Consider the following 55,371-nt stretch of genomic DNA (forward strand, 5'->3'; position numbering starts at 1 on the left):
TTCGCCGGTGTCGTCGTCGCCAACGAGCTGCTCGACGCGTTGCCGGTGAATCTGGTGCGCTGGCGGGCCGAAGGGATCGCCGAACGCGGCGTGACACTGGCCGCCGACGGCCAGTTCGCCTGGCAGGATGTTCCGGCGGTCGGTGCCGTGCTGGCGGCGGCGCAGCGGATCGCCGGGGAGTGTCCGATGGCCGACGGCCATCTCAGCGAAATCGGACTGGCCGCCGAGGCCTGGGCGGCAGAATGGGGCCATCGGTTGAGTTGCGGGGTGTTGCTGCTGATCGACTATGGCTTTCCCCGGCACGAGTTCTATCATCCGCAGCGCGACCAGGGGACGCTGATGTGTCATTACCGCCACCACGCCCACGGCGAACCCTTTTACCTGCCCGGTCTGCAGGACATCACCGCGCACGTCGATTTCACGGCGATCATCGCTGCGGCTTTCGAGCGCGGGCTGGAACTGCTGGGTTATACCGCGCAGGGGCAGTTCCTGCTCAATTGCGGCATCCTCAAGCGACTGGCCGGGATTCCCGGTGATACGCCGGACTATGTCCGGGCGGCGGCGGCCGTCGCCAAGCTGACGATGCCGCACGAGATGGGCGAGTTGTTCAAGGTGATCGCCATCGGCCGGGGGCTGGCCCAACCGCTGAGCGGCTTCGCCAGCGGCGACCGCAGCCACCGTCTGTGATTGCCTTCGCCAGCGAAAGGTCTACACTGGCGTCATCGATCATCCTTCAACCGGGTACTCACATGGACGTTTCCGCCGTTGCCAGCGCCGTCAGTTCCGCCACTCAGGCGCGGACCGGTGATGCGGTCAACACGCTGGTGCTGAAAAAAGCCATGGACATCCAGGCTCAGACCGCCGCCCAGTTGCTGCAGGCGCTGCCGCAGGCAAGCAATCCTCCACATCTGGGCAACAGCATCGACGTGAAGGCCTAGCCGTTCAGTCCAGGCTGTCCAGCCACCCCGTCAGAATGGCCGCCGCGTGCGGCCATTCCTTTTCATGGGTGATCGTGTGGCCCATGCCGTGCAGGATGTGCGCCGACAGGCCGTAGGTCTGTGCCGTGCTCTGGACCAGGAAGGGCGGGACCAGCATGTCGTGTTCGGCGCCGACGATCAGCATCGGTGGGCGGCGCATCAGGAAGGGATTGGGCAGGTTGAACATCGACATGTCCCAGATTGCTCGGTGCGATTCCGGTTGCATCCGGGTCAACCAGCCGTTGAGCATGGTTTCGTCGACCGGGCTGAAGAACAGCGCATCGCGCAGCGTGTCGATGTCGGTGTAATGGCCGTCCATGATCCGGTTGATTTCCAGAAACAGCTGCGGTTTCTGCAGCAGCAGATGGAATTGCGAAGCGATCAGGCCTTGCGGCGGTACCGAACAGAGCAGCGCCGCTGCGTGCGCATCGTGCCTTTCCAGGTATTTCTGGACGACGAAGCCGCCCATCGAATGGCCGATCAGGATCGGCGCGGCATCCAGCGTTTCGACCACACTGCGCAAGTCGGCGACATAGTCGGCGATGGCGTACCAGTCGATCTGCTCGCGCCCGGCGCTGCCGCCGTGCCCGCTCAGCGACAATGCGTGGCTGGTATAGCCGGCGCTGGCCAGGTAGGGCATGAAGGTCTCGGTCCACATCCAGGCGCCGGCAAAGGCGCCGTGGATCAGCACCAGCGGCGGCCGGTCGTCCGGTTTGGCGGCCCGACAGGAAAAGACTTCGAGATTGCCGATCTGCCGGCGGGCGATTTTCGGTGATGACATGTCGGGGCGTGATTTAATTCGGGTTTTCGATCGGGAACGCGGCCGTGCTGAAATGGATTCTGACCCTGGTGCTGGCGATCTTCCTTCTCGGGATCGTCTCGCCGCATCTGGCGCGCTTCATCCGCTTCGGTCAACTGCCCGGCGACTTCGCTTTTCGCCTGCGCGGCAGGGTCTATCGATTTCCCTTCGTCAGCGTGGTCATCCTGTCAGCCCTGCTCTGGCTGATCGGCCGGCTCATTTAGCAGCTGCCGGACGGCCTGGATGCGGGCCCGTCGGATGCGTTCCGGGATGTTGCCGCGGTCGACGCTCTCGGCGGCGATTTTCCCCGCATTGACGCGGTTGACCGCAGCCAGCGCCGCGAGCAGCAGCACGGGCGGCGTGTAGTCGCGCTCCTCCCAGCCCTGTCGGCCGGTGTAGTCGCAGCGACAGGTGTCGAGCAAGGCCTGGAAGCGTTCCGGCCGGCGCAGGGCATCGCATTTCTCCAGCAGATCGACGATGGTGGCGGCACGCAGGTCGGCGGCGCGATGGATGTTGCCATGGTGACGCGCCATCAGCAGTGCCAGATCGCGACAATCGCCCGGTACCCGCAGTCGTTCGCCGAGCGCCTGGCTGAGCGTTGCGCTGCGCCCTTCGTGGCCGATATGGCGCGGCAGGATGTCGGCCGGCGTGGTGGCCTTGCCGAGATCGTGGCACAGCGCGGCGTAGCGGACGGTCAACGGGTAGCCGCGGCGGGCCGCCTGGTCGATGACCATCAGGGTGTGGATGCCGGCGTCGATCTCGGGATGGTAGTCGGCGCGTTGCGGCACGCCGAACAGTGCATCGACCTCGGGCAGGATGACGGCCAGTGCGCCGCATTCGCGCAGGATTTCGAACATCCGCGATGGACGGGCTTCCATCAGGCCCTTGGCCAGTTCCTGCCAGACCCGCTCGGCCACCAGGTGGGCGACCTCGCCGGCGGCCACCATCTGCCGCATCAATGCGAGGGTTTCCGGCGCCACCGTGAAATCGGTGAAGCGCGCGGCGAAGCGCGCCAGACGCAGGATGCGCACCGGATCTTCGGCAAAGGCCGGGCCGACGTGCCGCAGGATTTTGCCGTGCAGATCGCGTTGACCGTGGAAAGGGTCGATCAGCGTGCCATCGGCGTCGCGGGCGATAGCGTTGATGGTCAGGTCGCGGCGCGCCAGATCCTCTTCGAGCGTCACCGCCGGCGCTGCGTGGAAGGCGAAGCCGTGGTAGCCGTGACCGGTCTTGCGTTCGGTGCGGGCGAGCGCGTATTCCTCATGCGTCTGCGGATGCAGGAAGACGGGGAAATCGCGGCCAACCGGCTGGTAGCCGGCGGCCAGCATTGCCTCCGGGGTGGCGCCGACGACCACATAATCCCGATCCGCGACCGGCCGCCCGAGCAGCTCGTCGCGGACGGCGCCGCCAACCAGATAGACGCGCACGCTGCCGGTAGCCGCCTCAGCGGCCGGCGCGCAGGCGGAAGCCGTCAAGTTTGCCCTTCGGCGTATTGCCGGCGATGTAGGTCGGGGCGATCGCTTCGAGCGCGGTCGGTTGCCAGCCAGCCGGCCGCAGGCCGCCGTCGGCGACACTGTCGACCTGCATCGAGCGCAGGTTGTCCGGCGACAGCATGGGATTCGGTGCCAGCCACATCAGTCCGGCCTGCAGGTAGGCCCAGCCTTCGGACAGCGCGATCACGCGGGCCTTGCTGCCGGTCAGTTCCCTGGTGTAATCGACCAGGTCACGCAGCGTGTAGACGTTCGGACCGACCAGTTCGTAGGCCTGGCCGAAGGTGGACGTGTCGCTCAGGCTGTCCACGAAGGCGTCGGCCACGTCGGCGACCCACACCGGCTGGAAGCGGGCCTGGCCAAAACCGAGCGGGAAGAACGGCGCTTTCTTCAGCACGCAGGCAAAGGTGTTGAGGAAGGCATCGCCCAGCCCGAAGATGACCGACGGACGGAAAACGGTGACATCGAGTTCGCCCTGTGCGGCGAGCACGATCGCTTCGCCATCGCCCTTCGAGGCGAGGTATTCGGAGGGGCCCTTGGGATCGGCCTTCAGCGCGCTCATGTGCACCAGACGACGGACGCCGGCGGCCTTGCAGGCGGCGACGATCTTCTTCGGCAGTTCGACGTGAGCCTGCGCGAAGTCGCGGCTGTACGGCAGCTGGACGTCGCGGCTGTGCAGGATGCCGACCAAGTTGATCACCGCATCGTGAGCGGCGACCAGTTCGCCGAGCGTCTGCTCGCAGTTGATGTCGGCTTCGATCATCTCGACGCCGGCCTGCATGATCAGCGCCTTGGTCCGTTCCCGGCGACGGGTCGGCACGGTGACTTCGATGCCGCGTTGCGACAGGCGATTGGCGATATAGGTACCGACGAAACCGCTGCCACCGAGCAGCAGGACTTTCTTGATGGTCATCTCGGACTCCGCAGAGCGTTGGGCGAAAACCGCAATTTTAAGGCCAAACCGGGGCCGGCGTGCAGGTCGTCTACGCTGGGCCCATCCGCTCGACCGCGGCACGGCTGGTGCGCTCGAACAGGCCGGGACGGTCGAGGAAACGGGCGGCACCATCCTTGAGCTGTGCCTCGAGCAGGCGCGGGTGGATGGCCAGCGCGAACGGCAAGGCCGGGTCGAACAGCAGACAGCGGCCACTGGCACTGATTTCGCACACCGTGGCCTGGATCGACAGCGCCTCGTCCACGGCCACCGCGAGCCAGTCTCCGATGCGGACGTCGGCGGCGCGTTCGGTGGCCGCATTGTCGTCGAGGTCGAGCGTATGCAGGACACAATCACCTTCGCTCAGGCGGCCGCGAACCGGTTCGCCGCTGGCGGGCTGCGTTGCCCGAGCGGCTTCCGGCGCGGCGGTCTCGGCATTGCCGGCCGGACGCATCGCCCGGGTCTGCAGTTCGAAGCAGTGATCGAGCAATTCGCTCTGCACGTTCTGCGACAGCTGGAGTTGCTCCATGCCTTGCTTGAGCGTGTTGAGAATCTCGGGCAACTGCCGGGCCAGTCGTTTGCGCTCATCGGCATCGGCTTTCGGGCGGAATGACCACAACAGCGCTTCGACGACGCTGGCCGTCCTTTTCCAGTCAGCCCCCTGCTCTCCGCCGGCCAGCCAGGCCTGTTCGAGCAGGCGCTGCCACGGGCCGGTGAAGAACTGGCGGATTGGCGCGCTTTGGCCGGCCAGGCCGGCGCGGGCATACAGCGCCTCGATGGCCGGTTTTGCCTCGTTCCTGCGGTCGACCGCAAGAAACAGCGAAAGACAGGGTGCCGCGGCGCTGGCGATCCGGTTGCGACGCTCGGCGAGCAGTGCATCGAGCTGTTCGCCGACATCGTTGATCGTCGCTTCGTCGCCACTGAAGTTGCTGCGCAGGGGGGCGACGAGTTCGTTCAGGCGCTGGCCCAGGGTTTCCTGCTCGTTGCCCGGGCGGGTGCCGAAAAAGGCTTCTTCCAGCCGGTCCAGCAAGGACTGCATCGGATGTCCCGGCGACGTAAACAGGGCTGAGTCGCGGAGTGCCACCTTGACCAGGGCGATCTGCAGTCCCGAAATCAGTTGCTTGAGCGGATCGGGCAGGTCCGGATCGGCCAGCAGGGCCTCGCAGAGCAAACCGACGGCGTCGATCACCGGGCCCTCCGCGGCACCCGGCATGATGCCCAGTTCCGCGGCCTTGAGCGGCGGCATGCCTTTGGCTGCCGGCGTCTGGTCGGTGAACAGTCCCGGCAGCAGCGATGCCAGATCGGGCGAGGTCGCTTTCAGGAAATCCGTTTCCCCGCGCCGGGTCTGCTTGTACTGGATGTCATCGAGACGCGAAAACAGGGCATCCAGCGTGGCCTGATTGAGCAGTGCATGGGCGAAACCACCCGGAGACGGCGTGCTTCTGTCGTCCGTCGGTGTGCCGCCAAGGCGACCGATCAGCACGCTCCCCGGCGTCGGTGCGCTATGGGCCGTCGGTGTATTGACACCGCCGAAAGTCGCACTGTTCGGCAAACGACTTTCGGTTGCCGAAACGATCATGGGCGGTGCGGCTTCGACGCGCGAATGCTCGAGATAATCGTTGATCCGTGCGTAAAGCGGGGGCAAGCCTTCGCGCAACAGACCTTCGATGCGCTCCAGCAGGGCCAGCTTCTGGTCCAGCGTGTCGGCCGCTGCTGCCTGGAACATCTTGTCCAGGCCGCGGGCGACGGCTTTCGGGCCGACCGGGTTGTCGTTTTTCGGCAGTTCCGGGCGGCTGAGCAGCGTGATGAAGCGGAGATGGATTTTCCACAGATCGTTCGCCGTGGTCTCGAACAGCCGGGCGCTCAGTTCATCCAGGCGGATGCCGAGTTCCAGATCGTCCTCGCCGACCAGCGTGATGTGCGACGAAGTCAGTCCGCTGGCCTCTTCCTTGAAGCTGCCGGTGCCGCGGCTGTTCAGGATGCCGTCGAAATAGCCGCCGGCACCCTCGCAGATGGCGCGGGCACCGGCCTCGGAAACCGTGCCGCTACTCAGCAGAAGCTTGCGCAGATCGTCCAGAAACAGTGTGCGACAGCCGAGGGTGACGTCGAAACGGTCGAACGGGGTGGCGTCCATAAATCAAAGTGCTTTTGAAAACAATGTTTCAGTTTAGCCCTTTCCGACGCGGTTTTGTCGATTGACGTCGATTATGGCAGATCGGGATCCTTCATCGTCTGGCTGGCGGCCGGCTGAACGGTACCGAGCCGGGTCTTCAGCGAATCCGGCTTGCCGTTGAACAGGGCCGAGTAGTACACGGCGTTGCTCATCACTTTTTTGACGTAGTCGCGGGTCTCGCTGAACGGAATGGTTTCGGCATAGATAGCCCCCTCGAGCGGGCGCGCGCCGCGCCATTGCTTGGCTCGGCCCGGGCCGGCGTTGTAGGCGGCCGAGGCGAGTACCGGATGGTTGTCGAGATTTTCCATGACCAGGCGCATGTAGGACGTGCCCAGCAGGACATTGACGTCGGTTTCGTTGACCCGGCCGGGGTGGTAGTCGCGCAGGCCGATCTTCTTGGCGACCCAGCGGGCGGTTGCCGGCATCAGTTGCATCAGGCCGGAAGCGCCGACGTTCGAGCGGGCATTGGTGATGAAACGGCTTTCCTGGCGCATCAACCCATATACCCATGCGTCGTCGAGCGATTGCTCGCGTGCTGCCGGGCGTACCTGATCCCCGTAGGGGGCGAGGAAACGCAGCGAATAATCGTGCTCGGCTTTCGTGCGGTCGGCGGTATTGATCGCCCGGTCCCAGATCTGGCGGCTGCTTGCCAGTTGCGCGGCGGCCAGCAATTCGCGGTCATCCATGCCGCGCAGCGACCAGTTCCATTCGCGCACCGCTTCGGTCCGCATGTCCAGCCGGAACAGGGTCAGGGCGCGTTGCAGCCCGGGGGTTTCGCGGGCGCGCCGGTTTTCTTCGGCGGTCGGTGCTGCGGCGATGGGCGGCGGTTGCACGCTGCCGCCGAGTTCCTCCTGCGCCAGATTGCCGTAGAAATTGGCCTGGTCGGCGATTTTCCGAAACAGTTTGTCGGCGTCGGTGGTTCGGCCGCCGGCCTTGTAGGCGCGTCCCAGCCAGTACACCCATTCCGGGCGGCCAGCCAGATCGGCCGGCATCGCTTCGATGGCCTGGCGAACGGTGCCCCAGGCCTGCTCGCGCAGCGCCGAGCGTACCTTCCATTGATGGTTTTCCTCGCTCAGCGGCGTGTCGCCGGCCTTGGCATACCAGCCGAGCGCTTCCGGCTGCAGCTTGCGCGCCGACTGGAGCGCGATCTGGCTCCACGCCCATCGGCTTTCGTCGGCCTGGAGGGCGCTCCGCCGACGTTCCAGTTCGGCGGCGGCGAAGGACGGATCGTTGGCCGCCGCGTAACGGACGGCAAAGGCCACCAGTTCGCGCCCAGAACGCGACGCCGGCACCGCCGACAGGCGGGCCAGCCAGGGGGCGGCGTTCTTTGTCGCCGCTTCGAAGGATTTCGCGTCGGGCGGATCGGTCAGGTAGGCGAGCGTCTGGCGGGCGTTGGCCGGGCGGTTGGCTTCGATCTGCAGGCGGGCCCGGGCCCAGATGGCGTTGGCGTCGATCCGGCCGCTGGCGACCAGCTGGTCGAGCAGCGAGCGGCAGGCTTCGCCCGGTTCCAGCTGGGTTTGCCAGTAGGTCAGGGCGGTGTCGTAGGCGCTGCGTTCGCCGCGGGCGATGCGGGCGAGTTGCGCATAACAGCTCTGCTCGGCTTCAGGGGCGATCAGTTTCGGGTATTCGCGGTCGACGATGTTCCACAGGGCGCGTTTTCCCGCCCAGCGCAGCCAGTCGGCGCGGAGTTTTTCCGCGACGTAACTGCCTTCGTTGCGGGCCAGGAAATCGGGAATGCCGCTGTCGTCGTCGCGGGCGAGCAGGTTGCGCAGCCGGTAATTCTCGGCGTAGCTGGCCAGCGGATGGTTGCCGACGCCGGCCACCGCCTGTTCGAGGCGTTTCAGGTCGCCGGCGCGGAAAGCGTCGCGGGCGGCGAGGAAAGTGGCGTCGCCGGCCTCCTGGGCCGTGGCGACGACGGTGCCGATCGACAGTGCGGCGGCAGCGAGGAAAATGCGGAACTTCATGCTAGATTGCTTTGATGACAGGTCGAATCGAGGATAACACGGCATGGCGCCGTGATTTGCGGCGCAACATGCTGGCTCGGCGGATGGCATTGAGCGCGGCCGAGCATGCCAGACTCAGTGAACGCATCGCGGCGCATCTGGCTGACCTGCCGGTGCCAAAAATCTGCGCCTTTTGCTGGCCGATCAAGAACGAGCCGGATATCCGCGTAGCGATCGAGCGCTGGCGTGCCGCCGGCAGCCGCATCTGCCTGCCGGTCGTCGTCGAGCCGGATGCCCCCCTGCGCTTTCGCGCCTGGGCAGTGGATGAGCCGCTGCAGCCCGACCGCTACGGCATTCCGACCCCGATTGCCGGCGACTGGCTGACCCCGGACTTGATCCTGATGCCACTCAACGGTTTCGATGCCGCCGGTTATCGCCTGGGTTACGGCGGTGGCTATTTCGACCGTACGCTGGCGGCTTTGCAGCCACGTCCGCTGGCGGTCGGCGTCGGTTTCGAGTGCAATCGCGTCGCGTCGATCCGGCCGGCGGCGCACGATCAGCGCCTCGACTGGTTGTTCACCGAAAACGGCGGATTCAGGATCGCCGGGTAAGGGCGAGCACGGCCAGGCCCTGCAGCAGGCCGGCCAGGCCGCCGAGCAAGGCGGCGCGGAAATCGTAGATGCCGGTTTTCAGGGCCATTTCGATGGTGTAACCGTGGTTCAGCCCGAGCAGCAGCGCGCCGAGGGCGATGGCGAACCACAGCAGTTTTCCCTGCTGGACGCGTAGCCCGTACTCGAAGGCCATGCCGCTGGCCAGCGCCTGACCGAGCAGGCCGGCGACCAGCGCGCCAATGCTGATCAGGTAAGGGTTCATCGGCGGACGGTCCGTACCGCCTGTGCGAGGCGGGCCAGCCCTTCGTCCAGCGTGGCCGGCGGACAGCCGAAATTGAGCCGCAGCCAGCCGGGCGTGCCGAAAGCGGCGCCGTCGGACAGGCCGAGAGCGTGATTTTCGACATGCGCGGCCGGGTCGGCCAGCCCCAGTTCGCGGACGTCGAGCCAGGCCAGGTAGGTGGCTTCGACGTGCTGCATTTTTACCCCGTCGAGCTGGTCGACCGCAGCTTCGACCCGATCGCGGTTGGCGGCCAGGGTGGCGATCAGTTCGCGGTGCCAGTCGGCGCCGTCGCGATAGGCCGCTTCGGTGGCAACCAGGCCGAGCACGTTGACGTCCGGCACGATGCCGGCCATCGCCTGGCGGAAACGCTTGCGCAGCGCGCGGTCGGGAATCAGCGCAAAGGCGCAGCCGAGGCCGGGAATGTTGAAGGTCTTGGACGGCGCCATCAGCGTGATGCTGCGCTGGGCGGCATCTCCGGACAGGCTGGCGAAGGGGATGTGTCGCCGGTCGGCATCGAGGATCAGGCCGCAGTGGATTTCGTCCGAGCAGACGACCATGTTGTGGCGGCGGGCGAACTCGGCCAGGTCGAGCAGTTCGTCGCGCGTCCAGCAACGGCCGACCGGGTTGTGCGGATGGCAGAGCAGGAACAGCCCTGCGGTCGACGCCGATTCCAGCGCGGTTTTGTCCCAGCGCCAGCCGTCGACCGCAAGATCGAGCGGCGCGCGCAGCAACTGCCGGCCGGCCAGGCCCGGTGCGCTGAGGAAAGGCGGATAGATCGGCGTGCCGGTCAGCACATCGCCGTCCACGCTGCGGCAGGCGACGTTGAGGCCGCTGACCAGGCCGGGTAGCCAGACCAGCCAGTCGGCCTCGATCTGCCAGTCGTATTCGCCGGCGAGATGCCCGATCACCGCCTCGGTCAGCGACGGCCAGGGATGGCTGTAGCCGAAGACGCCGTGCGTGATGCGTTTTTCCAGCGCCGCGAGGACCGCCGGCGGGGCCGCGAAATCCATGTCGGCGACCCACATCGGCAGCACGTCACGACCGGCGTATTTTGCCCATTTGATCGAGTCGGATTGCCGCCGGTCGGGGGCGCTGGAAAACCGATTCACGCCAAGACTCAAACCGCCAGATGCTCGTAGAGCGCCGTCGACAGATAGCGTTCGCCGAACGACGGAATGATCACGACGATCAGCTTGCCGGCGTTTTCCGGACGCTTGGCGAGTTCCAGCGCGGCCCAGGTGGCGGCGCCGGACGAAATGCCGACGAGCAGGCCTTCTTCGGTCGCCATGCGGCGGGCGACGGCAAAGGCATCGTCGTTCTTCACCCGGATCACTTCGTCGTAGACGCCGGTATTGAGCACGCCCGGCACGAAGCCGGCGCCGATGCCCTGGATCGGGTGCGGGCCTTTCGCGCCGCCGGAGAGCACCGGCGAGGCATCGGGTTCGACAGCAACGATCTGCACGCCCGGCTTCTTCGCCTTGAGCACTTCGCCGACGCCGGTGACGGTGCCGCCGGTGCCGACGCCGGCAACGAAGATGTCGACCTGGCCGTCGGTATCGCGCCAGATTTCCTCGGCCGTCGTGCTGCGGTGAACCGCCGGATTGGCCGGATTTTCAAACTGCTGCGGGATGAAGTATTTGCTGTCGGCTTCGGCCAGCGCCTTGGCCTTGGCGATCGCGCCGCCCATGCCTTCCGGACCCGGCGTCAGGATCAGTTCGGCGCCGTAGGCCTTCAACAGCAGCTTGCGCTCGCGGCTCATCGTTTCCGGCATGACGAAGGCGGCCTTGATGCCGCGCGCGGCGCAGACCATGGCCAGGCCGATGCCGGTGTTGCCCGAGGTCGGTTCGAGGACGACGGTGTCGGGGCCGATCTTGCCGGCGGCGATGGCGGCGTCGAGCATGGCGACCGCGATGCGGTCCTTGACGCTGTGGCCGGGGTTGAAGAATTCCAGCTTGGCGACGACGCGGGCGCCGACGCCGGCAGTGACGCGGTTGAGTTGCACCAGCGGCGTGTTGCCGACCAGTTCGGTGACGTTATTGGCGATGTTCATGGTTTTCTCCGGAAGCGTGATGCGGACAGTCTAGGGGCCACGTTCATCATTCAAAAGAATGAAATCGCAATTTCTTATTGCTTTTCGTCATTAACCAAGAAAACGCTTGTAGACTGGATTGTCGCTTTCGTCCCAGTGCGCGTAGCCCAGCGTTTTCAGGAAGGTCCGGAAAGCCGTCATCTCGCCGGCCGGCACCTGCATGCCGACCAGCACCCGGCCGTAGTCGGCACCGTGGTTGCGGTAATGGAACAGGCTGATGTTCCAGCCGGCGCTCATCTGCGTCAGGAAATTCATCAAGGCGCCCGGTCGTTCCGGAAATTCGAAGCGATAGACCAGTTCTTTCATGCCCTCGCTGCAGACCTGTGGCGCGTGGCCGCCGACCATGTGGCGGACATGGTTCTTGGCCAGATCGTCGTCGGTCAGGTCGAGTGTCGGATAGCCGTGCTTCTGCAGGCTGTCGACCAGTTTTGCCGCTTCCTTGCGGTCGACCACCTGAACGCCGACATAAACGTGGGCTTCGCTGGCCGAGTGGTAGCGATAATTGAATTCGGTGACGTTGCGCTTGCCGATCAGCGACAGGAACTTCTTGTAGGCGCCGGGCTTCTCCGGCAGCGTGACGGCGAACACTGCCTCGCGCTGCTCGCCGAACTCGGCGCGTTCGGCGACGAAGCGCAGCCGGTCGAAGTTCATGTTGGCGCCGGAAGTCACGGCAACCAGGTTTTTGTCCTTGAGCTTGTGTTGCCGGGCGTATTCCTTGGCGCCGGCGACGGCGAGCGCGCCCGAGGGCTCGAGGATCGAACGGGTGTCCTCGAAGACATCCTTGATCGCCGCGCAGATCGCGTCGGTATCGACCAGGATGACCTCGTCCAGATATTCCCGGCACAGCCGGAAGGTTTCCTCGCCGACCAGCTTGACTGCCGTGCCGTCGGCAAACAGTCCGACCTGCGGCAGGCGCACGCGCTTGCCGGCGGCGATCGACTGTTTCATTGCGTCGGCGTCGAAGGTCTCGACGCCGATCACCTTGATTTCCGGCCGCAGGCGCTTGATGTAAGCGGCCACACCGGCCGCCAGCCCGCCACCGCCGATGGCGCAGAACACCGCGTGGATCGGGCCGCTGTGGCGCGAGTGCTGGCGCAGGATTTCCATGCCGATCGTGCCCTGGCCGGCGATCACGTCGGGATCGTCGAAGGGATGTACGAAAGTCAGCTTTTCCTTCTTCTCCAGTTCCAGCGCGTGGGCGTAGGCTTCGTCGAACGAATCGCCGTGCAGCACGACTTCGCCGCCGCGCCGGCGGACCGCATCGACCTTGATGCCGGGCGTCGATTCCGGCATCACGATGACCGCACGAATAGCCAACTGCTTCGCCGACAAGGCCACCCCTTGCGCATGATTGCCGGCGGAGGCGCAGATCACGCCGCGCTTCAGCTTCTCGGCCGACAGGTTGGCGATCTTGTTGTAGGCGCCGCGCAGCTTGAACGAGAACACCGGCTGCATGTCCTCGCGCTTGAGCCAGATCCGGTTGTTAACCCGGGCCGACAGGTTGCCGGCCAGGTCGAGCGGCGTTTCCACCGCCACATCGTAGACCTGGGCGTTGAGGACTTTTTCGAGATAATCCGGGTGCATCGCGCGCAACTCATTCAGGCAAAAAGGGGATTCTACGGGTGGAGTGGCTAAACGTCACGGCGGAACAGGGGCTGGGCGGCCTGTTTCTGGCCAGTTTCCTGGCGTCGACCGTACTGCCGGGCGGGTCGGAAGCGGCACTATGGGCCTTCCTGAAATTTCATCCCGAACAGGCGTCGACCGCACTATGGCTGGCGACGCTGGGCAACACGCTGGGCGGCATGACATCGTGGGCCTGCGGCCGCTTCCTGCCCCGCTGGCGGCGCCTCGACGATCTGCCGCAACGCGCCCGGGTCGAGCGCTGGGGGGCGCCGATCCTGCTGTTCTCCTGGCTGCCGCTGGTCGGCGATGCGCTGTGCGTGGCGGCCGGCTGGTTGCGCCTGCAACCGCTGCCTTGCGCGCTGTTCATGGCGCTCGGCAAGTTCGCCCGCTATGCGTTGATTGCCTGGGCGGTTTGATGCGACGGCGGAGTTACCGTCTGCCGGCTTGATCGCCGACGAGCGGATGGCGGACGGGGCGCAGGGCGTCGGGTATGCGACGGGCCGGCCCATCGGCTGAACCTTTGTCGATCGATGCCGGTCTACCCGCCCCGCGAGTTGTTGCTCAATACGCTAAAATCCACCTTTTGACGGACCTGGCTGCTTACATGACTGCCCGCCTGCGCGAAATTCCCTACAACTACACCTCGTTCTCCGACCGCGAGATCGTCATCCGTCTGCTCGGCGCCGACAACTGGGCAGTACTCGACGAACTGCGCGGCGAACGCGTCACCGGCCGTTCGGCGCGGATGCTCTACGAGGTGCTCGGGGATATCTGGGTCGTTCAGCGCAATCCTTACCTCGAAGACGATCTGCTGCATAACCGCGGCCGGCGCGATGCGCTGGTCGAGGCGCTGCGTCACCGTTTGCGCGAGGTCGAGAAGCGGCGTGCGGAAAGCGAGGGGGAAGATCGGGAACGCTCGGCCAAGGTCAAACGCCTGGTCGAGGCGGCGCACGAGGCGGTCAACCGCTTCGAGGCGCGTTTCGGCGAAACCCTGGACCTGCGCCGCAAGGTGCTGAAATATCTCGGCAAGCACACGCGCAAGGACAACATCGCCTTCGACGGCCTGGCCCGCGTCTCGCACGTCACCGATGCCACCGACTGGCGTGTCGAATACCCCTTCGTCGTCCTCTATCCCGACACCGAGGAAGAGATCGGCCACCTCGTGCGTGGCTGCATCGAGGCCGGCCTGACCATCATCCCGCGTGGCGGTGGTACCGGCTATACCGGCGGCGCCGTGCCGCTGACGCCGCATTCGGCGGTGATCAACACCGAGAAGCTGATCGACATCGGCCCGGTCGAGGAACTGGTGCTGGCCGGCCACGAAACGCCGTACGCGACGATTCGTACCGGCGCCGGGGTTGTCACCGAGCGCGTTGCCGAAGCCGCCAGCGCGGCCGGTCGCGTCTTTGCCGTCGACCCGACCTCGGCTTCCGCCTCCTGCATCGGCGGCAACATCGCCATGAACGCCGGCGGCAAGAAGGCCGTGCTGTGGGGTACCGCGCTCGACAACCTGGCCTGGTGGAAGATGGTCGACCCGGACGGCAACTGGCTGGAAGTCGAACGCGTCAATCACAACTACGGCAAGATCCACGAGCAGGAGAACGTCGAATTCCGCGTCAAGCGTTTCGATCCTTCCGGCAAGAAATTCCTCGGCGAGGAAATCCTGGTCATGCCCGGCGCTGCCTGCCGCAAGATCGGGCTGGGCAAGGACGTCACCGACAAGTTCCTCGGCGGCATTCCCGGCGTGCAGAAGGAAGGCACCGATGGCATCATCGTCGCCGCCCGCTGGGTGCTGCACAAGATGCCGCCGGTGACGCGGACCGTCTGCCTGGAATTTTTCGGCCAGGTGCGCGAAGCGGTGCCGGCGATCGTCGAGATCACCGACTACTTCAAGCCGGGCGGTGCCGGTAACGCTGCCGGCGTCCAGCTGGCCGGCCTCGAACACCTCGACGAGCGCTATGTGAAGGCGGTCGGCTACGCGACCAAGGCCAAGCGCCACGGCCGCCCGAAGATGGTGTTGATCGGCGACATCGTCGGTCACGACGAGAAGGCGGTGATGGCCGCCGCCTCGGAGGTCGTGCGCATGTGCAACCTGCGCGCCGCCGAAGGCTTCATTGCGGTCGACGCCGAAACGCGCAAGAAATTCTGGCTCGACCGTTCGCGCACCGCAGCGATCTCGCGCCACACCAACGCCTTCAAGGTCAATGAAGACGTGGTCATTCCACTGCCGCGCATGGGCGAATACTGCGACGGCATCGAGCGCATCAACATCGAGCTGTCGACGCAGAACAAGCTGGCGCTGTGCGATGCGCTGGCCGACTTCCTCAAGGGCGACCTGCCGCTGCACTCGGGCGACGCCAATCTCGACAAGGACGTGCTGATCGGCGACCGCCGGCAGGCTGCCCTGGACTATGTCGAGGCCGTCCGCCTGCGCTGGGAATGGCTGCTGGAGAACCTCGACCTGCCGCTGGCCGAAGCCGAGTCGCGCTTCGCGTCTTACGGCGTGGTCGCCGGCGAACTGAGCAACAAGGCCGCCAATCCCACCCTCTTCCACCGGCTGCAGGATTATTCCGTGCGCACCTCGTGGAAGCAGGAGCTGAAGGCGCGCCTGGCCAAGATCTTCGACGGCACGATCTATCGGCCGATCCTCGAGCGGATCGAGGCAATCCACAAGGAAGTCCTGCGCGGCCGCGTCTTCGTCGCGCTGCACATGCATGCCGGCGACGGCAACGTGCACACCAACATCCCGGTCAACTCCGACAACTACGCGATGTTGCAGACGGCCAACAAGGCGGTCGAACGCATCATGCACCTGGCGCGTGGCCTGGACGGCGTGATTTCCGGCGAGCACGGCATCGGCATCACCAAGCTGGAATTCCTGACCGACGAGGAAATTGGCCCCTTCCGCGCCTACAAGCAGAAGGTCGACCCGCACGGTCGCTTCAACAAGGGCAAGCTGATGCACGGTGGCGACCTGAGCAACGCCTACACGCCGTCGTTCAGCCTGCTCGGCACCGAATCGCTGATCATGGAGCAATCCGAGATCGGCAAGATTTCCGAGATGGTCAAGGACTGCCTGCGCTGCGGCAAGTGCAAGCCGGTCTGCTCGACCCACGTGCCGCGCGCCAACCTGCTCTACAGCCCGCGCAACAAGATTCTCGCCACCTCGCTGCTGGTCGAGGCCTTCCTTTATGAAGAGCAGACCCGGCGCGGCATTTCGCTCAAGCACTTCGACGAGTTCAACGACGTCGCCGACCATTGCACGATCTGCCATCGCTGTTTCAAGCCTTGCCCGGTCGACATCGATTTCGGCGATGTTTCGGTGGCGATGCGCAACTTCCTGCGCAAACAGGACAAGAAGCGCTTCAGTCCGGGCACTGCGGCGGCGATGACCTACCTGAACCTGAAGGACCCGGCGACCATCAAGCTGATGCGCGGCGTCATGATGGACTTCGGCTTCAAGGCCCAGCGTCTGGCGCACAAGGCGGCCAAGGCGCTGCACCTGGTCCAGGACACGCGCAAGCATCCGCCGGCCTCGCTCGGCGCGCCGACGGTCAAGACCCAGGTCATCCACTTCCTCAACCGGCCGATGCCGGGCAACCTGCCCAAGCGCACCTCGCGTGCGCTGCTCGACATCGAGGACGACAAGGTCATCCCGGTGATCCGCAACCCGAAGAAGACGACCGAGGAGTCGGATGCCGTCTTCTACTTCCCGGGCTGCGGCTCCGAGCGCCTGTTCTCGCAGGTCGGCCTGGCGACGCAGGCGATGCTTTACGAAGTCGGTGCCACCACCGTGCTGCCGCCGGGTTACCTGTGCTGTGGCTATCCGCAGACCTCCTCCGGCGACGACGACAAGGGCCAGAAGATCACCACCGATAACCGCGTGCTCTTCCATCGTCTGGCGACGACGCTGAACTATCTCGACATCAAGACGGTGATCGTCTCCTGCGGTACCTGCATGGATCAGCTGCAGAAGTACCAGTTCGAGAAGATATTCCCCGGCTGCCGCCTGCTCGACATCCACGAATACCTGATGGAAAAGGGGCTGAAGCTGGAAGGTGTCGAAGGGACGCGCTACATGTACCACGACCCCTGCCACACGCCGATGAAGGCCTACAACCCGCTGGCCGTGACCAAGACGCTGATGGGCCAGGACGTGCCGCTGACCGACCGCTGTTGCGGCGACTCCGGTTCCTTCGCCTATTCGCGGCCGGATATCGCCACCCAGGTGAAGTTCCGCAAGCAGCAGGAAATCGAGAAAGGCGCCGAAAAGTTGCGTGCCGACGGCTTCCAGGGCGACGTCAAGATCCTGACCTCCTGCCCGGCCTGCCTGCAGGGGCTTTCCCGTTACGACGACGATGCCGGGACGAAGGCGGACTACATCGTCGTCGAGATGGCGAAGTACCTGCTTGGCGACAACTGGATGGCCGACTACGTCGGCAAGGCCAATTCCGGCGGCATCGAACGCGTCCTGCTCTGAATTTTTGCGGATTTCCGCGGTCGACCGTGGAAATCTGCGAAAATCCCTTTCCCGTTTGTGGAATCGGGGCGCTTGCCGCCCCGGCCGATCAGGAGCGTGGCTGAATGAGCAGCAGCTGTGAACTTTGCGCGAATCCGGGTGGTGTCGTGCTGTGGCAGGGGGCCGATTACCGTATCGTCAGGGTTGTGGACGCCCACTACGCCGGCTTTTACCGGGTCATCTGGAATGCCCACGTGCGCGAGATGAGCGACCTCGCCGCCGACCGTCAATGGCCGCTGCTGCGCGCCGTGCTGGCGGTCGAACAGGCGGTCCGCCGGCACTATGCGCCGGACAAGATCAACCTGGCCAGCTTCGGAAATGTTGTTCCACATCTCCATTGGCATATCATTGCACGCTGGCAGGATGACCGGCATTTTCCCGAACCGGTCTGGGGTAGTGTTCAGCGCCCCGCGGCACCGAGGCGCGCCGACGTCAGCGACGCTGCCATGCTGGCCACATTGAGGGAATTATTGCCGGAGATGGAGGAGGAAGGGGCATGAACGATACGCGCCAGCGCAATGCAGTGGTGATCAGGACCCTCGACGAAGGCCTGGCTTACCTCAGTTCGCTCAAGCTGGCCAATCCGCTTGCCGCAGAGCGACAACTGCAGGATTTTCTCGATGCCCTGCTGCTGGCGCCGCCCGATCCCGGCGTGCTTTATCAACTGCTCGAACAGGCACGGGCACCGTTGTCCTTCGTCGAAGAGGAAATCGCCCGGCGCTATCACAACAAGCCGGTACCGCTCACCGACGAGGAAGAGTCCTGTTTCCAGCAGGTCGTCTCGGTCTGGCGCAAGCTGGGCAAGGCGTACGCATTGTGCGCGCGGCTGGAAAATCCCGCTGCCGAGAACCCTGACTACCTGACCCTGGTGGCGACCATTCTGCATCGCTGCCTGTACTACACGGGCATGGTCATCGTCGAACATTACCGGGCCCGCCGGGAACTGCCGGAGGGCATCTGGCTCGATCTGCACGGCTATTACGCGACGGCCGAGGAATGGGGCGTTGCCTGCACGCCGGTGGTCGATCCGCTGGAAAGCAGCAACCTGCAGGCGACCCATTGCACTGCCGCTTACGTCGCCCTGCTGCTGGTCGACGTTGCCGGTCCCTATAGCAACAGCGTGCGCAATCAAAGTCTGATCCGTCGCTGGGCGACGATGTGGGCGCCGCTGGTGTCGGTGCACCCGCTCGACGACGATCTGGCCGTGCCGCCCTACATCGTCGAATTCATGAAGGATGCGCCGCTGCACCCGGGTTCGCCGATCGAAGGACCGACCAGCGACGTGCGGCGGATCGATACCACTCGTCTGAGCCTGCAGATCAATCACGTGCTGACCCAGCTGCGCATGCGCATCACACCGTCGCAACTGGGATTGGGGGAAGAAACCTCGGGCCATGTCGTGCAACTGCTGGAACAGCTTGCGCGCCCATGGAGTCAGGCCGCCTCGCCGCGTCGTTTCCGGCGTTTTGCCAGCGAAGGGACGGCGCGCCTGGCCACCGGTTTCGAAGCAATGTTCTTCTTCGTCAGCGGCGAGGCTTTTCTGCAGCCGGACAGCGCGTCGGCCTACTCGCGCAGCGATTTCGACGCCCTGTTCACCTTCCGCGACCGCGCCGAACCGGGCCAGGCGCTGGTCATCAAGCCGACCGTCAGTTTCCCGCACGAGGAATGGTCGGTGATCAATCATTCGGCCAGCGGCTTCCGGATGGCGCGCTCGGTGGTCGGCGGCAAGATTCAGCATGCCCAGTTGCTGGCGATCTGCCCGCACGACGGCGAGCAGTTCCTGATCGGTTACGTCGCCTGGTTGATGGAGGAAGCCGGCGGCGGGCTGATCGCCGGCATCGCCACCCTGCCCGGACTGCCGCGCGGTATCGGCGTCCGGCCGTTGGACGGGGATGGTACGCCGACCGTCGATCGTTACGTTCCCGGCTTCCTGCTGCCGCCGCTGCCGGCGATCCAGGAGGAAAGCTCACTGGTCGTTCCCTCCGGTTTCTACCAGGCAGGACGCAACCTGCAGTTCTTTTCCGGCGATTTCGTCCAGCGTGCGCGGATGAATCACATCCTTTACCGGGGCAGCGATTTCGACCGGATCAGCTACATCCCGTTGTGAGTCGGGTAAACTAGCTGCCTTCGCAAGGAGGACAGGCATGGCCGGCATGGAAAAGGATACTCCGCTACCCGAGGAGATCAGGTTGCATCAGAAATCGCGGGTGCTGGAACTGGTCTACGACGGTAAAGCTTATCGGCTCGACGCGGAGTACCTGCGCGTCTTCACCCCTTCGGCCGAAGCGCGCGGTCATGCGCCGGGCCAGGAAATCCTGCAGACCGGCAAGCGCCAGGTCGAACTGCTCGGCGTCGAACCGGTCGGGACCTACGCCCTCAAGCTGGTTTTTTCGGATGGTCATGACAGCGGTCTCTATACCTGGGACCTGCTGCACAATCTGGCGATCCATCGCGATGCGCTGTGGCAGGAATATCTTGATCAACTGGCACGCCAGGGCGCTTCGCGCGACATCGACAGCACTTCGCGGCCGCCTGCCGCCCACGCTTGCGGTCAACATCACTGAATGATGAAAAACGAAACCACCCATTTTGGCTACGAAACGGTGGCCGAGCAGGAAAAGGCCCGCCGCGTGCGGGGCGTCTTCGATTCCGTCGCCAATCGTTACGATGTGATGAACGATCTGATGTCGGGCGGCATGCACCGGTTGTGGAAAGCCTTCGCGATCGATCGCGCCGGTGTCCGCGAAGGATCGCGTGTGCTCGATGTGGCCGGCGGTACGGGCGATCTGTCGCTGGCATTTGCCAAGCGCGTCGGCAAATCCGGCCAGGTCTGGCTGACCGACATCAACAACGCGATGCTGGCCCGCGGACGCGATCGCCTGATGGACAAGGGCTATCTGCTGCCGGTCGCGCAATGCGATGCCGAAAAGCTGCCTTTCCCGGACAACTGGTTCGACTGTGTCACGGTCGCCTTCGGATTGCGCAACATGACGCACAAGGACGGCGCGCTGGCCGAAATGCTGCGTGTGCTGCGTCCGGGCGGTCGCTTGCTGGTCCTCGAATTTTCCAAGGTCTGGGCGCCGCTGGCGCCGATCTATGATTTCTATTCCTTCCAGATCATTCCCCGGGTTGGCCAGCTGGTCACCAACGATTCGGACAGTTATCGTTATCTGTCCGAATCGATCCGCATGCACCCGGGGCAGGAAGAACTGAAGGCCATGATGGAGCAGGTCGGTTTCGAGCGCGTCGAATACTTCAATCTGGCGCTCGGCGTCGTTGCGCTGCACCGCGGCTTCAAGTTCTGACCATGGCGCTGTCCGAACGGCTGCTGTTGCCGCTGCTCAACCACCTGCTCGACGATGCGCCATGGGCGACTGAACGCTTGCGTCCGCATGCCGGCGCGCATCTGGCGTTGTTTGCCGGGGCTTTCCGGGTGCATCTGGGTATTGCCGGCGACGGACGGTTCTCGGTGGCGGAGACCTCTGCCACGCCGGACGTCACGATCGTGCTGCCCGACGATTTTGCGGCCCGGGCGATGGTCGACCGCGACAGCCTGCTGGGCGAGGCCCGTTTGAGCGGCTCGGCCGATCTGACGGAAGTGCTGGCCTTCGTATTCCGCAATCTGCGCTGGGATGCCGAGGCTGACCTGGCGCGTCTGGTTGGCGACATGGCTGCCCGGCGACTGCACCAGGGGGCGCTGGTTGCCGGCGCCGCCTTGCGGGAAGCCGGACATCGTCTGGGGGCCAATCTTGGCGAGTATCTGTCGGAGGAAAACAACGGCGTGACGGCGAATCGTCATGCCGTACAGGCTTTCGTCATCGACGTCGATCGTCTGCGGGACGATCTGGCGCGCCTGGAAAAGCGCATCGACCGGCTGTAAACGAAGGTCGCGACAAATGAAAAAAGGCAGCCGGTTGGCTGCCTTTTTTGCTGGGCGTTTCCGCTCAGTGGGTGTGCTTGCGCAGACGCTGAATTGCTTGCAGCTGGGCGATGGCTTCGGCCAGCTCGGCTTCCGCCGCGGCGTAATCCATCTCCGCCTGGCGATTGGCGAGCACTTCCTCGGCATGCTTTTTGGCTTCGAGAGCCTTGGCTTCGTCGAGGTCATGGGCACGAATCGCGGTATCAGCCAGCACGGTGATCGTGTCGGGCTGGACTTCCAGCATGCCACCGGAGACATACACCAGCTCGAACTCGCTCTGGTCCGGCACCTTCAGACGAATGGTGCCGGGCTTGATGCGGGTCAACAGCGGGGTATGTTGCGGCAGGATGCCGAGTTCCCCGGCTTCGCCGGGGAACACCGCGATTTCGACCAAGCCGGAGAAGATCGATTCTTCGGCACTGACGACATCGCAATGAACGGTCATAACCATTACTGGCTCCTATGCTGAGGCCGCATTACTGCAGCGTCTTCGCCTTTTCGACGGCTTCTTCGATGCCACCGACCATGTAGAAGGCCTGTTCCGGCAGGTGATCGTATTCGCCGTTCACGATGCCCTTGAAGCCCTTGATGGTTTCCTTGAGCGGCACGAACTTGCCCGGGGAACCCGTGAAGACTTCAGCAACGTGGAACGGCTGCGACAGGAAACGCTGGATCTTGCGGGCGCGGGACACGGCCAGCTTGTCTTCCGGCGACAGTTCGTCCATGCCCAGAATCGCGATGATGTCGCGCAGTTCCTTGTAGCGCTGCAGCGTGATCTGCACGGCACGGGCGACACCGTAGTGCTCTTCACCGACGATCTGCGGATCGAGCTGGCGGGAGGTGGAGTCGAGCGGATCGACGGCCGGGTAGATACCCAGCGAGGCGATGTCACGCGACAGCACGACCGTGGAGTCCAAGTGCAGGAAGGTCGTTGCCGGGGACGGATCGGTCAAGTCATCCGCAGGCACGTAAACGGCCTGGATGGAGGTGATCGAGCCAACCTTGGTGGAGGTGATACGCTCTTGCAGACGGCCCATTTCTTCAGCCAGCGTCGGCTGATAGCCCACGGCGGAAGGCATACGGCCGAGCAGTGCGGAAACTTCCGTACCGGCCAGCGTGTAGCGATAGATGTTGTCGACGAAGAACAGGATGTCACGGCCGTCGTCACGGAAACGTTCGGCCATGGTCAGACCGGTCAGCGCAACGCGCAGACGGTTGCCCGGGGGTTCGTTCATCTGACCGAACACCATCGCCACCTTGTCGAGAACGTTGGAGTCCTTCATTTCATGGTAGAAGTCGTTACCTTCGCGGGTACGCTCACCAACACCGGCAAACACGGACAGACCCGAGTGTTGCTTGGCGATGTTGTTGATCAACTCCATCATGTTGACGGTCTTGCCGACGCCGGCGCCGCCGAACAGGCCGACCTTGCCGCCCTTGGCGAACGGGCAGATCAGGTCGATAACCTTGATGCCGGTTTCGAGCAGGTCGACGGAGGACGACAGTTCGTCGAACTTCGGTGCGGCAGCGTGGATTTCGCGCAGTTCGTCGCTGTCGATCGGACCCGCTTCGTCGATCGGACGGCCGAGGACGTCCATGATGCGACCCAGCGTGCCCATGCCGACCGGCACGGAAATGCCGGCGCCGGTGTTGTTGACCTTCATGCCGCGGCGCAAGCCGTCGGAAGAACCCATGGCGATGGTACGGACAACGCCGTCACCCAGCTGCTGCTGCACTTCGAAGGTCAGGCCGGTTTCAACCATGCCGTTCTCTTCGGAGGCGTCGAGCTTGAGTGCGTCGTAGACCTTCGGCATCGCGTCGCGCGGGAAGTGGATGTCCACAACTGCGCCGATACACTGAACGATGGAACCTTGACTCATATTCAAATCCCCAATAATTAAAAGCTTCGCGCTTCGTCAGACTGCGGCGGCGCCGCTGACGATTTCCGAGAGTTCCTTGGTAATCGCGGCCTGACGGGCCTTGTTATAGACCAGCTTCAATTCACCGATGACGTTCTTGGCGTTGTCGGAAGCAGACTTCATGGCAACCATCCGGGCCGATTGCTCGGAGGCCATGTTTTCCGCAACGGCCTGGTAAATCAAGGCTTCGACGTAACGGAGCAGCAGGTCGTCGATAACAGGCTGGGCTTCCGGCTCGTAGACATAGTCCCAGCCCGGCTGATGATCGGTCTTGACGACGTCGTCGGCCAGCGGGAGCAGCTTTTCGAAAACCGGTTCCTGCTTCATCGTGTTGATGAAGCGGGTGTAGCCGATATACAGCGCGTCGATTTCGCCCTTCATGTAGGCGTCGAGCTGAACCTTCAGCGGCCCGATCAGCTTTTCCAGGTGCGGGGTGTCACCCAACGCGACGACGTGCGAAACGATCTTCGCACCGGCGCGCTGCATGAAGCCCAGCCCCTTGTTGCCGACACAGGTCGCCTGGAACTTGATCTGCTGGCTGTCGAATTCCTTCATCTTGCCCAGTACCAGGCGCAAGACGTTGGAATTCAGACCGCCGCACAGACCTTTGTCCGACGTGACCAGGACGATACCCACGGCCTTCGGCTCGCGCTTTTCCAGGAACGGATGCTTGTACTCGGTCAAAGCATGCGAGAGGTTGCTTGCCACGCGCCGGATCTTTTCGCCATAGGGACGAGCAGCCCGCATCCGATCCTGCGCCTTGCGCATTTTGGATGCGGCCACCATCTCCATGGCCTTGGTGATCTTGCGCGTGTTCTCGACGCTTTTGATCTTGTTGCGAATTTCCTTGCCGCTAGGCATGGCGTTCTCCTAGATCAGGCCCAGGTGCTCTTGAAAGCCTGGATGCCGGCAGCCAGTGCCTTTTCCGAGTCGCCGGACAGATCGGCGGACGACTCCATGGTGCTCAGAACGTCGGCATGGTTGGATTTCAGGTAGCTGATCATCGCCTTTTCGCATTCGAGCGCGCGCTTGACTTCGACATCGTCGAAGTAGCCCTTGTCGGCAGCGTACAGCGTGACGGCCATCTCGGAGATGCTCATCGGGGAGTATTGCGCCTGCTTCATCAGTTCGGTGACCAGACGGCCGCGTTCCAGCTGCTTGCGGGTCGCTTCGTCGAGATCGGAAGCAAACTGGGCAAAGGCTGCGAGTTCACGGTACTGAGCCAGGGCCAGACGAACACCGCCACCAAGCTTCTTGATCAGCTTGGTCTGGGCTGCACCGCCGACGCGGGACACCGAGATACCGGCGTTGATCGCGGGACGGATGCCGGCGTTGAACAGGTCGGTTTCCAGGAAGATCTGACCGTCGGTAATCGAGATGACGTTGGTCGGAACGAAGGCGGAAACGTCACCGGCCTGCGTTTCGATCACCGGCAATGCGGTCAGCGAACCGGTCTTGCCCTTGATCTCGCCGTTGGTGAACTTCTCGACCCACTCTTCGGAAACGCGAGCAGCACGCTCGAGCAGACGGGAGTGCAGGTAGAAAACGTCGCCCGGGTAGGCTTCACGGCCCGGCGGACGGCGCAGCAGCAGGGAAACCTGACGGTAGCCCCAGGCCTGCTTGGTCAGATCGTCGTAAATGATCAGGGCGTCCTGGCCGCGGTCGCGGAAATACTCACCCATCGTGCAGCCGGCATACGGTGCCAGGTATTGCAGTGCGGCGGATTCCGAGGCGGAGGCAGCGACGACGATGGTGTATTCCAGCGCACCGTGCTCTTCGAGCTTGCGCACGACGTTGGCGATGGTGGAAGCCTTCTGGCCGACGGCGACATAAACGCAGAGGAGGTTCTTGCCCTTCTGGTTGATGATCGTGTCGACAGCGACGGCGGTCTTGCCGGTCTGGCGGTCGCCGATGATCAGTTCGCGCTGGCCCCGGCCAACCGGAACCATCGAGTCGACGCACTTCAGGCCGGTTTGCACCGGTTGCGAAACCGATTTGCGCCAGATCACGCCGGGGGCGACCTTTTCGATCTTGTCGGTCAGCTTGGCGTTGATCGGGCCCTTGCCGTCGATCGGCTGACCGAGGGTGTTGACCACGCGGCCGAGCAGTTCCGGGCCAACCGGCACTTCCAGGATGCGGCCGGTCGTCTTGACCGTGTCGCCTTCCGAGATGTGCTCGTATTCGCCCAGGATGACGGCGCCGACGGAGTCGCGCTCGAGGTTGAGCGCCATGCCGATGGTGTTGCCGGGGAATTCCAGCATTTCACCTTGCATGACGTCCTGCAAGCCATGCACGCGGCAGATACCGTCGGTGACGGAAACCACGGTGCCCTGCGTACGCACTTCCGATGCGCCTTGCAGGTTCTGGATCTTGCTCTTGATCAGTTCAGAAATTTCGGAAGGATTCAACTGCATGAAAATCTCCTAGTTGTTCAGTGCCACGGCCATGGCATCGAGTTTGCCGCGGACTGAAGCATCCAGCATCTGGTCACCGACGGTGACCCGCACACCACCGATCAGGCTCGGGTCGATCTCGACGCGAGCGGTCAGGCGGGTTCCGAAACGGGGTTCCAGTTGCTGCAGCAGGGCAGAGACCTGGGCTTCGTCAATCGGGAATGCGGAGTACACCACCGCCTCCTGGACCCCTTCTTCCTGGCTGCGGGCCAGTTCGAAAAGCCGGGAAACCTCCGGCAGGAGTGCGAGACGCCGGTTTTCTGCGAGGGTACGAACGAAATTGCCGAACACGGTATCGCTGTCATCGGACAGCGAGATGAAGAGTTCGGCAACCTGTTCAGCGGAGAGCCGGGGGTTGCCCATGAGCTGAGCCATTTCCCCATCCTGGGCGATCAGCGCCAGCTTCTGCAGGCGCTGCGACCAGGTGCCCTGAGCCCCGGTTTCCTTGGCCAGCTTGTAGGCGGCTTCGGCGTAGGGGCGAGCGATGGTGACGGATTCGGCCATGGGTTACAGATCCTGTTTGATCTGGGCCAGAATGTCGGAATGAGCCTGGGCGTTGATCTCGCGACGCAGAATCTGCTCGGCGCCGGTAACCACCAGAGCGGCAACCTGTTCGCGCAGTTGCTCCTTGGCACGGACGGCCTCCTGCTCGATTTCGGCCTTGGCACCGGCGACGATGCGGTCGGCTTCGGCCTTGGCGTTTGCCTTGGCTTCCTCGATCAGTTGGGTGCCGCGCTTTTCAGCGTTGGCGATCAGTTCTGCTGCCTTTTCCTTGCCTTCGCGGAGCGCTTCCGTCGAACGCTTGGTGGCCAGTTCGAGATCCTGCTTGCCGCGTTCGGCGGCAGCCAGACCATCCGCGATCTTCTTCGCACGCTCGTCGAGCGCCTTCACAATGGGCGGCCACACGAATTGCATCGTGAACCACGCCAGAATGAAGAACACAACCAGCTGTGCGAACAGCGTTGCGTTCAGATTCACGGTTCTATCCTCTTCTAAAGGTTGGTCGGAAGAGGATCGATCAGATCAGCTTGAACGGGTTGGCGAAGGCGAACATCATGGCGATACCGACGCCGATCAGGAAGGCGGCGTCGATCAGGCCGGCCAGCAGGAACATCTTGGTCTGCAGGGCGTTCATCAGTTCCGGCTGACGAGCCGAAGCTTCAATGTACTTGCCGCCCATCAGGCCGATACCGATACAGGCACCGATAGCGCCCAGACCAATGATCAGGCCGGCAGCCAGAGCAACAAAACCGAGAACGTGTTCCATGACAACTCCTTGCTAAGTTAAGAAATAAAAAGGTTGGGGTACGACATTAAAAATCAGTGAGCTTCGTGAGCCTGGCCGACATACACCAGCGTCAACATCATGAAGATGAAGGCTTGCAGTGCGACGATCAGGATGTGGAAGATGGCCCAGATCGACCCGGCGATGACGTGGCCGGCGAACAGGAAGACGCCCGTTGCGGTACCGGCCCAGGCGGCGCCCATCAGCGCGATCAGCATGAACACCAGCTCGCCGGCGTACATGTTGCCGAACAGCCGCATGCCGTGGGAGACGGTCTTGGCCAGGAACTCGATCATCTGCATGGCGAAGTTGATCGGGTAGAGAACCGGATGGCTGCCGAACGGCGCGGTGAAGAGTTCATGCACCCAGCCACCGAAGCCCTTGATCTTCACGTTGTAGTACAGACAGATCAGCAGGACACCGATCGACATGCCCAGGGTCCCGTTAAGGTCGGCACTCGGCACGACGCGCAGGTAGGCATGGTGGTCGCCGGAAACGGTTTGCCAGAGCATCGGCAACAGATCGACCGGCAGGAAGTCCATCGAGTTCATCAGGAAGATCCAGATGAACACGGTGAGGGCCAGCGGGCCGACGAACTTGCGCGATTCGGCGCTATGCACGATGCCCTTGGCCTGGTCATTGACCATTTCGAGGACGATTTCGACCGCCGCCTGCATGCGACCCGGCACGCCGGAGGTGGCGCTCTTGGCGACGCGCCACATCACGAACAGACCAAGCACGCCCATCAGGACGGAAAAGATCAGCGTATCGATGTTGAGTACGGAGAAGTCGACAATCGACGTCTGGGCGTGACCGGTGGTATTCCAGTGGGTCAGGTGGTGAACGATGTATTCGCCTGCAGTAGGCGCGTTCTCTGCTGCTTCGTGGCCTGCGGTAGACATGGTCAGGATTTCTTCCAAAACGCTAAAAAACCGGCATGTAACACAATCGCCAGACCGATCAGCAAACTCGGCCAGTGCATCTCGGGATATCCCTTGATGGCGATTGCCAAAATTCCCACGGTGGCTGCGATCTTCAGGAATTCACCAATGAAGAAGTTCGCTGCGTACGACGCATCCGGGCGCGCTTTGAGCATCGTCAGCCGGATGGCGAAGAACAGGTTGGGAAGAATGGCGGCCAGTGCCGCGACTCCTACCGAAACGAACCCCCGAATTCCAATCATCGCGCCGGCCACGATGGCTGTTATCGCTGCTGCACCACACTGCAGATAAATTGCCTTGAACATGGTGCCTTGCAATCGTTGACCGGCTTTGCCACACAGACCTAAATGATACAAGACTTGAAAAAACACCGTCAATGAAAATTAAGGGTTTACCGCAATGCAGCAACCCCGGCGCGGCGGTGTTGTCCCGTGTTTATCCTGCATGGCGCAGACGGCCGAGAATGCCTTCCAGTTGATCGAGGTCGCCGAATTCGATGGTGATCTTGCCGGCGCCTTTGCGGTTGCTGCGAATGGCGACCGCTGCGCCGACCGCATCGGCAATTTCTTCCTGCAAGCGCAGCAGGTCGCGGTCGACCGGTGCCGGTGCCGATTTCTTCGGCGGATGCGTGATCTGGTGGACCAGTCGTTCGGCCTCGCGGACCGACAGGTTTTTCTGCACGATGCGCTGGGCCACGGCAATCTGTTGTGCGCCGGGCAGCGGCAGCAGGGCGCGGGCATGGCCCATGTCCAGCTTGCCGGCCATCAACAGTTCCTGGACGGCTGCGGTCAACTGCAATAAACGCAACAAATTGGACGCGGCGGGACGCGAACGGCCGACGGCATCGGCGGCCTGCTGGTGGGTCAGGCCGAATTCGTCGATCAGCCGTTGCAGGCCCTGCGCTTCTTCCAGCGGATTGAGATTTTCGCGCTGGATGTTCTCGATCAGTGCCATCGCCAGCGCCTGCTCGTCCGGAATGCTGCGCACCAGTACCGGTACTTCGGCCAGGCCGGCCTGCTGGGCGGCGCGCCAACGGCGTTCGCCGGCGACGATCTCGTAGCGCTCGGCGCCCGGCGTGTGTTCGACGGCGCGTACCAGGATCGGCTGCATGACGCCCTGGGCCTTGATCGAGGCGGCCAGTTCGGCCAGCGATGCCGGGTCCATCTGCGTGCGCGGCTGGTATTTTCCGGGTTTCAGCCGGTCGACCGGAAGATTGCGCAGTTCGTCCTCGGCCTTGGCGTCGCTGCCGGCGAGCAGCGCGTCCAGACCCCGTCCCAATCCCTTGAATCTGCTCATTTGGTGGCCCTTTCGAGGATTTCACCGGCGAGCGAGGCATAGGCCTGCGCGCCCTTCGAGTGCTTGTCGAATGCGATGACCGGCTTGCCGTAGGACGGTGCCTCGGCCAGCCGTACGTTACGCGGTACGATGGTGCGGTAGACCTTGTCGCCGAAGTGATTTTCCAGCTCGTTCGACACCTGCTGGGTCAGCGTGCTCTGGCCGTTATACATGGTGCGCAGCAGGCCTTCGATCTCCAGTCGCGGATTCAGGTGATGGCGCACCTTGCGCAGCGTCTCGACGAGGTCGGACAGACCTTCCAGCGCGTAGTACTCGCACTGCATCGGGATCAGCACCGAATCGGCGGCGACCAGCGCATTGACCGTCAGCATGTTGAGCGCCGGCGGGCAGTCGATCAGCACGAAATCGTATTCGTCGTGGTTCTGCTGCAATGCATTCTTGAGTCGGTATTCGCGCTGCTCGAGTTCGATCATTTCGACCTCGGCGCCGGCCAGTTCGCGATTGGCCGGCAGCACGTCGAAGGTGAATTCGGTCTTGATGCACACCTCGACCAGCGAGGCGGCGCCGATCAGCAGCTGATAGACGGTCGGCAGCGCATCTTTTTTGGTGATGCCGGCGCCGGTCGTCGCGTTGCCCTGCGGATCCATGTCGATCAGCAGCACGCGCTGGCCCTCGGCGCCGAGTGAGGCGGCGAGATTGACGGCGGTCGTCGTCTTGCCGACGCCGCCCTTCTGGTTGGTGATGGCGAGGACTTTCATTGGCCCGCTTTCAGGATGATCAGGTGTCTTTCGGCGTCCAGCCCGGGTACGGCTAGCGGGACGATGCGGTCGACGGTGATGTCGGCCGGCAAGGCGGCGATTTCGTCGTCGGGACGGACGCCCTTCATCGCCAGCCAGCGGCCGCCGGGCGCCAGCAGATGGCGGGTCAGCTCGACGAACAGCCCAAGCTCGGCGAAGGCGCGCGAACTGATCTGGGCGTACTGGCCGGTCAATTCCTCGACCCGGGCGTGGTCGACCGCGACATTCTTCAGGCCGAGCTGGATCGCCGCCTGCTGCAGGAAGGTCGCTTTCTTCTGCACCGTGTCGACCATGCGTACCGCCAGTTGCGGCCGGGCGATGGCCAGCGGGATGCCGGGCAGGCCGCCGCCGGCGCCGACGTCGAGCAGGGCGCCGTCATTGACATGCGGCAGGATCGCCAGCGAGTCGAGCAGGTGGTGCGAAACGGCTTGTTCTGGATCGCGCAGTGCGGTCAGGTTGTAGGTCTTGTTCCACTTGAGCAGCAGGTCGCGGAAGGCGAGCAGTTGCTGCTGCGCGGCGTCGGGCAGGTCGAGGCCGAGTGCGGCCAGGCCGCTGGCGAGGGTGATCGCGCTCATGCGGCTTGCGACAGCTTGAAACGTTTGAGGTGAATCAGCAGCAGCGAGATCGCCGCCGGCGTGATGCCCTGGATGCGCGAGGCCTGACCGATGGTCTGCGGCCTGTGCTGATTGAGCTTCTGCTTGACCTCGTTGGACAGGCCGGCGACCGTGCCGTAATCGATATCGACGGGCAGCACGGTGTTTTCGTAGCTGGCCGACTTGGCGACTTCCTCGGCCTGGCGGTCGATATAGCCCTGGTACTTGGCGGAGATTTCGAGCTGTTCGATCACCGCTTCGTCAATCTCCGGCAGTTCCTGCGGTCGACCGTCGATTTCCAGCGAAATCAGGCTGCCGTAGGTGACTTCCGGCCGGCGCAGCAGCTCGAACAGGTTGTACTCGTGGTCGATGGCCTTGCCGAGCACGCGCTGGCAATCGTCGGCGGCGACGATCTTCGGGTTGATCCAGGTCGATTTCAGGCGTTCCTGCTCGCCGGCGATCGCGTCACGCTTGCGGCAGAAGGCGTCCCAGCGCACGTCGTCGACCAGGCCGAGCGCCCTGCCCTGCTCGGTCAGGCGCAGGTCGGCGTTGTCTTCGCGCAGACTCAGGCGATATTCGGCGCGGCTGGTGAACATCCGGTAGGGATCGGAGACGCCGCGCGTGATCAGATCGTCGACCAGCACGCCGAGGTAGGCCTCGTTGCGCTTCGGGCACCAGCCGTCGCGGCCGCGCACGTAATTCACCGCGTTGATGCCGGCGAGCAGGCCCTGCGCGGCGGCTTCCTCGTAGCCGGTGGTGCCGTTGATCTGGCCGGCGAAGAAGAGGCCGTTGATCGCCTTGGTTTCCAGCGTGTCCTTGAGGCCGCGCGGATCGTAGAAGTCGTATTCGATGGCGTAGCCCGGGCGCAGGATGTGGCAGTTTTCCAGCCCCTTGATCGAGCGTACCAGCGCCAGCTGGATGTCGAAGGGCAGGCTGGTCGATACGCCGTTCGGGTAGATTTCGTGCGTGGTCAGGCCTTCCGGTTCGAGGAAGACGTTGTGCTGGTTCTTGTCGGCGAAGCGGTGGATCTTGTCCTCGATCGACGGGCAGTAGCGCGGGCCGACGCCTTCGATGACGCCGGTGTACATCGGCGAGCGATCCAGGCCGCTGCGGATGATATCGTGCGTCTTCTCGTTGGTTTCGGTGATCCAGCACGGCAGTTGTTTCGGGTGCTGCGCCGCGTTGCCGAGGAAGGAAAACACCGGCAGCGGATCGTCCGAGTGCTGCTCTTCCATCACCGAGAAGTCGATGGTCTTGCCGTCCAGGCGCGGCGGCGTGCCGGTTTTCAGGCGGCCTTGCGGCAGGTTCAGTTCCTTGAGGCGGGCGGCCAGCGACACCGATGGCGGATCGCCCATGCGCCCGCCGGTGTAATTCTCCAGCCCGACGTGGATCTTGCCGTTGAGGAAGGTGCCTGCGGTCAACACCACGGAATCGGCCAAAAAGCGGATGCCGAGCTGGGTGACCGCGCCGCACACCTGGTCGCCCTCGACGATCAGGTCGTCGCAGGCCTGGGCGAAAATGGTCAGGTTCGGCTGATTTTCCAGACGCGTGCGGATCGCCTGCTTGTACAGCACGCGGTCGGCCTGGGCGCGGGTGGCGCGTACCGCCGGGCCCTTCGAGGCATTGAGGATGCGGAACTGGATGCCGGCTTCGTCGGTCGCCGCCGCCATGGCGCCGCCCAGCGCGTCGACCTCGCGCACCAGGTGGCCCTTGCCGATGCCGCCGATGGACGGGTTGCAGCTCATCGCGCCGAGCGTGTCGAGGTTGTGCGTCAGCAGCAGCGTACTCGCCCCGGCCCGCGCCGCGGCGAGCGCGGCTTCGGTGCCGGCGTGGCCGCCGCCGACGACGATGACATCGAAACGGGTGGGATAAAGCATGGAATTCGGCCTTGCTGCAGTGCGGTAGCGGACCGCGGATTTTACGTCAGGTGGCTGAAAAATCACAGGTTTAGCGCGGTCGACCGCAGAAGCCGCGGGGTTTTTCTTGCCGGCCATGACGATCTCAAGTAATTTTCCGGAAATGAATCTCTCCGCAGCCCAGGGCGCCGGCCCGCTCGACAACGAGGAAATGCTCCTCGTCCTGCATCAGTCGCTGACCAAGAAACGCGTCCTGATCGTCGATCGTCATTCGCCGGCCCGCGAATCGCTGCGTCTGATGCTGAGTGCGCTTGGGGTGACGATGGTGCACGGCGCGGGAAATTCGGCCGAGGTGATTCGCCAGGTCAAGAGCAACCGCTTCGACATCATCCTGTCCGATTTCGTGCTCGACGACGGGCGCGACGGCCAGCAATTGCTCGAAGAACTGCGCCATGCCCACCTGATCGCGCCCAGCACGGTCTACGTGATCATCACCAGCGAACGTGGCTACACCAACGTCGTGTCGCTGGCCGAACTGACGCCGGACGATTACCTGATCAAGCCGTTTACCGCCGAGCAACTGCAAGCCAGGCTGGTACGTGCGATCTACAAGAAGCATGTGCTGCGCAAGATCTACGAACAGATCGAGCGCGGTGCGCTGGAAGAGGCAATCGACGCCTGTGACCGGGTGATCCGCCAGCAGCCGGCCTATACCTACGACGCTTTGCGGTTCAAGGGTGAACTGCTGCTGCAGTTGGGTCATGTTGATGAAGCCGAAAGCCTGTTCCGCAAGGTACTTGAGGGGCGTATCGCGCCCTGGGCGCGGATGGGGCTGGCAATGGCGTTGCGTGATCGCGGGGCGCTCGATGAGTCGGCGGCGCTCGCCGAACAGGTGCTGGCCGATGCGCCGGAATACCTGTCGGCCTACGATTTCCTGGCTGCCGTGCATGAAGCCCAGGGGCGCTTGCAGGATGCGCAGGCGGTATTGCAGAAAGCCGCCGAAGCCTCGCCGCACAACACCCTGCGGCAGCGCATGGTGGGCGACGTGGCGGCGCGCAATTACGATCTGCTGGTCGCCGAAAAGGCCTACGGCAAGGTGATCGAGCGCAGCAAGGGATCGACGCTGCGCAGCGTCGACGATTACGCCAACCTGGCGCGCGTGCTGGTCGAGCGCGGCGACGTCGATGCATCGCGCAAGATTGCCGCCAACCTCAAGCGCGAATGGCGCGGCGACAAGCAGGCGGAACTGGCCGTGCTGCTCAACGAAAGCCTCTGTCTGGCCGCCGAGGGCGCCCCGGAAAAAGCCAAACCCTACGTCGAACAGGCGTTGACGCTGCAGCGCGAGGTCGAGGAAGAAAACGCCCTGGCCGGCAAGCATGTCTCGCAGCGTCTGGCCGTCGATCTGGCGCATGCCTGTTACGCGACCGGCATGGACGAGCAGGCGCAGCAGATCATGCGTCAGGTTGCCGTCGAGAATCACGGCGACAACCAACTGATTCACCACATCTCCAGCGTGTTCGAGAAAACCGGGCGTCAGGAGGCGGGCAACACCATGCTCGACCAGATCGGCCGGCAGGTCGGCGACCTCAACGAGCGCGGCAAGGCGGCGGCCCGCAGCGGCGATCTCGAGGCGGCGGCGCGCTTGCTGGTCGAAGCGGCCGAACAGGTACCGAGCATGCAGTTCCTGCTCGATGCCGCCAAGGCCGTTTACAGCCTGATGGATCATCGCGGCTGGGATGTCGATCTGGCCGAGCGCGCGCAGGATTACCTGCAACGGGCGCAGCGCAAGGACCGCAAGAATCCGCGCGTCGTCGCGTTGCGTCAGCAGTACATGGCGGTGGCGCGCAAGTACGGCATCGATACCGAGGCCTGATCATCCTTCTGCGGCGGCGTCGGCCTGCGGTCGACGTGATAAAGTCCCCATTTTTTGCACGGGGTTTCGCATGTTCTCTGGCATCGTCGCGGCAGTCGGCCGCATCACCCACCTGACGCCGCGGGAAGTCGGCTACCGGCTGACCGTCGAAGCCGGCAAACTGGACATCGACGATGTCGCGCTCGGCGATTCGATCGCCCACAACGGCGTCTGCCTCACCGTCGTCGGCAAGGCAGGCGCTGCCTTCCAGGTCGACGTGTCGCCGGAAACCCTGTCGTGTACCGTCGGCCTCGACGCGCCCGGTCCGGTCAACCTGGAAAAGGCGCTGCGTCTCAACGACGTGATCGGCGGCCATCTGGTGTCGGGGCACGTCGACGGCGTCGGCGAAGTGTTGCGCTTCGACCCGGTTGGTGACAACCGACTGCTGGAAATCCGGGCGCCGAAGGAAATCGCCAAGTTCATCGCGCGCAAGGGCTCGATCGTCGTCGATGGCACCAGCCTGACGACCAACGAGGTCAAGGGAACCGACTTCACCATCAACCTGATTCCGCACACGCTGGAAAACACCACGCTGAACCGCCTGCAGTCCGGCAGCAAGGTCAATCTCGAAGTCGACCTGATCGCCCGCTATTGCGAGCGTCTGCTGAGCGCCGAACGCGAGGGCTGACCTTGCCGGCACGCCTGGTCCTGCTGCTCAGTCTGTGGCTCGCCGCCTGCGCGAGCTACGACGGCCGCGGGCTGGAACCCGGCCGTGCCGACACGGCCGAGGCCGAAGCGCTGATGGGGGCTCCGGCCGTACGCTGGCGCGAAGCCGATGGCGGCGAAACCCTGGTCTATCCGCGCGGCCCGCAGGGCATCCACACCTGGTTTCTGCGCTTCGATGCGGCGGGTCGTCTGCTGCAGCGGGAAAACGTTCTGGATACAAGGCATTTCGCCCGCATCCGGCCGGACATGACGCCCGACGAGGTGGTGCGCATCCTCGGTCCGTCGGTTGCCCATTGGACCATCCGCTACGAAGCGCGCAACGAACTGGTCTGGGAATGGCGTTATTGCGACGACTGGAACGAACCGGCCCGCTTCAACGTGCTGTTCGATGCGACGACCTTGCGCGTCCGTTCGACCGCGGCCGCCACCGAGGCTCTGCGCGGGGTCGACGGCATCGGCTGGTTCCGCGACTACTGCAGCCGCTAGGCGGCGCTGCGGCCCGCCCGGCTTGAAAAACCCCGGTGACGCCCCCATAATCCACGGCATGGTTGTAATTCCGGCAATCTGGAGGCGTTCTGGACAGGGGTTCGATTCCCCTCACCTCCACCCAAGGGCATTCACCGAGTGTCCTTGCGATGGGGGTGTACTGGTTTCGACAGGGCGGGCAAAGGTGCGCAGGCAACCCGAAAGGTGACGGACGTAATCCGCACAAATCCATAAACGCCAACGATGAGCGTTTCGCTGTTGCCGCCTAATCGGCATAGCTGGGGCCGCTGAAGCCTTATTACCCAAGACAGCCGGCGGGGACTTCGGTCCCCGTCGTCACATCCGTCGCACGCTTTTCTTCCTCAGTGGGCGTAGCCGTCGTTTTCCCGCAGGCAGTAGCCGCGAGTCGCATGCACGCCGTCGATCTTCGTTGCCACCAGGATGCCGCTGCGTTCCAGTTGCTTGACGATACGCGAGATGGTTTCGAAGCGCAGGTCGGTGATGTCGGCGATATCGTGTCGGGTGGGTAATACGACGCGGCCGGCACCATCGGCGAGCAGTCGGGCCAGACCGAGCACGCGATCGACGGCCTGGCCGCCGCGCAGTGCGATGACCTCGGCGGCCCGTTGCTGGGCCTGTGCCAGCGAGGCCAGCAGGGAATCGCCGCTGGTCGCCGATTCGCCTTCCGGCCAGGGGCGCAGTTCGCAATGCGTCAAGGCGCTGGCCGTGAAGGTGTAGGCGCCGAACAGCAGGGTTTCGCAGCCGAGGATGTCGCCGGCGATCGCCAGGCTGGCGAAACGGCGCTCGCCATCGGGTGTGCCCGTGTCCAGGCGGACGACGCCTTTGCCGACGCGCCAGGCCAGGCCGGTGTTGCCGCTCCGGTAGATCTCCTCGCCGGCACCGTGTTCGCGGTTGGCCCGTGTCGGTCCGGATTTCCTGCGGTCGACCGTGGAAAAGAAGCCCATTTCAATTCTCCTGTGCCGGAAACGCAAAAACCCCGGCGCGCTGGCCGGGGTGGATACGGATCGGGGTCGCCGGGTCAGAACCTGACATTCAGGCCGGCGTAGAAAGTCCGCCCCATGCCGGGAACGCCGATGCCCGGGGCGATGCTGTTGATGCCCATGGTCGTGCCCTGGCCGGTGTAAGTACCGCCGGTCGGCTGGTAGTAGAGCTTGTCGAACAGGTTCTCGACGCCGGCGTCGACGCGGATGTTGCGCCAGGTGTAGCTGGTGCGCAGGTTGAACAGCGCATAACCCGGCGTTCTGACTTCGTTGCGGGCATCCGAAACCTTGTTCTTGGCCCGGGCGGCAACCATTTCGACGGCATTGTTCCAGCCGCCCAGTTCGTGCGTCAGGCTGAGGCGGGTGTTCAGCGGCATGATGTTGTACAGATCGTCGCCGGTGTCCAGATTCTTGCCGTTGGTGTAGTTGACCAGGCCCCGGGCGGCGAACTGGCCGAGCGCGGTATTGCCCAGCGGCATCCGGCCCGACAGGTCGAGGCCGAACAGGCGGGCGGTCTGGTTGGTGTAGCGCAGCACGTTGAAGCCGGCGTTGTTGGTCAGGCGCACGGCATCGATGTAATCGGTGACGCGGGTGTAGAACGGCGTTGCCTTGAGTTCCCAGCGGCGGTCGGCGGCGTGCCAGTCGAAGGTGGCGGACAAGGTGTTGGCCTTTTCCGCCTTCAGATCGGGATCGCCGACATAGCCGTTGCCGTCGCCGACGGTATTGTTCATCACGGCGGCCATGGCCCAGGTCGACCAGGTGTAGCGCTCGTAGAGGTTGGGCGAGCGGGTCTTGTGGGCGAAGCCGAATTCGACGTCGATGGCCTGGCTGGGGGCGTAACGGGCCAGTGCGGTCAGATCCCAGTTGTTGTCGGTCTTTTTGTGTTCGCGGGCGTTGAAGGCGGCGGCGTCGACCAGTTGGTTGCCCATTGCGTTGCCATAGCCGTGGACGTCGCCGGCGTCGGTGGTCACGCGCTCGTAGCGCAGGCCGAGCTGCGTCGTCCATTGCGGGCTGAAGCGCTTTTCCCATTCGCCGAACAGGCCGGCGCGGTCGCGGCTGCCATCGGCGATGTTTTCGAAGGTACCCGGCGACATGCCGCCGGTGCCCGAGGGCGGCCACCAGTCGCGCAGCGTGTAGTGCTGGTACAGCGCGCCCAGACGCAGCAGACTGCTGTCGGCCAGATCGATCTCGGCCTTCGTCTCGACGCCGGTGGTCCGTCCGCGGCTGTACATCGGCATGCCGTTGACCGCCGTGCCGTAGACCAACTGCTTGTCCATCCCGAAGTTCATGTAGTGATCGACCGCTTCGTGATAGACGCGGGCTTCCGCGCGGCCCCAGTCGAACTGCCCGAGCCAGCGCAGGTTGGCCCGCTTCTGTTCGTTGTCCAGCATGTCCATGCGCTGGTTGGCGTACAACTGGTAAGGCAGGTCCTGGTAGCCGAGTTTCAGTTCGACCAGATGGTTGCCGCCGCGCAAGGCGAAGCCGAGCGTGTGGTTGCGCGTGTCGTAGGCGCTGGAGCCGACTTCGTTGCGGGCCAGTTCGTTGCCACGGCCGGTTGCCGTGAAGTTCTTGAATTCGCCGCCGGCCTTGTAATTGTCGGCCTTGGCCAGGGCGCCCGAGTAGCTCAGGCTGAGGTTTTCGCTGGCGACCGTGGCCGACAGGTTGATGCCGCGCTGATCGCCGTTGCTGCGATAGTAGGTGCCAACTTCGCCTTTGGTCAGCAGCCCCTGGCCGGGCTGGGCGAAATCGGGGCCGCGCGTTTCGGCGACGATACTGCCGCCGATGCTGTCGCCGCCGACCGAGACCGGCGTGATCCCGGCATAGACCTTGATCGACTTGAGATTGCTCGGGTCGACATAGGACAGCGGCGGATTCATGTGATTCGGGCAGGAGGCGATCAGGTCCATGCCGTCCAGCCGGATGCGCAGGCGATCGTCGGCCAGGCCGTGGATGACCGGCAGGCTGGAAACGCCGCCGGCGCCGTACAGGCTGACGCCGGGCTGTTCGCGCAACAGGCTGGCGGTGTCGCTGGTGGCGGCGCGCAGGCGCTCGAGTTCGCCGGCCGTGGGGGCGGCGGCGCCCGGCAGGTCGCGCTCGCGCGTGGCTTCGACGACGACTTCGTCGAGCGTCCGGAGCGGCGTCTGGGCGACGGCCGGGATGGCGAATGCGACGGCGATGGAGGCCGCCAGCGGCTGCAAGCGGATACGCATGAGTGCCCCTGAAGTTCTGGTTCTTGAAGGGCGAATTGTCGCGGCCGGGCGGGGCGAGCGGAATGCGACAGATTGTCGCACCCCTGCGGTCGACGGGAATTTCTGCCGGTTTTTGCGGTCGACCGCGCCGCTCAGGCGTTGAGTTTTTCCAGCGCCTCGCGCAGCTTGGCCGGTTCGTCCAGGCGCAGCATCTTGCGTACGTTGGGGGCGAGTTCGCCGACGTCCGACTTCAGGATGCGGCTCTTGACGCGCAGGATCTGCGACGGATGCATCGAGAAACAGCGCAGTCCCATGCCGAGCAGCAGGCGGGTCAGTTCCGGATCGCCGGCCAGTTCGCCGCACACCGAGACCGGAATGTCGGCCTTTTCGGCACTCGAAATGGTGTGCGCCAGCAGCATCAGCACCGCCGGGTGCAGCGGATCGTAGAGTGCCGCCACCTGTTCGTCGGCGCGGTCGATGGCCAACGTGTACTGGATCAGGTCGTTGGTGCCGATCGACAGGAAGTCGAGGCGGCGCAGGAACAGCCCGACGGCCAGCGCGGCGGCGGGAATCTCGATCATGCCGCCGACCGGAATGTTTTCGTCGAAGACGATCTTTTCGCCGCGCAGGCTGGATTTGGCCTGCTCGACGGCGGCCAGCGCCTGGTCGATCTCGTGGGCGTGGGCCAGCATCGGGATCAGCAACTTGATCGGGCCGAACTTCGAGGCGCGCAGGATGGCGCGCAACTGCGTCTGGAACATCTTCGGCTCGGCCAGCGACAGGCGGATCGCCCGCCGGCCGAGCGCCGGGTTGGTCTTCACGCGGTCGCCGGCGGTGCCTTCCGGATTGAGGTCCTTGTCGGCGCCGAGGTCGAAGGTGCGGATGGTCACCGGCCGGCCGGCCATGCCCTTGACCACCTTCTTGTAGGCTTCGAACTGCTCCTGCTCGTCGGGCATGTCGCCGCGGTCCAGGAACAGGAATTCGGTGCGGAACAGGCCGACGCCTTCGGCGCCGGATTCCAGCGCGACCGGCACGTCGCCGGGCAGTTCGATGTTGGCGTGCAGCGCGATCGACAGGCCGTCGATGCTCTCCGTCCTGGCGGTCTTCAGACGTTTGAGCTTGCTCTTCTCGAGCTCAATCTGCTCCATGCGCAGCCGGTATTCGTCGAGCACGCGCGGGTCGGGATTGACGATGACCACGCCGCGCAGGCCGTCGACGATCAACTGCTCGCCATCGCGGATCAGCGCGCGGCCGTTTTCCAGGCCGAGCACCGCCGGAATCGCCATCGAGCGGGCGAGGATTGCCGTGTGCGACGTGGCGCCGCCGACGTCGGTGATGAACGCGGCGAAGCGGTGGTCCTTGAAGGCGATGGTATCGGCCGGCGACAGGTCGTGGGCAACGACGATCAGTGCGTCGTCCCGGGAGGTCTTGGCGGCCTTCAGCGAGGCCTTGCCGCGGTGGCCGAGCAGTTCCTTGACGACGCGCTCGACGACCTGGATCACGTCGAACTTGCGTTCGCGCAGATAGGGGTCGTCGAAATCCTCGAACTGCTGGACCAGATGTTCCATCTGCTGGACCAGCGCCCATTCGGCGTTGCAGCGGCGTTCGCGGATGATTTCGCGCGGCTTGTCGGTCAGTTCGCTGTCTTCAAGGAACATCGTGTGGATGTCGATGAAGGCGGCCAGTTCGGCCGGTGCGTGCTCGGTGTTTTCCTTGATCTGCACGAGTTCCTGCTTGACCGCCGCGACGGCGGCATCGAAGCGGGCGATTTCCTTGTCGACCTGGCGCGGTGCCAGCGTCAGGTGCGCCACCTCCAGCGTCGCATGCGACATCAGCATGGCCCGCCCGATGGCGATGCCCGACGAAACGCCCAGCCCGTGCAGCGTGAAGCTCATCGCATCATTCTCCTTCGCCGAAATAATCGGCGATCAGCGCCAGCAGGGCATCCATGGCCTCGGCTTCGTCGGCGCCATTGGTTTCGATCGTCACTTTCGAGCCCTTGCCGGCAGCCAGCATCATGACGCCCATGATGCTCTTGGCGTTGACCCGGCGCTCGCCCTTGCTCATCCAGACTTCGCACTGGAACTTGCCGGCGGTCTGGGTCAGTTTGGCGGAAGCGCGGGCGTGCAGGCCGAGCTTGTTGATGATTTCGGTTTCGCGGGTCAGCATGAAATTCTCGTGGGGATCAGTGATGAAGCATGTCGAGGATGCCGTCGCGGCCGCCATCGCGGGCACGGACGAGCAGGGTGGAGAGATCGCGGTCGCGGTAGTTCAGCGCGCGCAGCAACATCGGCAGATTGACCCCGGTCAGCCCCTCGACGCGGCCCGGGTCGAGCAGCTTGAGCGCCAGGTTGGCCGGTGTCGCACCGAAGATGTCGGTCAGGATCAACGTGCCCGCCGCGTCGGTGACCGAGGTCAGCAATTCGCGGGCGAGCGGCAGCATGTCCAGCGGGTCGTCCTGCGCTGTCACCCCGAGCTGGGCGACCCGTTCCGGACGCCGGTTCAGCACATGGCAGGCGTTGTGCAACAGCGCCTCGCCGAAGCTGCCATGGGTGATGAGGAGGATGCCGATCATGCGGGCCATTCTAACCCGCATGCCTTCATTTACGGCTGACGATCAGGATCCCCGCGATGACCAGCGCCGCGCCAGTCGCCTGGGCGGCCGAGATGTGTTCTGCGAGCAGCCACCAGCCGAAGCCGATGGTCAGGATCGGTCCGACCATCCCGTACAGCGAGGCCGGGCCGGCACCCAGCTGACGGATGGCCGCCGACTGCGCAAATACCGGAATGATCGTCGCGAACAACGCCATCGCCGCCCCCCAGCCGTAAACCGGCAGCGGCTGGACGAATGCGGTCAACGGCTGGCTGAGCGAAAAATGCAGCAGCGTCACGGCGGTGGAGACCAGCATAGCCAGCGCCGAGAAACGCATCGCGCCGAGACGGGCGATCATGTCGGCGCTGCCGGCCAGATACAGGGCGTAGGACACGCTGGAGGCAAAGACCAGCGCGCCGCCGATCAGCACCGAGCGCGCATCGCCCAGGCCGAGGTCGTGGACGAACGCGAAGCCGATGCCGACATAGCACAGCGTCACCGCCAGCAACTGGCGACGGGTGAAGGACTTGCCCTGGAACAGGACGCCGATCAGCAAGGTCAGCGTCGGATAAGTGAACAGAATCAGTCGTTCCAGGCCGGCCGAAATGTAGGCCAGTCCCCAGAAATCGAGAATGCTGGCGCCGTAGTAGCCGAGGCAGCCGAGTACCGCCAGGCGCAGCCAGTCGGCGCCACCCAGCCGTACTGCCGAAGCCTGGCGACGCAAGCCGAACCACAGGAAGACCGGTAGCGCCATGCCCATGCGCAGTGCGAGCAGTGTGATCGCGTCGACGCCGTACGGATAGGCCAGCTTGACGAAGATCGCCTTCATCGAGAAGCCCAGCGCGGCAAGCAGCGCGAGCAGGATGCCGAGGGAACGGCTACCGTCCATGGGCATCAATCCCCGGCCAGCCGGCGCAGGCGCAGCGCAACGCCGCATACCAGCCCGGCACAGGCCAGCAGCGCCGCCGCCACGCCCGGCCAGCCGCCGTGGCTCCACGCCCAGCCAGTGGCGGTCCCGACCACGCTGCCGCCCAGGTAATAGCTCGACAGGTAGAGCGCCGAGACCAGCCCGCGGCGCGGCCCGGCGCGATGGCCGACCCAGGCGCTGGCGACCGAATGCACGGCGAAGAAACCGAAGGTGAACACCGCCAGCCCGGCGACGATCAGCCACAACGGGGTGAGCAGCGTGACGGCGATACCGGCCACGGCGAGCAGCGACATGGCCAGCAGCATCCGCTGCCGGCCGCGACGCGCCACCTGACGGCCGGCCCAGGCCGACGACCAGGTTCCGACCGAATACAGCAGGAAGATGCCGCCGATCCACGCCGGCCCCAGCGCGTAAGGCGCGGCAACCAGCCGGAACGGCAGGTAGTTGTACATGCCGACGAAGGCGCCCATGCTCAGGAAGGCGGTGGTGAATAACCAGGGCAGGCCGGGATCGGCATAGATGCGGCGGATGTCGGCGAACAGCAGGCCGGGCTGCAGCGAGCGCGGCTCGAAGTGGCGGGCCGGCGGCAGCAGGCGCCAGAAGACGACGGCCACCGCCAGGCCGACCAGCCCGAGTGCGGCCAGTCCGTAATGCCATGAACCGCCGAGATCGCTGACGACGGCCGAAATCAACCGGCCAGCCATGCCGCCGAGGGCGTTGGTAGCGATGTACAGACCCATCACCCGGGCCCGCGCGGCGACCGGCAGTTCCTCGCCGAGGTGGGCCATCGCCGCCGCCGGCACGCCGGCGATGCAGGCACCGAGCAGTGCGCGGGTGACGACCAGCAGGAAGAAGTCGGGCGCCCACGCCGAGCTCAGCGCGAACACGGCGGCGCCGAGCAGGCCCAGGCGCATCAGGCGTTCGCGGCCCCAGCGATCGGCGACCAGGCTGAGCGGGATCAACAGCAGGGCCATCACGCCGGTGCTCACCGTCACGCTCAGGCTGGCCGTCCCCGGTGCGATGGCGAAGGCCTCGCTCAGTTGCGGCAGCAGCGGTTGCGTGCCGTAGAGCAGCACGAAGCAGGAAAAGCCGGCCAGGCAGACGGCGATGGTGATGCGCCGCGTGTGCGCGCGGTCTTCGTCTTCGGCAACGGCAGTCAAGGGAATCTCGGGCGTTCTGGCGTGGGTGGCGAGAGGTGGATTGAAACGCCGGCGGCAGCGGCTGGCAATTGGTATTATCGAAAGCGAGCGTTCGAACCAGACGAAACCATGCATTACGACCTACCCGACCTGCGGCTCGTTGCCGCGATTGCCGACAGCGGCAGCCTGACGCGTGCCGCGGAGCGCGTGCACCTCGCGCCGTCGTCGGCCAGCCATCGCCTGTCGCAGCTCGAAGCGGCGCTCGGCGTGGCCTTGTTCGAACGCCATGCGCGCGGCCTGACGCCGACCGCTGCCGGCGAATCGCTGCACCGCCATGCCCGCCAGGTGTTCGCCCAGCTCGAACAGATGCATGCCGACCTGGCGCCCTACGCCAGCGGTGTCAACGCCCAGGTCACCGTGTTCGCCAACACCAACGCGATCAACTGCTTCCTGCCCGGCGATCTCGGCGATTTCCTGCGCGAACATCCGAACATCCGGGTCAGCCTGGAAGAACAACCCAGCCCGGCGATCGTCCGCGCCGTCGCCGCCGGCCAGGTGGACATCGGCGTGGTTGCCGCCGAGGGCGATTTCGGCGAACTGCAGGCGACGCCCTACCGGCGCGACCGGCTGGTGCTGATCGTTGCGGTCGACCACCCGCTGGCGGCAAAAAGCGAAATCGCCTTCGCCGAGGTGTTGACCGAAGCCTTCGTCTGTCTGCACGCCGGCAGCGCCATTCACACCTTCATGATGAACCATGCCGCGCTGCTCGGCGGCCGGCTCGACGTGCGTATCCAGGTGCGCAGCTTCGCCGCCGTCTGCCGGATGGTCGCCGCCGGGGTCGGCATCGGCATGGTGCCGCGCTCGTCGGTACTGGCGGTCGACGCGTTGAAGATCGTCGAAATCAGCGATCCCTGGGCGCCGCGCGACCTGCAACTGTGCGTGCGTTCGCCGGCGGCGCTGAGTGCGGCGGCGGCGGCCTTGCTGGCGCATCTGTCGGGCAAGGCGGAGGCCGCCCCGGGCTAGCCTCGCCGTCCGGCAAAAATCGCGTTTTGCTGCGGTCGACCGCAGGCAACCGGAAAAAACGGTCCGCTGCTCAGCCGTTGTCGCGGGCGGCGAATTCGGCAGCCAGCGCCGCCTTCTGCTCACGCTTGATGTCGTCCCAGGCGCGTCCCGCTTCGAGGCCGGACAGCCGCGTTTCGAACTTGCGGCAGGCGCGGGCCACTACCGATTCGAGCGTTACCTCGCCGCCCTTCTGCAGCGCGACGATGGCGTTCAGGCAGTTCCACAGCAGATCGCCGAGTTCGTCCTCGAGATAGCAGCCGCGTTGGCGGGCAATTTCTTCGAGCACCTCGTCGACCTCGTCCTTGAGGCCGGCCAGGTAGCTTTGCGGGCCGGCGTACCAGGGGTTGTTGCGGTCGTAGGCCGACTTGCGGCGGACGATGTCCAGCAGGGTGTCGAAGTTTTCCATGGGGCGGTCGTTCCGGGTGGTCGGCCGCGTTCGGCCGCTGGCGGTCCATCATGCCAGCGGCCGGGCGGCGGTCAAGCGTCGGTTCGGCTGAGCCAGTGCGCATAGGCCGGCAGGCGCCCGTGTACGCAATCGAAGTAACGCGCCTGCAGGCTGCGGGTCAGCGGGCCGGGACGGCCGTCGCCGATGCGCCGGCCGTCGATGTCGACCACCGGCGTCAGTTCGGCGGCGGTGCCGGTCAGGAAGACCTCGTCGGCGCAGTACAGTTCGTCGCGAGTCAGTCGCTTGCCGCGTACCGTCAGGCCGAGATCGACGGCCAGCGTACGCACGCTGCGCCGGGTGATGCCGTCGAGCGCGGTGACGATTTCCGGTTCGATCAGCTCGCCGTCGCGGACCAGGAACAGGTTGGCGCTCGACGCCTCGGCGACATAGCCCTCGCTGTCGAGCAGGATCGCTTCGTCGTAACCGTCGCGACGCGCTTCGCGCACCGCGAGGATCGAGTTGGCGTAGGCGGAGATCGCCTTGGCGCGGCACATCTGCACGTTCGGATGGTGCCGGGCGTAGGAAGCGACGCGGGCGCGGATGCCGCGGCTCAGCGCCTGCTTGCCGAGATAGGTATCCCACGACCAGGCGGCGATCATCAGATGACTGGCGGCGCCCGCCGGATCGACGCCGAGCTTCTCGGCACCGAGGAACAGCAGCGGCCGCAGGTAGCCGCTGCGCAGGCCGTTGCGGGCCAGCGCCTGGCGGCAGGCGTCGGCGATCTCGGCGCGGGACCAGGGCAGGTCGATGGCCAGGATGTGGGCCGAATCGGCCAGTCGCCGCAGATGGTCGTCGAGCCGGAAGATGGCCGTGCCGCCGTCGCCGTCGTAGGCCCGCAGGCCTTCGAAACAGCCGTAGCCGTAATGCAGGGTGTGGGTGAGCACGTGAACGGTGGCCTCGCGCCAGGGCAGCCAGCGTCCATCGAGCCAGATTTCGCCTTGGCGATCTTGCATGATGGTTTTCCTCGGATTGTCGGTGTCGACCGCAGGGGTCGCAGGGGCCGGGGCGGTGGTCGGCCGGGTTTGCTGCGGGCGCTGGCCGGGTGGGCGGCGCCTTGGGGCGGGGCTGTCGGTGAACCGAGAATGCGGGAAGCTTCGATGCTGTTCAAACGAATCCAGAGCGATTCGCGTGAATGAAATTCATCCGTGAGCGGTGTTACCGGCGGCGTCGCGCGAACCGCGGATCAGCCAGCGGATGAAATCGCGGACGACCGGCTTGTCTTCGGCAGCGGGCGGCGCGACGACGTAGAAACTGCGGTCGGCGCAGTCCTCGGCGAAGGGGCGCCGCAACTGGCCGGCGTCGAGATAGGGGCGGGCCAGCGTGGCCGCCATCAGTGCCACGCCGTGACCGGCAACGGCGGCTTCGAGCATCAGCAGGGCGTCTTCATACACCGGGCCGCGCGACGGCTCCTTGCGGCGCAGCCCGGCGGCGGCGAACCAGCGTTGCCACGACAACAGCGGGTGGCGCAGCAGGCGCAAGCGGTCGAGATCGGCCGGCGTCTGCAGTTGCCCGGCCAGGGCCGGGCTGCACACCGGGAAGACGCGCTCCTCGAACAATTTCCAGGCGAGCAGGCCGGGCCATTCCTCTTCGCCGTAACGCAGCCCGAGATCGGCTTCGCCGCTGAGCAGCGGGCCGAGGCCAGTGGCCGTGCCGAGGGTGAATTCGATCTCCGGATGCTGGCGCTGGTAGGCGCAGATCCGGCTGACCAGCCATTTGCTGCCGAGCGCCGGCGCTGCCGAAATGCGCAGGCGTTCGCGCTGCGGGGTGCGCAAGTGAGCGCTGGCTTCGTCCAGCCGGATCAGGGCGTCGCGCACGACGGCCAGATAACGCCGGCCGGCCGCGGTGAGTACGACGGCGCGGTGCCGGCGCTCGAACAGCGCCTGCCCGAGATGCGTTTCCAGCTGCCGGATGCGATGGCTGACCGCCGATGGCGTCAGGTGCAGCGCCTCCGCTGCCGCCAGGAAGCTGCCCAGGCGGGCGGCCGCTTCGAAGGCCGGCAGCGTGTGCAGCGGCGGCAGGTCGTTCATCGGTGGCTTACTGCCGGGCGGCCTTCATGTCGGTCAGGAAATCGCGCTGGATTTTCTGCATCTTCGGCATCATCGTCGCCATCATGCCCTGTAGTTCGGGCATCAGCTTCTGCATCAGCAAGGGCATCTTGCGGATCATGGCCTGGCCGGCCGGCGTGCGATAGAAATCGAGCATGCCGACGACTTCGTCCTCGCTCAGCGTTTCGCGGTACAGGCGCAGGTAGATCGGTTCCATGCGCTGCCAGGCCAGTTCGTCGCGCATCAGCAGGCCGATCTTGCGCTTCATGTTGTCGATGGCCTGTTGTTCCCCGTCGCTCGGCGTCTTGCCGGCCAGCGCCTGATCGATGCCGGCGTTGGTCATGGCGTCGATCTGGGTATGCATGCCGTCAATCAGTTCGCGCGCCTGCGTGACTTCGAGCAACTGACGGATCGAGGCTTCGCTGGCCGGTTCGGCGAAGGCGGCGGTGGTGGCGAAGAGCAGCGAGGCAAGGAGGATTTTCGGCGTTTTCATCGGGATTCCGCGACGGGTGGAGAAAGAAGGATTTCGGGATTTTAGGGCGGTCGACCGCAAGCCGGGCAAAAAACCGCCACGCTCACCACCACCCTTGCAGCAACTGCCGGCCGGGCGGCGACAGTGCCCAGCCGACCAGTGCGCAGTGGATTGCTGCGGTCAACCGGAAAATCCGCAGAAAAGCCGCTTTCGACGACTTGTGACGGAATGCCCGTTGCCCGGCCACGGCGCCCGGCCAGCCGCCGAGCAGGCTCCACAGGTGCAGCGTGTTTTCCGGCGTGCGGCGGCCGCCGCGCCGGGCGGCCGACTTGTCGAGGCCGTAGAGGATGAAGAGCAGTGCGCTGGCGCCCAGCGACAAGGCGGCGACGGTCAGCGGCAGATGCGCGGTCAACGCCGCCAGCAGCAGAAAAACCGTGAACCCGGCGGCAAACAGCGGCATCGTCAGGAAGCCGGGCGGATGCAGTTGCTCGGCCCGGCGTAGAGCGTCGCCAGCAGATTGCGCATCTGGTCGCACAGGTGATTGGCTTCCGGCACCGTCAGGCCCCAGAAGATCATCCGCACGTCGCGTTCGCCGCGCCGCGAGGGGCGGTAGCTGAAATAGGTCAGGTTGCCCGGGCGTTCATCGAACAGCGGCAGGTAGCGCGGGGCCAGCGCCGGTTTGCATTCGGCCAGCTGCAGCCGGCATTGCGGGCAGCGCGTGCGCAGATGGTCGCGGGCCCGCGTCAGCCGCAACTGGCAGTCGATGTCGTCGGATGCCCGGCCGAACAGCGCTGCCTCCACATCGCGTCCGCCCTCGCGGATCTGCAGCCGCATTTCGACATAGACCGGATCGGCGATGGCCGGCGGCGGCAGGAAATGTTGGTAGGCCCAGTAGCCGAGCATGGCCAGGGGAATCAGCAGCATCAGTTTCATCGGAGAACGGCACCGGCAGGTGCCGCAGGCAGTGGGCGAGCGCCGATTCTAACCCGTCGGCATCGTCGCATGACGAAGGCGTGCGCCGCCTGCGCCACGAACGGGCGCTGCGGTCGACCGCCCTTTTTTGCCGATTTTCAGCGTCGACCGCCGAGGATGGAACCGAGCACGCCGCGCAGGATCTGCCGTCCGAGTTCGCGCCCGACGGTGCCGGCGACGCTGCGCGCGGCACTCTTGGCGGCAGCTTCGATGACGCCTTCGCGACGGCCGCCGCGCGGGCCGGTCGAGCCGGTCAGGATGCTGCCCAGGCCGTCGAGCAGGCCGCCGCCCGATGTCTCGGCGGGGGCCGGTGCCGGCTGCGGTCGCGGCGCGGCGGTCGGCCGGGCCGGCACGTTGCCGGGGGCGGCCGGGGCGGGAATGGCACCGGGGCCGGTTTTCTTCGCGGCGGCCGGTTGACCGCGCAGGATTTCGTAAGCCGATTCGCGGTCGATCGCCGTGCCGTAGGTCGCCATCAGCGGCGACGCGGCGATGTTCGCCTGGCGCTCATCGACGGTCAGCGGGCCGAGGCGCGACGCCGGCGGAAAGATGAAGGCGCGGTCGACGATGTTCGGCCGGCCTTTTTCATCGAGGAAGGAAACCAACGCCTCGCCGACGCCGAGTTCGGTGATCGCCTCGGCGGCGTTGAACTTCGGGTTGGCGCGCATCGTCTCGGCGGCCGACTGCACCGCCTTCTGGTCGCGCGGTGTGAAGGCGCGCAGCGCATGCTGCACGCGGTTGCCGAGCTGGCCGAGAATCTTTTCCGGCACGTCGAGCGGGTTCTGCGTGACGAAGAAGACGCCGACGCCCTTCGAGCGGATCAGCCGCACCACCTGCTCGACCTTGTCGGTCAGCGCCGCCGGCGCGCCGTCGAACAGCAGGTGCGCCTCGTCGAAGAAGAAGACCAGCTTCGGCTTGTCCAGATCGCCGGCTTCCGGCAATTGCTCGAACAGCTCGGAGAGCAGCCAGAGCAGGAAAGTCGAATAGAGCGCCGGCGAGTTGATCAGCTTCTCGGCCGACAGGATGTTGATCACGCCGCGGCCGTTGCTGTCGACCTGCATCAGGTCGGCGATGTCGAGCATCGGCTCGCCGAAGAACTGGTCGCCGCCCTGCTCGTCCAGCGTCAGCAGGCCGCGCTGGATGGCGCCGATCGATGCGGTCGACACGTTGCCGTATTCGGTCTTGAACTGCGCCGCGTTGTCGCCGACGTACTGCACCATCGCCCGCAGGTCCTTCAGGTCGAGCAGCAGCAGGCCCTGGTCGTCGGCGATCTTGAACACCAGTTGCAGGACGCCCGACTGGGTGTCGTTCAGGTTGAGCAGCCGCGCCAGCAGCAGCGGGCCCATGTCGGAAATCGTCGCCCGCACCGGTACGCCGCCCTGGCCGAAGACGTCCCAGAAGGCGACGGTATTGGCGTAGTTGGCGTAGCCTTCGAGCCCCAGCTCGTCGATCCGCTTCTGCAGCTTCGGCGACACCGTGCCGGCCGCGCCCATCCCCGACAGATCGCCCTTCACGTCGGCCATGAATACCGGCACGCCGATGTACGACAGCCGCTCGGCCAGCGTCTGCAGGGTCACTGTCTTGCCGGTGCCGGTCGCCCCGGTGATCAGGCCGTGGCGATTGGCCATCTGTGGCAGCAGCGCGGGAAAACCGTCGGCGGACTTGGCGAGGTAGAGCGGATCGGACATGGCGCGGAAACTCCGGGAAGATCAGGTGCCGGCATTCTAGCGCCGCGGCGGCAGGCTGGTGTGAAGGAGGGTAAAGCGGGCCGGACAGCCTGATCGGGAAAACGCAGTGCGCTCCCTTTGCCGAAGTAGCAGAAGCGGAGGCGCTGAAACAGCGCTGTCCGCGTTCTGATCGCCGCCGGCGGGTTCAGTGCAGCGGGGTGAATGTCTCGGCGGTAATCAGCCAGCGTCCATCCCAGCGCACCAGGACCAGTACTTTCTTGCCGAGATCGGTGTGGCTGGCCGAGCGGTAGTGCTGCTGAAAATGCACTTCGGCACGCGCCGGGCTGGGGAAATGGATTTCCGGGGCGTCGATCCGGATTTCGAGATCGCTGGCCGCGCCCAGCGCTTGTCGCCGGTTTGCCTGCCATGCCGAGGGATTGCCGGCCTTGCCGGCAAAGTTGGGGGCATAGTGGGCCAGGTAGAGATCGGCGTCGCGCGCTTCCCAGGCGCCGCGCCAGCGTTCCAGGAACTGCCTGATCTGGCGCTCGGCAATGACGTTATCTTGTTCTGCTGCCTGCATCTCCTGAGCGATCGACAGCGTGGGCAGGCAGCCGCACAGGCAGAACAGCAGGAAACCGAAAAATTGGGTTCTTATCCACATGGCAAGACGAGGGAAGGGAAAAGGGAGGGGCTGGGGGGCTCGAAGCGCGGAACTATACCGCGTCGACTTTGGATATGCATAAAGGCACGGGCAAGGGGGTTTCCCGACTTTGCTTGCGGAGGGTGGAATGGGTTTGCCTTGCGTTCAATCCCAAGCCGCCGGCAGCGCCGGCGGCATCTGCCGTGGCGCGCTGCCGTCGCCGACCGGGCCGAAGCGCGGATCGCCGTTTTCCCATTGCCGTTGCGCCTAGGCGATGCTGGCGCGGTCGCCGGCGACGAAGTTCCACCACATCTGGATGGGGGCTGCGAACGGTTCGCCGCCGAGCAGCAGGAGCTTGCCGCCGGCGGGCAGCTTGAGTTGCAGGCGGTCGTGCCCGGGTTCAAGGTAGAGGAATTCATCGTCGCCGAGGCTTTCGCCGGCGGCAACGATGCGGCCGATCAGCGGCAGCAGGCCGTATTCGAATTCCGGTCGCAGCGGCAGGTCGACCGTGACATCGGCACTGGCGGCAATGTCCAGGCCGAGCAGCGGGGTGTGGATGCGGGTCGGGGCGCGTTTTCCCAGGTAGTCGCCGGCGAGCAGCGTGAATTCGGCGCCGTCGGCGCGCCAGCTGGGCAGTTCGGGGTAGTGCACGAAGTCGGGCGGACAGTCGCGCTGTTCGGGCGGCAGGGCGATCCACAGTTGGGCGGCGTGCAGGCGCTGGCCGGGTTGCGGCGAGTCTTCGGTGTGGGCGATGCCGTGGCCGGCGGTCATCAGGTTGACCTGGCCGGGGCGGATCCGTTGTTCGTTGCCCAGGCTGTCGCGGTGCAGGATTTCGCCGGCTACCGGCCAGGTGAAGGTCTGCAGGCCGATGTGCGGGTGGGCGCCGACGTGCAGGCCGGCATCCGGGGCAAAATCGATCGGGCCGATGTGGTCGAGGAAGCACCAGGCGCCGACCGAGCGCCGCTGGCGGGTGGGCAGGGCGCGGCGGACGGTGAGGCCGGCGCCGAGCTCGGTGGCGCGGGTGGCGATGCGCTGGATGGCGGACATGGTTTTCCCCTTCTGACCGATGATGGCGTCAGACTGCCACAAGCGGCGGCGAAAGGGCGCATGTCCTGTCGCCGGTGCGACGGCCTTGTGGCCTTTGCGACAAGCCGGGCGGATGTCAGGCCGGTTTGTTATGTACCGCGCTGAGCACTTCCGAAACGTATTCGCCGCGCGATGCGGCGTTGTTTTCCTGCTGGTTGGCGGCGCACCAGGCGGCGAAGGCGGCCGGTTCGATCTGGCATTCCAGGGCCATCACGCCGGAGCGCTGGAAATTGCGGCGGGCCGCCACGGCCATGGCTTTCCACTTGTCGAAGCTGTCTTCGAAGCATGCCGGATCGGTCGCCGTGGCCTTGACCTGCGCCCAGGTTTCGGCGGTGTACCAGGTGACGCCGATGACCAGTTGCTGGCTGCGGCGCTTGGCCTTGAGGCTTTGGTAGAGGGTGGGTTTTCTCATGGCGGGCGACTTGTCGGTGGCGCGAAAGACAGGCTGGCAAGCAACAAGCACACCCGCCGGACAGCCGCCGTGCACGCCGGCCTGACGGGAAGGCGCCGGCCGGGTAAAATCGCGCCTTCATTGTCTCTACCGCATTAAGGAACCAGCATGGCCGGACATTCCAAATGGGCCAATATCCAGCACCGCAAGGGTCGTCAGGACGAAAAGCGCGGCGCCACCTTCTCCAAGATCGCCAAGGAAATCACCGTGGCCGCCAAGATGGGCGGCGGCGATCCCGGCTTCAATCCGCGTCTGCGGGTTGCGGTCGACAAGGCCAAGGGTGTCAATATGCCCAAGGACAAGATCGACACCGCGATCAAGAAAGGCACCGGCGAGCTGGAAGGCGTCGAATACATCGAGATCCGTTATGAAGGCTACGGTGTCGGTGGCGCGGCGATCATGGTCGATTGCCTGACCGACAACAAGACGCGCACCGTGGCCGAAGTCCGCCATGCTTTCTCCAAGCACGGCGGCAACATGGGCACCGACGGTTGCGTGGCGTTCCAGTTCAAGCATTGCGGCCAGATGATCTTCGCCCCGGGCACCGACGAAGCGGCGCTAATGGATGCCGCCATCGAGGCCGGCGCCGACGACGTGGCGACCAACGACGACGGTTCGATCGAGGTGCTGACCGCGCCGACCGAGTTCATCGCCGTCAAGGACGCCCTGGAAGCCGCCGGTTTCAAGCCGGAATTCGCCGAAGTGACGATGAAGCCGGAAGGCGAGAACGTGTTCACCGGCGACGACGCGGTGAAGATGCAGAAGCTGCTCGACGCGCTGGAAAACCTGGACGACGTCCAGGAAATCTACACCACGGCGGTCATCGAGGAGTGACGGCAAAGCCGGCCGAACTGCCCGCCATCATCGACATCGAAGCTTCCGGCTTCGGGGCGGGCAGTTATCCGATCGAGGTCGGCTACTACATGCCGGGCGGGCAGATGTATTGTTCGCTGATCCGCCCGGAACCCGGGTGGACGCACTGGGACGCCGGCGCCGAGCAGGTGCATGGCGTGACCCGGGAAATCCTGGAAAAACATGGTCGACCGGCGGCAGAGGTGGCCTTGCACCTGAACCGCCATTTTCGCGGCCAGACGGTTTATACCGATGCCTGGGCACACGATTTTGCGTGGCTCGGGCGCCTGTACGATACGGTCGATCTGGTGCCGACCTATCAATTGAAGGATTTGCGCGAACTGCTCAGCGAATGCGAGCAGGCCGGCTGGCACAAGACGCGGGCGGCGGTCGAGCTGCGCCTGCAGTTGCGCCGGCACCGGGCCAGCAGCGATGCGCGGGCCCTGTTCGAAACGCTTTGCGAGACGCGCAAACGCTGTGTGCCCGAGTGGGCGCGCTGAGCGATGCGGCGTTTCTATCCCCTGCTTTTCGTTTTTCTGTGGAGTACCGGTTTCATCGGTGCCAAGTACGGCCTGCCCTACGCGGAGCCGTTGTCCTTCCTGCTTACCCGTTATGGCCTGGTGATCGGCCTGATGCTGCTGATCGCGCTGGCCAGCCGTGCGCCGTGGCCGGATACGCCGGCGCAGTGGTTGCACATCGGCGTTTCGGGTCTGCTGGTGCATGCGGTTTACCTGGGGGGCGTCTTCGTGGCGATCAAGCATGGCCTGCCGGCCGGCGTGACTGCGCTGGTCGTCGGCATGCAGCCGTTGCTGACCGGCGCGCTGTCGGGGTGCTTGCTCGGCGAGCGGGTGAGCGGTCGCCAGTGGGGCGGGCTGGCGCTGGGTTTCGTCGGCGTCGGGCTGGTGGTATCCGGCAAGGTTGACGAGGCGGCCTTCGGCGCGATGTTGTGGCCGGCGTTGATTGCCCTGCTCGGCATCACCGCCGGTACGCTTTACCAGAAGCGTTACTGCGCCCGTTTCGACCTGCGCACCGGTTCGGTGATCCAGTTCGTGCCGAGCGCCTTGTTGACCGGTGTGGCGGTGGCGGCCGGCGATGGCTATCACGTCGAATGGACCGGCGATTTCCTGTTTGCCCTGGGCTGGCTGGTGCTGGTCCTGTCGATCGGCGCGATCGGCCTGCTCAACCTGTTGATCCGCAGCGGCAGCGCGGTCAACGTCGCCAGCCTGTTCTATTTGACACCGCCGACCACGGCGCTGATTGCCTGGGCGGTTTTTGGCGAAATTTTGTCGTCGACCGCAATCGTCGGCATGGTGCTGGCGGTGGGCGGGGTCTGGCTGGTGGCAAGGCCGGCACAATGAGCGGCATACGTATCCTGGGCATCGACCCTGGTTTGCGCGTGACCGGTTTTAGCTTCGGCCGCGGGCTGCGCCCGCTTAACCGGCGATGCCGGTTAGCCTGCGCTGAAGCCGACCACGCGCACGGCGGGAGGGGGCTGACATGAGTGCGCTCCGTATCCTGGGAATTGACCCCGGTTTGCGCGTGACCGGCTTTGGCGTCATCGAGAAGCATGGCAGCCAGCTGGTCTATGTGGCCAGTGGCTGCATCAAGTCGAACGACAAGCAGTCGCTGCCGGAGCGCATCGCGACCTTGTTTGCCGGGATCAGCGAGGTGATCGCGACTTACCGGCCGGACCAGTCGGCGGTGGAGAAAGTGTTCGTCAACGTCAATCCGCAGTCCACGCTGTTGCTCGGTCAGGCGCGCGGTGCGGCGCTCAGCGCGCTGGTGCATGGCGGCCTGCCGGTGGCGGAGTACACCGCGTTGCAGGTCAAGCAGGCGGTGGTCGGGCATGGCAAGGCGGCCAAGGATCAGGTGCAGGCGATGGTCGTCCGGCTGCTCGGTCTGGCCGGTTCGCCGACTGCCGATGCGGCCGACGCGCTGGCCTGCGCGATCTGCCATGCGCACGGCGGCCAGGGGCTGGGGGCGCTGGCGACGGCCGGTTATCGCATTCGCGGCGGTCGGCTGATAGGATGACGCGATGATTGCCGAACCCCAGCTGCAGGCCTTCCCCAACGCCTTCGCCCGCTATTTTGCGGAGACCCGTCCCGCCTTTCTCAGCGTGACGCTGGCCGGTTGCCTGATCGGCCTGGCGACGGCCGCGCTCGGCGGTCTGCCGCTCGATGCGACGAAGGCTTTCCTGACCGTCTTTTTCGCCCTGGTCGCCCACGCCGGCGTCAATGTGGTCAACGACTACCACGATGCGCTGAACGGTTCCGA

The 55,371-nt window shown here is 64.9% G+C and carries 59 protein-coding genes and 1 other RNA gene (2 of these 60 running past the window's edge); 21 read left to right on the forward strand and 39 right to left on the reverse strand.

All coding sequences use genetic code 11. The features are described from left to right. Together L0962_RS02220 and L0962_RS02225 are read left to right on the forward strand one after the other, a co-directional pair. Positions 1-687, forward strand: the 3' portion of a protein-coding gene (locus tag L0962_RS02220; protein ID WP_234083558.1) for a class I SAM-dependent methyltransferase. Its footprint begins 474 nt before the window's first position; 687 of the gene's 1,161 nt are visible here — the last part of the coding sequence; its start codon lies beyond the left edge, outside the window; the stop codon is at positions 685-687. Positions 688-749: 62 nt separating this feature from the next. Then, complete coding sequence (locus L0962_RS02225) at positions 750-938, forward strand: YjfB family protein (protein ID WP_234083561.1); 189 nt, start codon at positions 750-752, stop codon at positions 936-938. Positions 939-942: 4 nt separating this feature from the next. Here the strand turns inward: L0962_RS02225 and L0962_RS02230 are convergent, their stop codons facing one another. Next, the gene (locus L0962_RS02230; protein WP_234083564.1) at positions 943-1,758 is read right to left on the reverse strand and encodes an alpha/beta hydrolase; all 816 of its coding nucleotides are present in this window, start codon (positions 1,756-1,758) and stop codon (positions 943-945) included. A 44-nt stretch (positions 1,759-1,802) separates the two neighbouring features. Between L0962_RS02230 and L0962_RS02235 the strand changes: the two genes are divergently transcribed. Next, positions 1,803-2,000, forward strand: coding sequence for a DUF2905 domain-containing protein (locus L0962_RS02235; RefSeq protein ID WP_234083568.1), 198 nt, complete (start codon positions 1,803-1,805; stop codon positions 1,998-2,000). On the opposite strand, the gene L0962_RS02240 is transcribed toward L0962_RS02235, so the two are convergent. The 4 genes from L0962_RS02240 to L0962_RS02255 all read right to left on the reverse strand — a co-directional run bounded on the left by L0962_RS02240 (position 1,965) and on the right by L0962_RS02255 (position 8,334). Next, positions 1,965-3,203: a multifunctional CCA addition/repair protein gene (locus L0962_RS02240; RefSeq protein ID WP_234085062.1), complete on the reverse strand. Its 1,239-nt coding sequence runs from the start codon at positions 3,201-3,203 to the stop codon at positions 1,965-1,967. The two genes, L0962_RS02235 and L0962_RS02240, sit on opposite strands and share 36 nt — an antisense overlap. Positions 3,204-3,219: 16 nt before the next feature. Then, a complete protein-coding gene (locus L0962_RS02245) occupies positions 3,220-4,179 on the reverse strand; it encodes a complex I NDUFA9 subunit family protein (protein WP_234083571.1) in 960 nt (319 codons plus the stop codon). A gap of 70 nt (positions 4,180-4,249) precedes the next feature. Then, positions 4,250-6,331: a DUF1631 family protein gene (locus L0962_RS02250; RefSeq protein ID WP_234083575.1), complete on the reverse strand. Its 2,082-nt coding sequence runs from the start codon at positions 6,329-6,331 to the stop codon at positions 4,250-4,252. Positions 6,332-6,402: 71 nt separating this feature from the next. After that, on the reverse strand, positions 6,403-8,334 hold the full coding sequence (locus L0962_RS02255; protein ID WP_234083579.1) for a lytic transglycosylase domain-containing protein: 1,932 nt from the start codon (positions 8,332-8,334) through the stop codon (positions 6,403-6,405). A gap of 14 nt (positions 8,335-8,348) precedes the next feature. Between L0962_RS02255 and L0962_RS02260 the strand changes: the two genes are divergently transcribed. After that, positions 8,349-8,924 carry a 5-formyltetrahydrofolate cyclo-ligase gene (locus L0962_RS02260; protein ID WP_255679866.1) on the forward strand — a complete coding sequence of 192 codons (576 nt, stop codon included), beginning with the start codon at positions 8,349-8,351 and terminating at the stop codon, positions 8,922-8,924. Here the strand turns inward: L0962_RS02260 and L0962_RS02265 are convergent. The 4 genes from L0962_RS02265 to ilvA form a co-directional block, all read right to left on the reverse strand. Beyond that, complete coding sequence (locus tag L0962_RS02265) at positions 8,908-9,186, reverse strand: hypothetical protein (RefSeq protein WP_234083585.1); 279 nt, start codon at positions 9,184-9,186, stop codon at positions 8,908-8,910. The genes L0962_RS02260 and L0962_RS02265 overlap by 17 nt on opposite strands. Next, positions 9,183-10,313 carry a PatB family C-S lyase gene (locus L0962_RS02270; protein WP_234083598.1) on the reverse strand — a complete coding sequence of 377 codons (1,131 nt, stop codon included), beginning with the start codon at positions 10,311-10,313 and terminating at the stop codon, positions 9,183-9,185. Before L0962_RS02270 ends, L0962_RS02265 begins: the two co-directional genes overlap by 4 nt. Before the next feature lie 8 nt (positions 10,314-10,321). Next, on the reverse strand, positions 10,322-11,254 hold the full coding sequence (gene cysK, locus L0962_RS02275) for a cysteine synthase A (RefSeq protein ID WP_234083601.1): 933 nt from the start codon (positions 11,252-11,254) through the stop codon (positions 10,322-10,324). 90 nt (positions 11,255-11,344) lie between these two features. Then, entirely contained in the window at positions 11,345-12,877 is a 1,533-nt protein-coding gene (gene ilvA, locus L0962_RS02280) for a threonine ammonia-lyase, biosynthetic (protein ID WP_234083604.1), read from the reverse strand. Positions 12,878-12,915: 38 nt separating this feature from the next. On the opposite strand from ilvA, the gene L0962_RS02285 reads away from it, so the two are divergent. The 7 genes from L0962_RS02285 to L0962_RS02315 all read left to right on the forward strand — a co-directional run bounded on the left by L0962_RS02285 (position 12,916) and on the right by L0962_RS02315 (position 21,315). Next, on the forward strand, positions 12,916-13,332 hold the full coding sequence (locus L0962_RS02285; RefSeq protein WP_234083609.1) for a YqaA family protein: 417 nt from the start codon (positions 12,916-12,918) through the stop codon (positions 13,330-13,332). 188 nt (positions 13,333-13,520) lie between these two features. Then, complete coding sequence (locus tag L0962_RS02290) at positions 13,521-17,396, forward strand: DUF3683 domain-containing protein (RefSeq protein WP_234083612.1); 3,876 nt, start codon at positions 13,521-13,523, stop codon at positions 17,394-17,396. Between the two features lie 104 nt (positions 17,397-17,500). Then, positions 17,501-17,935 (forward strand): HIT family protein, encoded by a 435-nt coding sequence (locus tag L0962_RS02295; protein WP_234083615.1) that lies wholly within the window; start codon positions 17,501-17,503, stop codon positions 17,933-17,935. Further along, entirely contained in the window at positions 17,932-19,542 is a 1,611-nt protein-coding gene (locus L0962_RS02300; protein WP_234083618.1) for a hypothetical protein, read from the forward strand. Before L0962_RS02295 ends, L0962_RS02300 begins: the two co-directional genes overlap by 4 nt. 37 nt (positions 19,543-19,579) lie before the next feature. Continuing rightward, entirely contained in the window at positions 19,580-19,999 is a 420-nt protein-coding gene (locus L0962_RS02305) for a gamma-butyrobetaine hydroxylase-like domain-containing protein (RefSeq protein ID WP_234083621.1), read from the forward strand. A gap of 3 nt (positions 20,000-20,002) precedes the next feature. After that, on the forward strand, positions 20,003-20,740 hold the full coding sequence (ubiE, locus tag L0962_RS02310; protein WP_367398015.1) for a bifunctional demethylmenaquinone methyltransferase/2-methoxy-6-polyprenyl-1,4-benzoquinol methylase UbiE: 738 nt from the start codon (positions 20,003-20,005) through the stop codon (positions 20,738-20,740). 2 nt (positions 20,741-20,742) lie between these two features. Next, on the forward strand, positions 20,743-21,315 hold the full coding sequence (locus L0962_RS02315; RefSeq protein WP_234083627.1) for an SCP2 domain-containing protein: 573 nt from the start codon (positions 20,743-20,745) through the stop codon (positions 21,313-21,315). A 64-nt stretch (positions 21,316-21,379) separates the two neighbouring features. Here L0962_RS02315 and L0962_RS02320 read toward each other — a convergent pair whose 3' ends face one another. From L0962_RS02320 to mnmG, 13 genes are all read right to left on the reverse strand, one after another. Beyond that, positions 21,380-21,805 carry a F0F1 ATP synthase subunit epsilon gene (locus tag L0962_RS02320; RefSeq protein WP_234083629.1) on the reverse strand — a complete coding sequence of 142 codons (426 nt, stop codon included), beginning with the start codon at positions 21,803-21,805 and terminating at the stop codon, positions 21,380-21,382. Positions 21,806-21,830: 25 nt separating this feature from the next. Then, on the reverse strand, positions 21,831-23,234 hold the full coding sequence (gene atpD, locus L0962_RS02325) for a F0F1 ATP synthase subunit beta (RefSeq protein WP_234083632.1): 1,404 nt from the start codon (positions 23,232-23,234) through the stop codon (positions 21,831-21,833). 36 nt (positions 23,235-23,270) lie between these two features. Beyond that, the gene (atpG, locus tag L0962_RS02330; protein WP_234083635.1) at positions 23,271-24,134 is read right to left on the reverse strand and encodes a F0F1 ATP synthase subunit gamma; all 864 of its coding nucleotides are present in this window, start codon (positions 24,132-24,134) and stop codon (positions 23,271-23,273) included. A 14-nt stretch (positions 24,135-24,148) separates the two neighbouring features. Beyond that, positions 24,149-25,687 carry a F0F1 ATP synthase subunit alpha gene (gene atpA / locus L0962_RS02335; protein WP_234083638.1) on the reverse strand — a complete coding sequence of 513 codons (1,539 nt, stop codon included), beginning with the start codon at positions 25,685-25,687 and terminating at the stop codon, positions 24,149-24,151. Between the two features lie 9 nt (positions 25,688-25,696). Further along, entirely contained in the window at positions 25,697-26,230 is a 534-nt protein-coding gene (locus L0962_RS02340; RefSeq protein WP_234083640.1) for a F0F1 ATP synthase subunit delta, read from the reverse strand. Between the two features lie 3 nt (positions 26,231-26,233). Further along, positions 26,234-26,704: a F0F1 ATP synthase subunit B gene (locus L0962_RS02345; RefSeq protein ID WP_234083643.1), complete on the reverse strand. Its 471-nt coding sequence runs from the start codon at positions 26,702-26,704 to the stop codon at positions 26,234-26,236. Positions 26,705-26,744: 40 nt separating this feature from the next. Then, the gene (gene atpE / locus L0962_RS02350) at positions 26,745-26,993 is read right to left on the reverse strand and encodes a F0F1 ATP synthase subunit C (protein WP_234083646.1); all 249 of its coding nucleotides are present in this window, start codon (positions 26,991-26,993) and stop codon (positions 26,745-26,747) included. Positions 26,994-27,046: 53 nt separating this feature from the next. Continuing rightward, positions 27,047-27,913 carry a F0F1 ATP synthase subunit A gene (gene atpB, locus L0962_RS02355; protein WP_234083649.1) on the reverse strand — a complete coding sequence of 289 codons (867 nt, stop codon included), beginning with the start codon at positions 27,911-27,913 and terminating at the stop codon, positions 27,047-27,049. A gap of 2 nt (positions 27,914-27,915) precedes the next feature. After that, a complete protein-coding gene (locus tag L0962_RS02360) occupies positions 27,916-28,257 on the reverse strand; it encodes an ATP synthase subunit I (RefSeq protein WP_234083651.1) in 342 nt (113 codons plus the stop codon). Between the two features lie 130 nt (positions 28,258-28,387). Next, positions 28,388-29,248 (reverse strand): ParB/RepB/Spo0J family partition protein, encoded by an 861-nt coding sequence (locus L0962_RS02365; protein WP_234083653.1) that lies wholly within the window; start codon positions 29,246-29,248, stop codon positions 28,388-28,390. Then, on the reverse strand, positions 29,245-30,006 hold the full coding sequence (locus L0962_RS02370) for a ParA family protein (RefSeq protein WP_234083656.1): 762 nt from the start codon (positions 30,004-30,006) through the stop codon (positions 29,245-29,247). Before L0962_RS02370 ends, L0962_RS02365 begins: the two co-directional genes overlap by 4 nt. Beyond that, entirely contained in the window at positions 30,003-30,620 is a 618-nt protein-coding gene (gene rsmG, locus L0962_RS02375; RefSeq protein ID WP_234083659.1) for a 16S rRNA (guanine(527)-N(7))-methyltransferase RsmG, read from the reverse strand. The genes L0962_RS02370 and rsmG overlap by 4 nt, the downstream gene beginning before the upstream one ends. Then, positions 30,617-32,515, reverse strand: a complete 1,899-nt coding sequence (mnmG, locus tag L0962_RS02380) for a tRNA uridine-5-carboxymethylaminomethyl(34) synthesis enzyme MnmG (protein ID WP_234083662.1) — start codon at positions 32,513-32,515, stop codon at positions 30,617-30,619. The genes rsmG and mnmG overlap by 4 nt, the downstream gene beginning before the upstream one ends. A 142-nt stretch (positions 32,516-32,657) precedes the next feature. On the opposite strand from mnmG, the gene L0962_RS02385 reads away from it, so the two are divergent. The 4 genes from L0962_RS02385 to ssrA all read left to right on the forward strand — a co-directional run bounded on the left by L0962_RS02385 (position 32,658) and on the right by ssrA (position 35,897). Beyond that, on the forward strand, positions 32,658-34,367 hold the full coding sequence (locus L0962_RS02385) for a response regulator (protein ID WP_234083665.1): 1,710 nt from the start codon (positions 32,658-32,660) through the stop codon (positions 34,365-34,367). Between the two features lie 70 nt (positions 34,368-34,437). Then, on the forward strand, positions 34,438-35,034 hold the full coding sequence (locus L0962_RS02390; RefSeq protein ID WP_234083669.1) for a riboflavin synthase: 597 nt from the start codon (positions 34,438-34,440) through the stop codon (positions 35,032-35,034). A gap of 2 nt (positions 35,035-35,036) precedes the next feature. Further along, on the forward strand, positions 35,037-35,558 hold the full coding sequence (locus tag L0962_RS02395) for a hypothetical protein (protein ID WP_234083670.1): 522 nt from the start codon (positions 35,037-35,039) through the stop codon (positions 35,556-35,558). A gap of 9 nt (positions 35,559-35,567) precedes the next feature. After that, positions 35,568-35,897: a transfer-messenger RNA gene (gene ssrA / locus L0962_RS02400) on the forward strand. Positions 35,898-35,920: 23 nt separating this feature from the next. Here the strand turns inward: ssrA and L0962_RS02405 are convergent. The 7 genes from L0962_RS02405 to L0962_RS02435 all read right to left on the reverse strand — a co-directional run bounded on the left by L0962_RS02405 (position 35,921) and on the right by L0962_RS02435 (position 43,429). Next, complete coding sequence (locus L0962_RS02405) at positions 35,921-36,523, reverse strand: Crp/Fnr family transcriptional regulator (RefSeq protein WP_234083673.1); 603 nt, start codon at positions 36,521-36,523, stop codon at positions 35,921-35,923. 74 nt (positions 36,524-36,597) lie between these two features. Beyond that, entirely contained in the window at positions 36,598-38,769 is a 2,172-nt protein-coding gene (locus tag L0962_RS02410; RefSeq protein WP_234083676.1) for a TonB-dependent receptor, read from the reverse strand. A gap of 131 nt (positions 38,770-38,900) precedes the next feature. Further along, a complete protein-coding gene (ptsP, locus tag L0962_RS02415) occupies positions 38,901-40,643 on the reverse strand; it encodes a phosphoenolpyruvate--protein phosphotransferase (protein WP_234083679.1) in 1,743 nt (580 codons plus the stop codon). A gap of 4 nt (positions 40,644-40,647) precedes the next feature. Beyond that, positions 40,648-40,917: an HPr family phosphocarrier protein gene (locus L0962_RS02420; RefSeq protein WP_234083682.1), complete on the reverse strand. Its 270-nt coding sequence runs from the start codon at positions 40,915-40,917 to the stop codon at positions 40,648-40,650. Positions 40,918-40,933: 16 nt separating this feature from the next. Beyond that, complete coding sequence (locus tag L0962_RS02425; protein WP_234083685.1) at positions 40,934-41,323, reverse strand: PTS sugar transporter subunit IIA; 390 nt, start codon at positions 41,321-41,323, stop codon at positions 40,934-40,936. 25 nt (positions 41,324-41,348) lie between these two features. Beyond that, on the reverse strand, positions 41,349-42,230 hold the full coding sequence (locus tag L0962_RS02430; protein ID WP_234083688.1) for a DMT family transporter: 882 nt from the start codon (positions 42,228-42,230) through the stop codon (positions 41,349-41,351). A gap of 5 nt (positions 42,231-42,235) precedes the next feature. Beyond that, positions 42,236-43,429: an MFS transporter gene (locus tag L0962_RS02435; protein WP_234083691.1), complete on the reverse strand. Its 1,194-nt coding sequence runs from the start codon at positions 43,427-43,429 to the stop codon at positions 42,236-42,238. A gap of 108 nt (positions 43,430-43,537) precedes the next feature. Here L0962_RS02435 and L0962_RS02440 point away from each other — a divergent pair, with 108 nt between their 5' ends. Next, positions 43,538-44,431, forward strand: a complete 894-nt coding sequence (locus L0962_RS02440; protein ID WP_234083708.1) for a LysR substrate-binding domain-containing protein — start codon at positions 43,538-43,540, stop codon at positions 44,429-44,431. 70 nt (positions 44,432-44,501) lie between these two features. On the opposite strand, the gene L0962_RS02445 is transcribed toward L0962_RS02440, so the two are convergent. The 10 genes from L0962_RS02445 to L0962_RS02490 form a co-directional block, all read right to left on the reverse strand. Then, positions 44,502-44,876: a MazG nucleotide pyrophosphohydrolase domain-containing protein gene (locus tag L0962_RS02445; protein WP_234083711.1), complete on the reverse strand. Its 375-nt coding sequence runs from the start codon at positions 44,874-44,876 to the stop codon at positions 44,502-44,504. Positions 44,877-44,947: 71 nt separating this feature from the next. Then, complete coding sequence (locus L0962_RS02450; protein WP_234083714.1) at positions 44,948-45,868, reverse strand: branched-chain amino acid transaminase; 921 nt, start codon at positions 45,866-45,868, stop codon at positions 44,948-44,950. A gap of 186 nt (positions 45,869-46,054) precedes the next feature. Beyond that, positions 46,055-46,942 (reverse strand): LysR substrate-binding domain-containing protein, encoded by an 888-nt coding sequence (locus L0962_RS02455; protein WP_234083718.1) that lies wholly within the window; start codon positions 46,940-46,942, stop codon positions 46,055-46,057. Positions 46,943-46,949: 7 nt separating this feature from the next. Then, complete coding sequence (locus L0962_RS02460) at positions 46,950-47,453, reverse strand: DUF2059 domain-containing protein (protein WP_234083722.1); 504 nt, start codon at positions 47,451-47,453, stop codon at positions 46,950-46,952. An 82-nt stretch (positions 47,454-47,535) separates the two neighbouring features. After that, the gene (locus tag L0962_RS02465; protein WP_234083725.1) at positions 47,536-47,892 is read right to left on the reverse strand and encodes a DUF1294 domain-containing protein; all 357 of its coding nucleotides are present in this window, start codon (positions 47,890-47,892) and stop codon (positions 47,536-47,538) included. 2 nt (positions 47,893-47,894) lie between these two features. Further along, positions 47,895-48,356 carry a hypothetical protein gene (locus tag L0962_RS02470; protein ID WP_234083727.1) on the reverse strand — a complete coding sequence of 154 codons (462 nt, stop codon included), beginning with the start codon at positions 48,354-48,356 and terminating at the stop codon, positions 47,895-47,897. Between the two features lie 146 nt (positions 48,357-48,502). Further along, entirely contained in the window at positions 48,503-50,089 is a 1,587-nt protein-coding gene (locus L0962_RS02475) for a helicase HerA-like domain-containing protein (RefSeq protein ID WP_234083730.1), read from the reverse strand. Positions 50,090-50,273: 184 nt separating this feature from the next. Then, positions 50,274-50,729, reverse strand: a complete 456-nt coding sequence (locus L0962_RS02480; protein ID WP_234083733.1) for a hypothetical protein — start codon at positions 50,727-50,729, stop codon at positions 50,274-50,276. Positions 50,730-50,975: 246 nt separating this feature from the next. Further along, a complete protein-coding gene (locus tag L0962_RS02485; RefSeq protein WP_234083749.1) occupies positions 50,976-51,755 on the reverse strand; it encodes a pirin family protein in 780 nt (259 codons plus the stop codon). Between the two features lie 115 nt (positions 51,756-51,870). After that, positions 51,871-52,206, reverse strand: a complete 336-nt coding sequence (locus tag L0962_RS02490; protein WP_234083752.1) for a hypothetical protein — start codon at positions 52,204-52,206, stop codon at positions 51,871-51,873. 147 nt (positions 52,207-52,353) lie between these two features. Here L0962_RS02490 and L0962_RS02495 point away from each other — a divergent pair, with 147 nt between their 5' ends. The 5 genes from L0962_RS02495 to L0962_RS02515 all read left to right on the forward strand — a co-directional run. Beyond that, positions 52,354-53,079 (forward strand): YebC/PmpR family DNA-binding transcriptional regulator, encoded by a 726-nt coding sequence (locus L0962_RS02495; RefSeq protein ID WP_234083755.1) that lies wholly within the window; start codon positions 52,354-52,356, stop codon positions 53,077-53,079. Next, the gene (locus L0962_RS02500; protein WP_234083757.1) at positions 53,076-53,597 is read left to right on the forward strand and encodes a hypothetical protein; all 522 of its coding nucleotides are present in this window, start codon (positions 53,076-53,078) and stop codon (positions 53,595-53,597) included. Before L0962_RS02495 ends, L0962_RS02500 begins: the two co-directional genes overlap by 4 nt. Before the next feature lie 3 nt (positions 53,598-53,600). After that, positions 53,601-54,455 (forward strand): DMT family transporter, encoded by an 855-nt coding sequence (locus tag L0962_RS02505; protein WP_234083759.1) that lies wholly within the window; start codon positions 53,601-53,603, stop codon positions 54,453-54,455. Between the two features lie 139 nt (positions 54,456-54,594). Beyond that, positions 54,595-55,128, forward strand: a complete 534-nt coding sequence (ruvC, locus tag L0962_RS02510; RefSeq protein ID WP_234083760.1) for a crossover junction endodeoxyribonuclease RuvC — start codon at positions 54,595-54,597, stop codon at positions 55,126-55,128. Positions 55,129-55,132: 4 nt separating this feature from the next. Beyond that, positions 55,133-55,371: the 5' end (the start) of a prenyltransferase gene (locus L0962_RS02515; RefSeq protein WP_234083762.1), read on the forward strand. The gene runs 715 nt beyond the window's last position; the window shows 239 of its 954 coding nt (coding positions 1-239); its start codon is at positions 55,133-55,135; its stop codon lies off the right edge, out of view.

Source organism: Azonexus sp. R2A61, assembly GCF_021401135.1.
Taxonomy (GTDB): Bacteria; Pseudomonadota; Gammaproteobacteria; order Burkholderiales; family Rhodocyclaceae; genus Azonexus.

Coding starts and splice junctions, on each gene's coding strand:
- L0962_RS02450 (WP_234083714.1), bottom strand. CDS start 45,868: ATGCAAGATCGCCAAGGCGAAATCTGGCTCGATGGACGCTGGCTGCCC.
- atpE (WP_234083646.1), bottom strand. CDS start 26,993: ATGGAACACGTTCTCGGTTTTGTTGCTCTGGCTGCCGGCCTGATCATT.
- L0962_RS02320 (WP_234083629.1), bottom strand. CDS start 21,805: ATGGTTATGACCGTTCATTGCGATGTCGTCAGTGCCGAAGAATCGATC.
- L0962_RS02370 (WP_234083656.1), bottom strand. CDS start 30,006: ATGAAAGTCCTCGCCATCACCAACCAGAAGGGCGGCGTCGGCAAGACG.
- L0962_RS02430 (WP_234083688.1), bottom strand. CDS start 42,230: ATGGACGGTAGCCGTTCCCTCGGCATCCTGCTCGCGCTGCTTGCCGCG.
- ubiE (WP_367398015.1), top strand. CDS start 20,003: ATGAAAAACGAAACCACCCATTTTGGCTACGAAACGGTGGCCGAGCAG.
- L0962_RS02385 (WP_234083665.1), top strand. CDS start 32,658: ATGAATCTCTCCGCAGCCCAGGGCGCCGGCCCGCTCGACAACGAGGAA.
- L0962_RS02425 (WP_234083685.1), bottom strand. CDS start 41,323: ATGATCGGCATCCTCCTCATCACCCATGGCAGCTTCGGCGAGGCGCTG.
- L0962_RS02505 (WP_234083759.1), top strand. CDS start 53,601: ATGCGGCGTTTCTATCCCCTGCTTTTCGTTTTTCTGTGGAGTACCGGT.
- L0962_RS02230 (WP_234083564.1), bottom strand. CDS start 1,758: ATGTCATCACCGAAAATCGCCCGCCGGCAGATCGGCAATCTCGAAGTC.
- L0962_RS02485 (WP_234083749.1), bottom strand. CDS start 51,755: ATGTCCGCCATCCAGCGCATCGCCACCCGCGCCACCGAGCTCGGCGCC.
- L0962_RS02265 (WP_234083585.1), bottom strand. CDS start 9,186: ATGAACCCTTACCTGATCAGCATTGGCGCGCTGGTCGCCGGCCTGCTC.
- L0962_RS02315 (WP_234083627.1), top strand. CDS start 20,743: ATGGCGCTGTCCGAACGGCTGCTGTTGCCGCTGCTCAACCACCTGCTC.
- L0962_RS02290 (WP_234083612.1), top strand. CDS start 13,521: ATGACTGCCCGCCTGCGCGAAATTCCCTACAACTACACCTCGTTCTCC.
- L0962_RS02470 (WP_234083727.1), bottom strand. CDS start 48,356: ATGCTGCTGATTCCCCTGGCCATGCTCGGCTACTGGGCCTACCAACAT.
- L0962_RS02245 (WP_234083571.1), bottom strand. CDS start 4,179: ATGACCATCAAGAAAGTCCTGCTGCTCGGTGGCAGCGGTTTCGTCGGT.
- L0962_RS02300 (WP_234083618.1), top strand. CDS start 17,932: ATGAACGATACGCGCCAGCGCAATGCAGTGGTGATCAGGACCCTCGAC.
- L0962_RS02440 (WP_234083708.1), top strand. CDS start 43,538: ATGCATTACGACCTACCCGACCTGCGGCTCGTTGCCGCGATTGCCGAC.
- L0962_RS02365 (WP_234083653.1), bottom strand. CDS start 29,248: ATGAGCAGATTCAAGGGATTGGGACGGGGTCTGGACGCGCTGCTCGCC.
- L0962_RS02410 (WP_234083676.1), bottom strand. CDS start 38,769: ATGCGTATCCGCTTGCAGCCGCTGGCGGCCTCCATCGCCGTCGCATTC.
- L0962_RS02225 (WP_234083561.1), top strand. CDS start 750: ATGGACGTTTCCGCCGTTGCCAGCGCCGTCAGTTCCGCCACTCAGGCG.
- mnmG (WP_234083662.1), bottom strand. CDS start 32,515: ATGCTTTATCCCACCCGTTTCGATGTCATCGTCGTCGGCGGCGGCCAC.
- L0962_RS02255 (WP_234083579.1), bottom strand. CDS start 8,334: ATGAAGTTCCGCATTTTCCTCGCTGCCGCCGCACTGTCGATCGGCACC.
- L0962_RS02455 (WP_234083718.1), bottom strand. CDS start 46,942: ATGAACGACCTGCCGCCGCTGCACACGCTGCCGGCCTTCGAAGCGGCC.
- L0962_RS02460 (WP_234083722.1), bottom strand. CDS start 47,453: ATGAAAACGCCGAAAATCCTCCTTGCCTCGCTGCTCTTCGCCACCACC.
- L0962_RS02420 (WP_234083682.1), bottom strand. CDS start 40,917: ATGCTGACCCGCGAAACCGAAATCATCAACAAGCTCGGCCTGCACGCC.
- rsmG (WP_234083659.1), bottom strand. CDS start 30,620: ATGAGCGCGATCACCCTCGCCAGCGGCCTGGCCGCACTCGGCCTCGAC.
- L0962_RS02390 (WP_234083669.1), top strand. CDS start 34,438: ATGTTCTCTGGCATCGTCGCGGCAGTCGGCCGCATCACCCACCTGACG.
- ptsP (WP_234083679.1), bottom strand. CDS start 40,643: ATGAGCTTCACGCTGCACGGGCTGGGCGTTTCGTCGGGCATCGCCATC.
- L0962_RS02475 (WP_234083730.1), bottom strand. CDS start 50,089: ATGTCCGATCCGCTCTACCTCGCCAAGTCCGCCGACGGTTTTCCCGCG.
- L0962_RS02465 (WP_234083725.1), bottom strand. CDS start 47,892: ATGCCGCTGTTTGCCGCCGGGTTCACGGTTTTTCTGCTGCTGGCGGCG.
- atpG (WP_234083635.1), bottom strand. CDS start 24,134: ATGCCTAGCGGCAAGGAAATTCGCAACAAGATCAAAAGCGTCGAGAAC.
- L0962_RS02405 (WP_234083673.1), bottom strand. CDS start 36,523: ATGGGCTTCTTTTCCACGGTCGACCGCAGGAAATCCGGACCGACACGG.
- atpB (WP_234083649.1), bottom strand. CDS start 27,913: ATGTCTACCGCAGGCCACGAAGCAGCAGAGAACGCGCCTACTGCAGGC.
- L0962_RS02295 (WP_234083615.1), top strand. CDS start 17,501: ATGAGCAGCAGCTGTGAACTTTGCGCGAATCCGGGTGGTGTCGTGCTG.
- L0962_RS02445 (WP_234083711.1), bottom strand. CDS start 44,876: ATGGAAAACTTCGACACCCTGCTGGACATCGTCCGCCGCAAGTCGGCC.
- cysK (WP_234083601.1), bottom strand. CDS start 11,254: ATGAACATCGCCAATAACGTCACCGAACTGGTCGGCAACACGCCGCTG.
- L0962_RS02250 (WP_234083575.1), bottom strand. CDS start 6,331: ATGGACGCCACCCCGTTCGACCGTTTCGACGTCACCCTCGGCTGTCGC.
- atpA (WP_234083638.1), bottom strand. CDS start 25,687: ATGCAGTTGAATCCTTCCGAAATTTCTGAACTGATCAAGAGCAAGATC.
- L0962_RS02480 (WP_234083733.1), bottom strand. CDS start 50,729: ATGTGGATAAGAACCCAATTTTTCGGTTTCCTGCTGTTCTGCCTGTGC.
- L0962_RS02340 (WP_234083640.1), bottom strand. CDS start 26,230: ATGGCCGAATCCGTCACCATCGCTCGCCCCTACGCCGAAGCCGCCTAC.
- L0962_RS02490 (WP_234083752.1), bottom strand. CDS start 52,206: ATGAGAAAACCCACCCTCTACCAAAGCCTCAAGGCCAAGCGCCGCAGC.
- ruvC (WP_234083760.1), top strand. CDS start 54,595: ATGAGTGCGCTCCGTATCCTGGGAATTGACCCCGGTTTGCGCGTGACC.
- L0962_RS02260 (WP_255679866.1), top strand. CDS start 8,349: ATGACAGGTCGAATCGAGGATAACACGGCATGGCGCCGTGATTTGCGG.
- L0962_RS02360 (WP_234083651.1), bottom strand. CDS start 28,257: ATGTTCAAGGCAATTTATCTGCAGTGTGGTGCAGCAGCGATAACAGCC.
- L0962_RS02495 (WP_234083755.1), top strand. CDS start 52,354: ATGGCCGGACATTCCAAATGGGCCAATATCCAGCACCGCAAGGGTCGT.
- ilvA (WP_234083604.1), bottom strand. CDS start 12,877: ATGCACCCGGATTATCTCGAAAAAGTCCTCAACGCCCAGGTCTACGAT.
- L0962_RS02305 (WP_234083621.1), top strand. CDS start 19,580: ATGGCCGGCATGGAAAAGGATACTCCGCTACCCGAGGAGATCAGGTTG.
- atpD (WP_234083632.1), bottom strand. CDS start 23,234: ATGAGTCAAGGTTCCATCGTTCAGTGTATCGGCGCAGTTGTGGACATC.